At 41.2% G+C, this 57,671-nt stretch carries 54 protein-coding genes, 1 tRNA gene and 1 riboswitch (1 of these 56 only partly in view); of the genes, 31 read left to right on the top strand and 24 right to left on the bottom strand.

Annotated features, from left to right (window positions below; all coding sequences use genetic code 11):
* A protein-coding gene (gene typA / locus N523_RS0108045) for a translational GTPase TypA (RefSeq protein WP_013463797.1) crosses the window boundary here: on the top strand, positions 1–647 show its end. Its footprint begins 1,177 nt before the window's first position; only the last 647 of its 1,824 coding nucleotides appear in the window; its start codon lies off the left edge, out of view; its stop codon occupies positions 645–647.
* 210 nt (positions 648–857) lie between these two features.
* Positions 858–1,175: a hypothetical protein gene (locus N523_RS0108050; RefSeq protein ID WP_016900062.1), complete on the top strand. Its 318-nt coding sequence runs from the start codon at positions 858–860 to the stop codon at positions 1,173–1,175.
* A gap of 159 nt (positions 1,176–1,334) precedes the next feature.
* Here N523_RS0108050 and N523_RS0108055 read toward each other — a convergent pair whose 3' ends face one another.
* The 4 genes from N523_RS0108055 to N523_RS0108070 form a co-directional block, all read right to left on the bottom strand.
* Positions 1,335–2,066: a CBM9 family sugar-binding protein gene (locus N523_RS0108055; RefSeq protein WP_028835926.1), complete on the bottom strand. Its 732-nt coding sequence runs from the start codon at positions 2,064–2,066 to the stop codon at positions 1,335–1,337.
* 79 nt (positions 2,067–2,145) lie between these two features.
* Complete coding sequence (locus N523_RS0108060) at positions 2,146–2,571, bottom strand: BLUF domain-containing protein (protein ID WP_028835927.1); 426 nt, start codon at positions 2,569–2,571, stop codon at positions 2,146–2,148.
* A gap of 88 nt (positions 2,572–2,659) precedes the next feature.
* Positions 2,660–3,751 (bottom strand): MBL fold metallo-hydrolase, encoded by a 1,092-nt coding sequence (locus tag N523_RS0108065; RefSeq protein WP_013463801.1) that lies wholly within the window; start codon positions 3,749–3,751, stop codon positions 2,660–2,662.
* A gap of 138 nt (positions 3,752–3,889) precedes the next feature.
* Complete coding sequence (locus N523_RS0108070; RefSeq protein WP_013463802.1) at positions 3,890–4,543, bottom strand: DUF2959 domain-containing protein; 654 nt, start codon at positions 4,541–4,543, stop codon at positions 3,890–3,892.
* Between the two features lie 86 nt (positions 4,544–4,629).
* Here N523_RS0108070 and N523_RS0108075 point away from each other — a divergent pair, with 86 nt between their 5' ends.
* Both N523_RS0108075 and dtd read left to right on the top strand, forming a co-directional pair.
* Positions 4,630–5,511: a virulence factor BrkB family protein gene (locus N523_RS0108075; RefSeq protein WP_013463803.1), complete on the top strand. Its 882-nt coding sequence runs from the start codon at positions 4,630–4,632 to the stop codon at positions 5,509–5,511.
* Positions 5,512–5,949, top strand: a complete 438-nt coding sequence (gene dtd / locus N523_RS0108080) for a D-aminoacyl-tRNA deacylase (protein ID WP_028835928.1) — start codon at positions 5,512–5,514, stop codon at positions 5,947–5,949.
* On the opposite strand, the gene N523_RS0108085 is transcribed toward dtd, so the two are convergent.
* Complete coding sequence (locus N523_RS0108085; RefSeq protein WP_036951016.1) at positions 5,946–6,692, bottom strand: spermidine synthase; 747 nt, start codon at positions 6,690–6,692, stop codon at positions 5,946–5,948. The genes dtd and N523_RS0108085 overlap by 4 nt on opposite strands.
* 122 nt (positions 6,693–6,814) lie before the next feature.
* On the opposite strand from N523_RS0108085, the gene N523_RS0108090 reads away from it, so the two are divergent.
* Positions 6,815–7,708: a bifunctional GNAT family N-acetyltransferase/hotdog fold thioesterase gene (locus N523_RS0108090; protein WP_028835930.1), complete on the top strand. Its 894-nt coding sequence runs from the start codon at positions 6,815–6,817 to the stop codon at positions 7,706–7,708.
* Positions 7,709–7,761: 53 nt separating this feature from the next.
* Here the strand turns inward: N523_RS0108090 and N523_RS0108095 are convergent, their stop codons facing one another.
* The 5 genes from N523_RS0108095 to dapA form a co-directional block, all read right to left on the bottom strand.
* The gene (locus N523_RS0108095; RefSeq protein ID WP_028835931.1) at positions 7,762–8,793 is read right to left on the bottom strand and encodes a phospholipase A; all 1,032 of its coding nucleotides are present in this window, start codon (positions 8,791–8,793) and stop codon (positions 7,762–7,764) included.
* Between the two features lie 177 nt (positions 8,794–8,970).
* Positions 8,971–10,092 (bottom strand): succinylglutamate desuccinylase/aspartoacylase family protein, encoded by a 1,122-nt coding sequence (locus N523_RS0108100; protein WP_028835932.1) that lies wholly within the window; start codon positions 10,090–10,092, stop codon positions 8,971–8,973.
* Positions 10,093–10,097: 5 nt separating this feature from the next.
* A complete protein-coding gene (locus N523_RS0108105) occupies positions 10,098–11,303 on the bottom strand; it encodes a PLP-dependent decarboxylase (protein WP_028835933.1) in 1,206 nt (401 codons plus the stop codon).
* Positions 11,303–12,043 carry a 2,3,4,5-tetrahydropyridine-2,6-dicarboxylate N-succinyltransferase gene (locus tag N523_RS0108110; protein WP_013463810.1) on the bottom strand — a complete coding sequence of 247 codons (741 nt, stop codon included), beginning with the start codon at positions 12,041–12,043 and terminating at the stop codon, positions 11,303–11,305. Before N523_RS0108110 ends, N523_RS0108105 begins: the two co-directional genes overlap by 1 nt.
* Positions 12,044–12,058: 15 nt before the next feature.
* Positions 12,059–12,943, bottom strand: a complete 885-nt coding sequence (dapA, locus tag N523_RS0108115; protein WP_028835934.1) for a 4-hydroxy-tetrahydrodipicolinate synthase — start codon at positions 12,941–12,943, stop codon at positions 12,059–12,061.
* Between the two features lie 127 nt (positions 12,944–13,070).
* Positions 13,071–13,250, bottom strand: a riboswitch (Lysine riboswitch).
* A 187-nt stretch (positions 13,251–13,437) separates the two neighbouring features.
* Between dapA and N523_RS0108120 the strand changes: the two genes are divergently transcribed.
* The 6 genes from N523_RS0108120 (at position 13,438) to N523_RS0108145 (ending at position 21,869) form a co-directional block, all read left to right on the top strand.
* Positions 13,438–14,136, top strand: coding sequence for a DNA-3-methyladenine glycosylase I (locus N523_RS0108120; RefSeq protein WP_028835935.1), 699 nt, complete (start codon positions 13,438–13,440; stop codon positions 14,134–14,136).
* Positions 14,137–14,144: 8 nt separating this feature from the next.
* Positions 14,145–15,554 carry a protein adenylyltransferase SelO gene (locus N523_RS0108125; protein WP_028835936.1) on the top strand — a complete coding sequence of 470 codons (1,410 nt, stop codon included), beginning with the start codon at positions 14,145–14,147 and terminating at the stop codon, positions 15,552–15,554.
* A 320-nt stretch (positions 15,555–15,874) separates the two neighbouring features.
* On the top strand, positions 15,875–16,939 hold the full coding sequence (locus N523_RS0108130) for an OmpA family protein (protein WP_013463815.1): 1,065 nt from the start codon (positions 15,875–15,877) through the stop codon (positions 16,937–16,939).
* Between the two features lie 255 nt (positions 16,940–17,194).
* Complete coding sequence (gene acnB / locus N523_RS0108135; RefSeq protein WP_028835937.1) at positions 17,195–19,792, top strand: bifunctional aconitate hydratase 2/2-methylisocitrate dehydratase; 2,598 nt, start codon at positions 17,195–17,197, stop codon at positions 19,790–19,792.
* A 201-nt stretch (positions 19,793–19,993) separates the two neighbouring features.
* Positions 19,994–20,626: a 2OG-Fe dioxygenase family protein gene (locus N523_RS0108140; RefSeq protein ID WP_013463817.1), complete on the top strand. Its 633-nt coding sequence runs from the start codon at positions 19,994–19,996 to the stop codon at positions 20,624–20,626.
* A 10-nt stretch (positions 20,627–20,636) separates the two neighbouring features.
* Positions 20,637–21,869: a cysteine desulfurase-like protein gene (locus N523_RS0108145; RefSeq protein ID WP_028835938.1), complete on the top strand. Its 1,233-nt coding sequence runs from the start codon at positions 20,637–20,639 to the stop codon at positions 21,867–21,869.
* A 144-nt stretch (positions 21,870–22,013) separates the two neighbouring features.
* Here N523_RS0108145 and N523_RS0108150 read toward each other — a convergent pair whose 3' ends face one another.
* The gene (locus tag N523_RS0108150) at positions 22,014–22,718 is read right to left on the bottom strand and encodes a 2OG-Fe(II) oxygenase (RefSeq protein ID WP_024602232.1); all 705 of its coding nucleotides are present in this window, start codon (positions 22,716–22,718) and stop codon (positions 22,014–22,016) included.
* A 31-nt stretch (positions 22,719–22,749) separates the two neighbouring features.
* On the opposite strand from N523_RS0108150, the gene N523_RS0108155 reads away from it, so the two are divergent.
* Positions 22,750–23,148 carry an acyl-CoA thioesterase gene (locus N523_RS0108155; protein ID WP_024602231.1) on the top strand — a complete coding sequence of 133 codons (399 nt, stop codon included), beginning with the start codon at positions 22,750–22,752 and terminating at the stop codon, positions 23,146–23,148.
* 7 nt (positions 23,149–23,155) lie between these two features.
* Here the strand turns inward: N523_RS0108155 and glpD are convergent, their stop codons facing one another.
* The 3 genes from glpD to N523_RS0108170 all read right to left on the bottom strand — a co-directional run bounded on the left by glpD (position 23,156) and on the right by N523_RS0108170 (position 26,580).
* Positions 23,156–24,658, bottom strand: coding sequence for a glycerol-3-phosphate dehydrogenase (gene glpD, locus N523_RS0108160; RefSeq protein WP_028835939.1), 1,503 nt, complete (start codon positions 24,656–24,658; stop codon positions 23,156–23,158).
* A 5-nt stretch (positions 24,659–24,663) separates the two neighbouring features.
* Positions 24,664–26,169, bottom strand: a complete 1,506-nt coding sequence (gene glpK, locus N523_RS0108165) for a glycerol kinase GlpK (RefSeq protein ID WP_036951021.1) — start codon at positions 26,167–26,169, stop codon at positions 24,664–24,666.
* 168 nt (positions 26,170–26,337) lie between these two features.
* A complete protein-coding gene (locus N523_RS0108170) occupies positions 26,338–26,580 on the bottom strand; it encodes a YdcH family protein (protein ID WP_013463823.1) in 243 nt (80 codons plus the stop codon).
* Between the two features lie 231 nt (positions 26,581–26,811).
* On the opposite strand from N523_RS0108170, the gene N523_RS0108175 reads away from it, so the two are divergent.
* The 8 genes from N523_RS0108175 (at position 26,812) to speD (ending at position 34,645) form a co-directional block, all read left to right on the top strand.
* On the top strand, positions 26,812–27,393 hold the full coding sequence (locus N523_RS0108175; protein ID WP_013463824.1) for an anthranilate synthase component II: 582 nt from the start codon (positions 26,812–26,814) through the stop codon (positions 27,391–27,393).
* Between the two features lie 45 nt (positions 27,394–27,438).
* On the top strand, positions 27,439–28,599 hold the full coding sequence (locus tag N523_RS0108180; RefSeq protein WP_028835941.1) for an HDOD domain-containing protein: 1,161 nt from the start codon (positions 27,439–27,441) through the stop codon (positions 28,597–28,599).
* Between the two features lie 370 nt (positions 28,600–28,969).
* Positions 28,970–30,175, top strand: a complete 1,206-nt coding sequence (locus N523_RS0108185; protein ID WP_013463826.1) for an aspartate aminotransferase family protein — start codon at positions 28,970–28,972, stop codon at positions 30,173–30,175.
* Positions 30,176–30,259: 84 nt separating this feature from the next.
* The gene (astA, locus tag N523_RS0108190) at positions 30,260–31,276 is read left to right on the top strand and encodes an arginine N-succinyltransferase (RefSeq protein ID WP_028835942.1); all 1,017 of its coding nucleotides are present in this window, start codon (positions 30,260–30,262) and stop codon (positions 31,274–31,276) included.
* 15 nt (positions 31,277–31,291) lie between these two features.
* Positions 31,292–32,761, top strand: coding sequence for a succinylglutamate-semialdehyde dehydrogenase (gene astD / locus N523_RS0108195; RefSeq protein WP_024602227.1), 1,470 nt, complete (start codon positions 31,292–31,294; stop codon positions 32,759–32,761).
* Between the two features lie 136 nt (positions 32,762–32,897).
* The gene (locus N523_RS0108200) at positions 32,898–33,236 is read left to right on the top strand and encodes a DUF3802 family protein (RefSeq protein WP_013463829.1); all 339 of its coding nucleotides are present in this window, start codon (positions 32,898–32,900) and stop codon (positions 33,234–33,236) included.
* A gap of 95 nt (positions 33,237–33,331) precedes the next feature.
* A complete protein-coding gene (locus N523_RS0108205; RefSeq protein WP_028835943.1) occupies positions 33,332–33,745 on the top strand; it encodes an OsmC family protein in 414 nt (137 codons plus the stop codon).
* A gap of 87 nt (positions 33,746–33,832) precedes the next feature.
* Entirely contained in the window at positions 33,833–34,645 is an 813-nt protein-coding gene (gene speD / locus N523_RS0108210; RefSeq protein ID WP_013463831.1) for an adenosylmethionine decarboxylase, read from the top strand.
* A gap of 63 nt (positions 34,646–34,708) precedes the next feature.
* On the opposite strand, the gene N523_RS0108215 is transcribed toward speD, so the two are convergent.
* Together N523_RS0108215 and N523_RS0108220 are read right to left on the bottom strand one after the other, a co-directional pair.
* A complete protein-coding gene (locus tag N523_RS0108215; protein ID WP_028835944.1) occupies positions 34,709–36,046 on the bottom strand; it encodes a M24 family metallopeptidase in 1,338 nt (445 codons plus the stop codon).
* Positions 36,047–36,174: 128 nt separating this feature from the next.
* Entirely contained in the window at positions 36,175–37,446 is a 1,272-nt protein-coding gene (locus N523_RS0108220) for an aromatic amino acid transport family protein (RefSeq protein ID WP_028835945.1), read from the bottom strand.
* A 477-nt stretch (positions 37,447–37,923) separates the two neighbouring features.
* Between N523_RS0108220 and N523_RS0108225 the strand changes: the two genes are divergently transcribed.
* Together N523_RS0108225 and N523_RS0108230 are read left to right on the top strand one after the other, a co-directional pair.
* Entirely contained in the window at positions 37,924–38,721 is a 798-nt protein-coding gene (locus tag N523_RS0108225; protein ID WP_008468816.1) for an alpha/beta fold hydrolase, read from the top strand.
* A 377-nt stretch (positions 38,722–39,098) separates the two neighbouring features.
* Entirely contained in the window at positions 39,099–39,866 is a 768-nt protein-coding gene (locus tag N523_RS0108230; protein ID WP_028835946.1) for a hypothetical protein, read from the top strand.
* A 116-nt stretch (positions 39,867–39,982) separates the two neighbouring features.
* On the opposite strand, the gene cysQ is transcribed toward N523_RS0108230, so the two are convergent.
* Genes cysQ through cysG form a run of 6 tightly spaced genes read right to left on the bottom strand, consistent with a single transcriptional unit; the run spans position 39,983 to position 46,937 of the window.
* Positions 39,983–40,753 carry a 3'(2'),5'-bisphosphate nucleotidase CysQ gene (gene cysQ, locus N523_RS0108235; protein WP_028835947.1) on the bottom strand — a complete coding sequence of 257 codons (771 nt, stop codon included), beginning with the start codon at positions 40,751–40,753 and terminating at the stop codon, positions 39,983–39,985.
* A 9-nt stretch (positions 40,754–40,762) separates the two neighbouring features.
* The gene (cysC, locus tag N523_RS0108240) at positions 40,763–41,356 is read right to left on the bottom strand and encodes an adenylyl-sulfate kinase (RefSeq protein WP_013463834.1); all 594 of its coding nucleotides are present in this window, start codon (positions 41,354–41,356) and stop codon (positions 40,763–40,765) included.
* A gap of 33 nt (positions 41,357–41,389) precedes the next feature.
* Positions 41,390–43,114, bottom strand: a complete 1,725-nt coding sequence (locus tag N523_RS0108245; protein ID WP_028835948.1) for an SLC13 family permease — start codon at positions 43,112–43,114, stop codon at positions 41,390–41,392.
* Between the two features lie 34 nt (positions 43,115–43,148).
* On the bottom strand, positions 43,149–44,573 hold the full coding sequence (gene cysN / locus N523_RS0108250; RefSeq protein ID WP_028835949.1) for a sulfate adenylyltransferase subunit CysN: 1,425 nt from the start codon (positions 44,571–44,573) through the stop codon (positions 43,149–43,151).
* Positions 44,573–45,472, bottom strand: coding sequence for a sulfate adenylyltransferase subunit CysD (gene cysD, locus N523_RS0108255; RefSeq protein WP_013463837.1), 900 nt, complete (start codon positions 45,470–45,472; stop codon positions 44,573–44,575). The genes cysN and cysD overlap by 1 nt, the downstream gene beginning before the upstream one ends.
* Positions 45,473–45,515: 43 nt before the next feature.
* The gene (gene cysG / locus N523_RS0108260; RefSeq protein ID WP_028835950.1) at positions 45,516–46,937 is read right to left on the bottom strand and encodes a siroheme synthase CysG; all 1,422 of its coding nucleotides are present in this window, start codon (positions 46,935–46,937) and stop codon (positions 45,516–45,518) included.
* A 264-nt stretch (positions 46,938–47,201) separates the two neighbouring features.
* On the opposite strand from cysG, the gene deoC reads away from it, so the two are divergent.
* Positions 47,202–47,954, top strand: coding sequence for a deoxyribose-phosphate aldolase (gene deoC / locus N523_RS0108265; RefSeq protein ID WP_028835951.1), 753 nt, complete (start codon positions 47,202–47,204; stop codon positions 47,952–47,954).
* The gene (locus tag N523_RS0108270) at positions 47,938–48,438 is read left to right on the top strand and encodes a hypothetical protein (RefSeq protein WP_028835952.1); all 501 of its coding nucleotides are present in this window, start codon (positions 47,938–47,940) and stop codon (positions 48,436–48,438) included. Before deoC ends, N523_RS0108270 begins: the two co-directional genes overlap by 17 nt.
* Before the next feature lie 56 nt (positions 48,439–48,494).
* On the opposite strand, the gene N523_RS0108275 is transcribed toward N523_RS0108270, so the two are convergent.
* Both N523_RS0108275 and N523_RS0108280 read right to left on the bottom strand, forming a co-directional pair.
* Positions 48,495–49,625, bottom strand: a complete 1,131-nt coding sequence (locus tag N523_RS0108275; RefSeq protein ID WP_028835953.1) for a CsgG/HfaB family protein — start codon at positions 49,623–49,625, stop codon at positions 48,495–48,497.
* Between the two features lie 133 nt (positions 49,626–49,758).
* Positions 49,759–53,748, bottom strand: coding sequence for a hybrid sensor histidine kinase/response regulator transcription factor (locus tag N523_RS0108280; RefSeq protein WP_028835954.1), 3,990 nt, complete (start codon positions 53,746–53,748; stop codon positions 49,759–49,761).
* A gap of 165 nt (positions 53,749–53,913) precedes the next feature.
* Between N523_RS0108280 and N523_RS0108285 the strand changes: the two genes are divergently transcribed.
* The 7 genes from N523_RS0108285 (at position 53,914) to rplL (ending at position 57,667) form a co-directional block, all read left to right on the top strand.
* Positions 53,914–53,990 (top strand) — tRNA-Trp (locus tag N523_RS0108285).
* Positions 53,991–54,120: 130 nt separating this feature from the next.
* Entirely contained in the window at positions 54,121–54,498 is a 378-nt protein-coding gene (gene secE, locus N523_RS0108290; protein ID WP_013463843.1) for a preprotein translocase subunit SecE, read from the top strand.
* A 4-nt stretch (positions 54,499–54,502) separates the two neighbouring features.
* Positions 54,503–55,060 (top strand): transcription termination/antitermination protein NusG, encoded by a 558-nt coding sequence (gene nusG, locus N523_RS0108295; RefSeq protein ID WP_013463844.1) that lies wholly within the window; start codon positions 54,503–54,505, stop codon positions 55,058–55,060.
* A gap of 217 nt (positions 55,061–55,277) precedes the next feature.
* The gene (gene rplK, locus N523_RS0108300; RefSeq protein ID WP_008108462.1) at positions 55,278–55,706 is read left to right on the top strand and encodes a 50S ribosomal protein L11; all 429 of its coding nucleotides are present in this window, start codon (positions 55,278–55,280) and stop codon (positions 55,704–55,706) included.
* 4 nt (positions 55,707–55,710) lie between these two features.
* The gene (rplA, locus tag N523_RS0108305; protein WP_013463845.1) at positions 55,711–56,415 is read left to right on the top strand and encodes a 50S ribosomal protein L1; all 705 of its coding nucleotides are present in this window, start codon (positions 55,711–55,713) and stop codon (positions 56,413–56,415) included.
* Positions 56,416–56,735: 320 nt separating this feature from the next.
* On the top strand, positions 56,736–57,230 hold the full coding sequence (rplJ, locus tag N523_RS0108310; RefSeq protein WP_013463846.1) for a 50S ribosomal protein L10: 495 nt from the start codon (positions 56,736–56,738) through the stop codon (positions 57,228–57,230).
* Between the two features lie 74 nt (positions 57,231–57,304).
* Positions 57,305–57,667, top strand: a complete 363-nt coding sequence (gene rplL / locus N523_RS0108315; RefSeq protein ID WP_013463847.1) for a 50S ribosomal protein L7/L12 — start codon at positions 57,305–57,307, stop codon at positions 57,665–57,667.
* Positions 57,668–57,671: the final 4 nt, after the last annotated feature.

Raw genomic sequence — 57,671 nt, forward strand, 5'->3', positions numbered from 1 at the left:
TTGATGGTGTGTTAGAAGAACCGTATGAAACACTAACAATTGACTGTCAAGAAGAGCACCAGGGTTCTATCATGGAACAAATTGGTCTTCGTAAAGGTGAGCTTACTGATATGGCCCCAGATGGTAAAGGCCGTATGCGTTTGGACTTTATGATCCCAAGCCGTGGTTTAATCGGTTTCCAAACTGAGTTCATGACGTTAACATCGGGTTCTGGTTTACTTTACCATACGTTCGATCACTACGGTCCGCACAAAGGTGGCGAGCTAGGTGTTCGTAAGAACGGTGTAATGATTGCAAATGCAACAGGTAAAGCACTAACTAACGCATTATTTAACTTACAAGAGCGCGGCCGTTTATTCATCGGTCACGGTGTTGAAGTATACGAAGGTATGGTTATCGGTATTCATAGCCGTGATAACGACCTTACAGTTAATGCGCTTAAAGGTAAGCAACTTACTAACGTTCGTGCATCTGGTACCGATGAAGCACAAACACTAACACCAGCTCTTAACTATTCACTTGAGCAAGCGCTTGAGTTTATTGCTGATGATGAGTTAGTAGAAGTTACACCTGAGAACATTCGTATTCGTAAACGTCATTTAACTGAAAATGAGCGTAAACGTGCGGGTCGTGCGCCAAAGTCATAATCTATTAATTTAGAATCATGATTTTAAAAGCCGCTGTATTGCAAAATACAGCGGCTTTTTTGTGGATAATAGTTAGCCAGAGAAAAGCGTAAGTCCACAGGTTAAAGCATCGCAGTTGGTTCGATACTGTTAAACAGTTTTTAATATTGAACCTAAAAGAGGTATTAAGTTATTATCAAAGCTATATTTACTATGTGCGTGTGAGCTAGTGTGAATACCGAAAATGAAATTATGGCAAAACTAGAGATAGAACATATTGCTGAACTGCAAAAATATAAAGATGAATTTGAAACGTTAGGAAAAAATGATTGGGGCTTGAAAGATCTCATATCAATTTTTTTACCCTTTATTTTGTTATCAATTGCTAATAGCTTCTATGATATTGAAACTGAAATATTTCAAATAATATGTTTTATTTTCCTTGCTTCAGCTGTGGTGCAGGGAATGATTAGGGAGCAGACCAAAAAAACAAATCGCAGAATTGATTTGCTTCTTAAAATTATTAATCATGAGCAAAAGGGTGGCTGAAATTAGCTTTATTAGGGCGCTGCGCTCTTTATATAAGGAAAAACGTGCTTGAGAATTAAATAATCTATATTGCAAAGTCTCTGTTTTTGTTAATAGGGTATTTTTGTTGGGTTTCGCTTAGCTCAACCCAACCTTCGTTATCAATTATTTAGTTAGTGATTACTTACTTTTCGGTAGCAAAGTGATTTTCCCAAATACATCTGCGTCTATAAATCCTCGGTTTCTGTCACCGTTCACTGGCTGTACTTCGTGTGAGCCCATAAAGTGTTCACGTACTTCGCTACCATCGTTATCGCAGTAGGCGAGCATAAAACCAATAACGTGTTTTTCAGTTAATTTAAGCGGTGTATTTTTTGCGCCTTGTTGATAATCATTCGGGTAGAGTTTTATCGCCACTTCCCATGTGATGTTATAGGGCGCAGTGATATTACGCTTCCAGTTACTAACTAAATGGTCGGTATATAAATGCGCTTTTTTATCCGGCCCATAATCGGCTGCTTGGTTATCAAGGCCAATGTGATAAGCAAACGCGGTATGATTAAACTGATGATTACCACCCGATGCGTCACTATCTATAAACACTTCTAAGGCATCATCATCCCAGTATTTATCAGTTGGATTTGGGTGAGTATCAATCAGCACATCGTCACTAATATCTGCTTGTAAATACAAGTAGTTTTCATCCCATAGAAGACGGTAGCGGCCTTTAAAATCGGCCTCTGATGAGGGAAGTGCGCCATCCATTAGGTGCGGCATAGGATGCCATGTGGCGCTATCCCATGTACTTTCAGAGACACCATCAATAATAATAGCTGTTGATGTATGACTAACTTCAATAGCCATAAGTGGTTGGGTGAAAAGTAAACTAAAAGCGAGTAGTGTTTTTTTCATTAATAAGCTCATCAATTAAAGATGATTTAGCTTGGCTTAAATAGCAATTAAAAACAATCTCATAGTTGTATTTATTATATTAACTTATTGCCCCAGTTATGCTTGTTTTTAATGCCAGCATTAATAAATGCGCGCTTTCACCCGACATTTTAAAAGGGTTAAAGTCAATGTTACCCGAGTATTTTAGATTAAGTAACTCGGTTAGCTGTGATTGCGGCACATAGCCCATTGACCATGTTTCAAACTCTCTTTCGGGAATTTGGATATAGTTGAGCATAATTACATTGTGGTGGCGTTTGTCATTTAATATTTGTTGATAGGTATTATTAACAGCGGTTCTGGAGCCTTCAAGGCATTGTAAAAAGTATTCATTACTAAAACATAACATGCCGGTGACATTTGTTTTTACATTGTAGGTTCGCGCACTTTGTAAAATATTTTCTATATCTTCAGGCCCAAAACCACTACTTATTTTACTGGCGTAAATGAGTCGCACAAGAAACATAAAACCCCCTGACTGTTTAGTTAATTAAAGATAGTTCAGTGAGGGGGTTATTACTAATTATGTAAACGCATTTTGTGTAAATGACTAATTAAAGCTGGATGCTTTCACCTTCATTTAAAATATACAGGGGTATCTTCGAGTTCATTTTTTTATGCATATGCAATAAGCGCAGTAGTGCTGAATGGCTGCTGTGATCGCCCATCTTCCAACTTGAGTTACCATAGCCCCACGGTATCATTACTTTACAGTTAAGCGCTTGTGCTGCGGTTAATGCATCCTCAGGAGTGGTATGTACATAACGGTACCAGTTGCCGTTCTCTTTATGGTAATAAGAGGCAATAGGCATTAAGCACACATCGATATCGCCATATTTTTGCTGTATATCGTTAAAGTGTTTTGAATAACCAGTGTCGCCTGCAAAAAATAAAGTGCTGCCACTTTGCTCAAGTAACCAGCCATTCCATAGGTCTTTATTGTTATCTTCATAAATAAAAGGCACTAACACACGGCTACTAAAATGATGCGCAGGTAGCGCATGAATGGTTAAATCATCAATTTTAGTTTTTGCATACCATGCCATTTCACTAATGTTAAAGCCACCTGTTGGAAAGTTATCAGCCATGCCAAGGGGGGTTAGGTAGCGAGGCTGATTACCAATTTCTTCAATATCGGCTTTATTGAAATGATCGTAGTGAATGTGAGAATACATAACGGCGACTAAGTTTTTCAATTCATTGTCTGTGAGCCAGTCGCCAGGCTTGCGATAAAATCCTGAAGTAAGGCGAAAAGCTAAATCAATAGGCGAGTCAAATTGCTCTTTTACGGGATCAAACACAACTTGTTGGCCATTCGGGGTTTTGATCACAAAGCCTGCGTGTCCGAGCCAACGAATAGTAAAGCCCGCATTAACCTGCGGATTTTTTTGCTGACCTTGATATTGGCAGTTTTCAGCCTCTGTTTCACAAACTAAGTTATTGTTTTTTGGGTAGCAATCAGTTTCACAGCTAACAGGATAACTTTTTTTGCCTGGGTAGAGGTTGTGGTAGCGCCCAGCTTGCTCACCTTGTTGATGAAGTGGAATAACGGTATTAGGGCCAGCAATAACCTCAATATTATTCGCAGTGCTGCATGCAACGAGCACACTGGAGGCGATGATTAAGCTAAGCGTATGTATTTTCATAATTCATTTTTAGTTGTTATTTTTATCTTACTGAAAGTGTAACAAAAGCAGTTTGCTAAAAAAGGACAAAAAAGTAACAAAAAGTGTGTATAAAAAAGCCCGCTATTTTTAGCGGGCTCAGTTTAATAGGTTAAATATTTAGGATTTATTCATTTGCTCAATAAATTTATTTGAGTCTTCAATCGATTTGTTCATATCATTCATTAATAACTGAATATCGCGCTTTAAGTTAGTAAATTCACCTTTGATAGCCGCTACCGCTTGCGCATTTAAGTTATGCTTTAAGTACAATACGTTGTCTTTTAAAGATGATAATACCGGCTCCATTTTACTCTCGGCGCTGCGCATTGAGCGAAGTAACTGGTCGAATTGACGTTGTGTTGCTGCTAACTTTTTGCTGCTTTCACGCTTAAGTGAGGCACTTTTGTATTGCTCTAACTCATCATTCCACTCATCAAATAAAGCTTCTGCTACGTCTTCAACTTTATTAATGTTACTTGATACTTCGTTTGCCGCTTGAAGGCTTGACTCGTAATCGTCATTAAGTTGATTGTAAGCATCTTGCAATTCACCGCCATCAAAATTAATGAGTGTAGTTAAACGCTCAAGTGCTGATTGAAATTCTTGTTGAGACTCTTGTTGTGAGTCTTTTGTTTCTTCTACGCGGTCAATCAAAATATCACGCTTATGAACACCTACTTTTTCCATTGCCGAATAATAAGCAGACTGACAACCAGAGAGCATCAGCATTAACGCAAGTATGGTTGTCCCTAAAAATGTTTGTTTTTTCATCTGAATTCCTATTTACGAGTGTTAATGCTGTAAATTATGGCCTTGATTGTTATTATAATCAAAAGCTCACCAACAAAGTTAATTGTATGAATGATAAGCTCTCCCATTATAAACAGCAAGTTAAGGCGTTTTTAAAACTGCAACCAGGCTGGTGGATGCAATATTTTAATCGCTGTATTGACGATCAAATAACCATTAATGCAGGGTATTTAGCGTACGTTACTTTACTTTCGTTAGTCCCACTTATTGCTGTAGGTGTGGCAATATTTTCTGCTTTTCCAGGATTTGAGTCGACTCGTTTAGCCATTGAGAGCTTTTTGTTTACTAACTTTGTGCCGACCTCTTCTGGTGTTATTAAAGAGCATATTAGCTCGTTTGCTAGTAATGCCAATCAAATGACGGCAGTAGGTATTGGCTTTTTAGCAGCCATTGCCTTGCTACTTATTCGTAATGTAGATGCCACGCTAAACCGTATTTGGCGAGTAAAGAAAAAACGCCCGATGATGATATCGTTTGCCGTATATTGGATGGTACTCAGCTTAGGGCCCGTATTACTGGGCGCCAGTATCGGTGTCACCTCATATATTGTGTCGTTGGTATCGTTTGCCGATCAAGGGATCCCAGGGTTTAGTGGTTTCTTGTTAAAGCTACTACCGTACGCTATCTCTATGGCCGGTTTTATTATGCTTTACACCTTAGTGCCCAATACTCGTGTTTCGTTTAAGGCGGCCGTTCCCGGTGCGCTATTTGCTGCCATGTTATTTGAGCTAACCAAAAAAGGCTTTGCTTTGTACATTAGCCATTTTCCATCATACGAAGTGATTTATGGTGCGGTAGCAACCATTCCTATTTTGTTTGTATGGGTTTACTTGTCGTGGGTCGTGGTGCTACTAGGCGCTGAATTCACCGTGTGTATTAACATGCAGCATTACAATAAAAAAGATCAACAAGCAGAGGATACAGAGTAAATGCAGGGATTAATTCAACGAGTAACACATGCTAATGTGGTGATAGACCAACAGCTTGTCGGTGAAATTAAACAAGGCATTGTATTATTGCTGGGGGTGGAAAAAGAAGATGATGAAAGCAGCGCTGATAAACTATTACACAAAGTCACCAATTACCGTATTTTTAATGACGAAAACGATAAAATGAATCTCAGCCTTAAAGACATACAAGGCGAACTGTTAGTCGTATCGCAATTTACGCTCGCAGCCAATACAAAAAAAGGCATGCGGCCTAGCTTTTCATCGGCAGCTACACCAGACCAAGCGCAAGCGCTATATAATTACTTTGTAGAGCAGGCTATATTACTCGGTATTAAGGTCGCGACCGGTGAATTTGCAGCCGATATGCAGGTGAGTTTATGTAACGATGGGCCGGTTACCTTTAATTTAACCGCTTAACGTGCTTTTTTTACAATCACAATATGATTAACAAAGCCGGTAATTTTTTGAATACTAATAGCCTTCCCAAATACAGTCAGTAGTACATGTTGTAACTGAGTGAGTTGTGATGAGTGCTGCGATAAAAAGTTAATAAATAAGATGCCCTGTTGATCAAGTGCATCATAAATTGTTTGATAAAAGCATGAATCAAATAAAAATCGCGGGGCGTCTAATTCACTAAATAAATCTAAAATGACCCAGTCCATCTGCTCTGCTGATTTTAAAATTGTTTGCGCATCCTCGCAATGAATCTGTTGTTGTTCACTGGGGGCAAAAAATTGTTGATAACAGTCAATAATATGGGGGCTTTTCTCTACTGAAGTAACCTGCACTTGAGGATACTGTTCTAATAAGTAATTACGAATGGCACCGCCACCTAACCCCAGTTCGAGTACTTTTTTAGGCGCAGGTAGCTGTTGCCAAGCCGTTGCTAAATAAGCAAGGTGTGGAAACAGCAATGCATGTGGTTTTGCTTTTAAAATAACAGACTGCAAGGTGTTATTAATGAGTAGCCAGCGAAGTTGTTGATACTCTCTTACTTGTATGTGCTCACCATGCTGATTATGCCAATAAAGTAACTGGCCTAGCGATGAACTATGCTCAATAAAATGTTGGCTGATCAGGCCACTACTGCAATGGATATATTTATTCATGCTATTGAGCATAAACCAGCAGAGGTAAATCGCAACGGCTTTTGTCATTAATTTTTTACAGCTGTTTTCTCAGCACCAAAGTCTTATTTGCAGTTTTATCCAGATCGAGTATGGTGTTTTTCACAAAATGCACAGCGTAATATTTTACATTTTTAATTTATGGAGTATGTATGTTTCAAGTGAGCACCCCACAAAGTAGTGAAGACTGGCAAGCCTATTACCAATTACGCTGGCAGGTTTTACGTGCCCCATGGGGCGAACCTCGGGGCTCTGAGCAAGACGATTTAGAGCAAGAGGCTGAGCATCGCTTCATTAAAAATAAAGCGGGTGAAGTATTGGGTGTGGCTCGTTTGCACTTTAATAATCAGCAACAAGCTCAAGTACGTTATATGGCGGTTGCAGAGGGTAATCGTAATCAACATATTGGTAGCCGCTTGTTACATGAACTCGAAAAAATAGCGTGGAATCAAGATGCTGATGAATTAGTGTTGTTTGCTCGCGAACGTGCACTGGAATTTTATCAGCGCCATGGCTATGAAAATAAAGAAAAAGCACATTTGGCTTATGGTGATGTACAGCATTATAAAATGGTTAAGCTCAAACCGAGTGAACCAGGTTGGTTTCGCCACCCAAATTGGACTCAAGTACTGCAAAACACATGGCGTGAATCAATCCCCATTAGTGATGCAATGGGAATAAAAGTTGAAAGTTACACAGATTGGCAATTTACTACTCGTGCAGATTTAAATGCTAACTTAAATTTACACAACACTATGTTTGCGGGCTCTATTTATAGCCTAGCTACATTAACGGGTTGGGGGGCAACGTATTTAGCATTAAAAGAAGCCGGGCTTGAAGGGAATATTGTGTTAGCCGATGCCAACATTAAGTATTTAAAGCCACTAAATACTGACCCTAAGGGCTGTGTGAATATTCAAACCTGTAAAGGGAACTTAAATGAGTTACAAGATGCGGGTAAAGCAAGTTACCTAGTGCCGGTAACCATTTTTGATGGTGACGAGGTGGTTGCTCAATTTGAAGGGCAGTTTGTGGTTAAAAAGTGATAAAATAAACGAAAAAGCCAAGCGAGTTGCTTGGCTTTTTTTATAAGCGTTTTTTACAGTAAATCTGTCAGTAATATACCCACACCAAAGCGTTCAATATCGGCGTTATAGTCTATTAAACTTTCACCATAACCATTAAAGTACTGCGCATAGCCGCGTACTCTTCCCCATAGAGGGAATGACCAATCAAGCTGAATTGCCCCGCGGTTATCTGAATTTAAATTATTACGGGTCATAAAACTAAATTCATGATCGTGAAAGCGATACGCGCCACCAAATTCAAAGTAACCCATGTATTTATAGATATCTGGGTTATCGTCACCTCGTGCATCTAACGGCGCAGGCTTTTTGTTTTCAGGAATGCGATACCAAGGTTTAAAGCTAAATACAAAGCCGTCTTTTTCCCAAATGAAATCGGCATAAATGCGATTCCAAGAACGCGAGTTTGGCTGACTACGACCATTAGATTGGTGCGAAATACCAATGGCTATTGCCATTTCATCGCCCCATAAAACGTTTTCAGGGTCTAAGTAATTAATCCAAAATACTTCTGGTTCGTAGTTGGTTTCACGAAAAGGAGAGGAAATATCGTCGTTATATACTTGCCAGTATGACTGCAAAGTAAAGCCAAAAAATATCGCTTGGTCTGAATCGGCAAACTCATCATACAAAGGCACTTTAATTGATAGCTGATATTTAGCTTCTAAGTTATCAAGTGGGTCGCCATCTTTTTTATCGGTTAACTCTGCAAATCCATCAAACGGGCGAGTGTTTGGGTTCGACATATAAGAAACCGGTAAAATATAATTACGTTTATGCGGGGTAATTACATTACGATTTTTTTTACCAACCGCTTCACGGGCTTGGCGTTTGTCGATAGCCGTTAGCTGCTTGCTTTCTTCAACGGCAGAACACTTTTTACGTAATTGATCGAGGGTTTGCTTACCGTCTCCACCGATCACTTCATTTAAAATACATTGCTTTACCAGCTCAAGTTCATTGTTTTGCTCGTTATTCGCTGTTTCTTCAGCAACAACGGTTGTGCTGAGTAATGTAGAAAGTAGTATCCAATGGCGCCAACTCATTATAATTCCTTTGTAAGTGAGGGAAGTCAGTATTTTGCTAATTATAGCGCCTTTTTAACACATAAACGGTGAATTTGTCCTGAACTTTAATACTTTAAAAAGAAAAGCGACCTAAGTCGCTTTTACTGTGTAACTAGTTATTTACTAGCTAACTCTCACGCAATGAGAAGGGGTGAGCTAAAGCTCAAAGACGTTGGTAAAAAATTTATACAGCTCGGTACCTTGATTCACACTCGCTGAGGCAAAATGCAATATCGCAATTGCATCTAGATCAAAGCTTAGAGTTTGCAGCGGTTGTTCGCTTAAATAGCGCTCCATTCGCAGTATTTTAGCAATGGGTTCTCCAGCTTTAACATGCCCGCCAAGAGGTGCTAGGTATTCGACCATGCCACCCATGGGGGCGTAATAAGCAATATAATCATTTAGTTGGCAGCCATATCTTGTCATCAATTTTGGCTTGTAGGGGGCATCAACAAATACTTGCTTATGATTTAAATAACTTAAAATACTATTGGCATCGTCTAGTGCCGCGCTTAAATCGATTTTTTCTTGGCTGCCAAGCTCTACCGTAAAGGCTTCAACTTGCACGTTAAATTCACGCCCTTGCTGAGCAAGTTGCTCACTAAGCTGCCACCATGGACAAAAGCTTGCTTCATCCATTGCGCCATCAAAGTCATTAGGAATAACCAGCACATGGGGAATATTAAAGTAACGCGCGCTATCGGTCGCATACTCAGGGCAATATAAGTGCTGACTAGAAATAGGGCCGGTGTGTAAATCTAAAACTATATCTGCTTGATGCGCCAATTTTTGTAAGTTTAGCGCAATCCGTTTCCCCGTTGTTAAACGATAATCAGGGCCGTTGAGTTGTTGCTCAACGTCATTAATTAACGCGGCTTTAAAGGCTGTTTTCAGAATCTTATCATCGGCATCGCTGAACTGCTGTGCAAACTGGGTCGCAAGTTTATTATTGCAGTGATACATGCGATTCCAATTAGTCCCCGTAATGGGATCGAATCGGCCAAGGGTAAATTCCCCCGACTTTTGATTACAGCCAATGGGGTTAGCGTAAGGAACTAAGGTAATATCACCTTTTAAATTAAGTGTTTTTAGTTGCTCAAGTAATTGGTAAATTACCGCGTTGCCTTGCACTTCTGCGCCATGCATATTTGCTTGTACATACACACTTGGGCCGGTGCCATCGCCTTTTAAACGATACACAGGAATAGTCAGTGGTAGTCCGTTTGCGACTTCGCCAACTACAATGTTTTCTTGGCTTATAGCTGTGGTGTTATTCATCTTTTTTACCTCAAGTAGTGGCTTGCATCTTCTGCTTGTCGCACGCAACTCAATACGCCATTGTGTATAACATATTCACCGGCCAGCTCATGACATAAAAAGTACGGCATACTTTCGGTAAAACCGTAGGCACCGCATTGACTAAATACTAGCCAGTCTTGCTCATTTAAATCACTGGGTAATTGGTGCTCTCCTAAGCAATCAAGTGCAGTACATAAGGGGCCGTATAGGCTCATTGCTTGATTTGCTGCGTTTGAATCTCGTAATAAACGCGCAGGGAAATCTTGACTGGTGACCGCAGGGCGCAATAAATGATTAATGCCGCCGCTCATAATCACCTGTTGTTGGCCGTAATTTAGTTTGCGCTCAACAACAGGTGTGGCGTAGTGGCCGCATTCGCCTACAGCGTAGCGACCTAGTTCCATCCATAGCTCAGTAACCCCCGCATCGCATTTAATTTTTGCAAGCGCCTCTATGAGTGCATCCCAACTTAGAGTGGGCGTATCAAGCGTATAGGGAATACCTAAACCACCACCTAAATCCAGCACCTTGAGGTTAATATTTAAATCCTCAGCAAGTTGCCTTAACGGCGTAATCATTTGTGTCCACAGCTCAGCGAGTTTGTCGCTGCTAAGCATGTTGCCCCACTGAAAAATATGCAGACCGTCAAAATTAAGTGCACAGTAGTCACTGGTATTTAGCGCCTGCCACTCGTCGCACCCTAAGCCAAATGGAGTAAGACTATCGCCCCCTAGCGGGTTTTTATCACCCTCGGGCCAGCGTAATTGAACACGCAGCAAAACCTGCAACTGGCACTGCTGAGCAATCGCTTGTTCGTTGAGCCAACGTACCTGATTGAGACTTTCGGCCACAAAGGTACGTACGCCACGCGCAATAAAGTGCTTAATTTGTTTAGGGCTTTTTGCAGGCCCCGTGTTGAGCACGCGTTCACTGTTAATTCCTTGAGCAAGGACTTGCTCAAGCTCGCCTTTACTGGCGACATCAAAGTTAAAACCAGCGTTATTTAAGCGTTGGATCACGCTAGATAACGGGTTCGCTTTAACTGCATACCAGAGTTTTACCTCGGTTTGTGCTACTAAACGCGTTAAATGTGTGTTTAGTGAATCAAGATCATAAACAAAAAAGGGCGTATCAAGCTCAGTTGATAGCTTATCAATAGCGCTTTTAACGGGCGTGCTCAAAAAGGTCATTAACGTAAAACCTCTTCAAGCAATAATGACGCGTCACTTTGCTCGTCACGGTATTTAACAATTAACGCACACGACATGCTTAAGCCTTGCTCACGCGCCCAATCGTTTGACGCAGGGCGAGATCCAGGGATCACAATCGCGTATTCAGGGATTGCTTCGCCTTTATCAAGCTGGCGCTCATTTACGCAGTCATAAACAGGGATGGTTGCAGATAAGCGAACACCTGGAGCAAGTACCGCGCCTTTTTTAACTACCACGCCTTCAACAATCACACAGCCTGCACCAATAAAGGCATCATCTTCAATAACCACAGGGCTGGCACCAATGGGCTCAAGTACTCCGCCTAATTGTACCGCTGCGCTTAAATGCACATTTTTACCTACTTGAGCACACGACCCTACGAGCGCGTGGCTATCTACCATAGTGCCCTCGTCAATAAATGCACCAATATTTACGTACGCAGGTGGCATAATAATAGTGCCTTTGGCAACATGTGCACCACGGCGCACACTTGAACCACCGGGTACCATGCGAACGCCTGCTGTGGCTTCAAAGCTTTGCGGCGCTAAGTTATGTTTATCAACAAAACCGCCAGCAAACTCGGTGTTTTGACCGTTTTTAAAGGCTTCTAAAATGCCTTGCTTTACTTCTACGTTAGCGTGCCATTGGCCGTTTTCGTCTTGTGTTGCTGCGCGAACCGCGCCCGTTTCTAAATTATTTAATAGTTCTAACCAGTTCATTATAAAAACCTGTATTTAATGCCAAGATAAAATGGTGTTGTTTGCCGATGAAATGTCATCTGTGTGTGTCAGCTCAAGGTGTGTTAAAGGTGGGCGTAAATACGGACTGCCAATACGCCCTTGTAAATGCATTAACACTTTGACTGGGATAGGGTTGGCTACTGAAAATAAGCTATTTATAGCACTAGACCACTGGACAAAAAGATTAGGGTGTTGGCCGCTTAAACTGCGCTTTACAAACTCATGGGTTTGCACTGGCCATGCATTGGCTGCAACCGACACTAAACCTTTTGCACCTGCTTGGGCAAAATAAGGCATGAGGGCATCGTCACCACTAAAAATGGCTAGTTCAGGCGCTGCTTGTCGATAGGCTTCAAATTGAGAAATACAGCCACTGGCTTCTTTCAGTGCCCATAAATTTTTATGTTGTTTGAGGTTTTCAATGGTTGCAATGGGAATGCTAACCGCACTACGTCCTGGTACGTTATAAAGCATACAAGGATGAGAACTGGCATTGAGTAAGCTTTCAAACCAATGCGTTTGCCCCACTGCACCGGGTTTGGCATACAAAGGCGAGCCGAGTAAAAAACCATGGATAGGCAGCTGGTTGCAGTAATTAACCCATTCAAGCTGTTGCTTTAAGTTACTACCGCCTACCGCAACCATAAGGGGGACGCTCGGCTGTAATTGGCAGACATGCTCTACGATGGCTTGCTGTTCTTTGAGGGTAAGGGCTAACCCTTCGCCGGTGCTACCTAGCAGTAAAATGCCATTGTTAGCAGCTTCTTGTTCGGCCACTAAGGTGTTTAAGGTTGCGTAATCAACTAGGCCATTTTGATCAAATGGGGTGATCAGCGCAGTCCATAAATGGAAATTGTTAATATTGAAGTTGTTGATCATCTCTCACGAACTTATAGGGCATTCGTCGAGTTATTGGCGGGTATTTAGGATGCCTGACTCTTTGAATGTGTTTATAATTCGAAGAGCGAATGGGCTTAAATAATAGGGCGCACGGCCTTATTATACTAAGACCAGAAGCTCTCCACCAAATATGTTATTGGTGACAGTCGCTAGGATTCAGCCTAGTCGCCCGAAGCAACCTTTCACAAAAAAGTGTTACCTCTCGGCGTTAATTCCCCTCACGTATGCTCAATGGAGTTTGCGCTCCTAACATACGCTACCTGAATAACGCACCTCTTCCAGCCCTTTGCACTTGCTATTGAAAAATCAATCAGCAAATACAATGTAATAGGGTAAGTGTGGCGATTAAACCACTTTAGCCGTCTAGGTGTCAAGTGACTAAATATAGATAGATTCATCCTGATTGACAGTTATTACGTATTAGCTGCTTTTCTCGTACACTAGTACTATTGTCGAAGTAAGGTATTAAGCAGATGGAAAAATTTAGTGATATTTATAAGCGAGCGGTAGAGCGAAAGGGCTCTGAAAAAATGCTTAAGTTGTTACTCGCAAAACCTTTATCTAACAAACAACTCCTCACATTAAATGATGATGATTGGCTAGAAGAATTTACTCGGAAAGTTTTTCAAAGTGGTTTTTATTGGTCGGTGATCAACAGTAAGTGGGCCGGATTTAGAGAGGTTTTCTGGGACTTTAGTGTTGAAAAGCTATTGATGATGCCACCAGACATATTAGAACAAAAAGCCAGTGACGAACGGATTGTGCGCAATTATAAAAAAGTAAAAACTATTACTGAAAATGCGTATATGATCCACGAAGTTGCAGAGCAATACGGCAGCTTTAGTGAGTTTATTGCTAACTGGCCAAGTGAAGATATTATTGGCTTGTGGGCGTATTTAAAAAAGCATGGTGCAAGGCTTGGTGGTAATACCGGTCCTTATGCTTTGCGTGCATTAGGGAAAGACACCTTTTTATTATCTCGAGACGTAGAGAGCTATTTGCGTGCCCATAAAATTATCGATGGCGGATTACAAACTAAAAAGTCACTAAGTGCGGCGCAGGCATTCTTTAATGAACTGCAGCAGCAAAGCGGCTTAAGCATGCAAGAGCTAAGCTTAATTGTCGCTTATGGTGTCGGCGACAATCGCGTAGGTATCAGCCAAAAACAATAGGATTAAACATGAAATTAGTGCCAAGGTATACCGACATTGGTGAGGGGTTTGCAATTAGCGATCATCCAGCCAAGGTGACAGCGCCACAGTTATTGTTATGGAATGAGCCCCTAGCTAAGCAATTTAATATACAGGTGAGTGCCGATTCTCGAGCAAATATATTTAGCGGTAATGAACCCCAAGCGATTTCTGCGGTGGCACTGGGATATTCTGGTCATCAGTTTGGTCACTTTTCACCGCGACTAGGGGATGGTAGGGCACATTTGCTCGGTGCGATTAGCGATGATAAAAATCAGCTTTGGGATCTGCAATTAAAAGGCGCTGGTGCTACGCCATTTTCGCGCGGAGGCGATGGCCGCTGTGCATTAGGTCCAGCTATTCGTGAGTACGTAATGAGCGAAGCTATGCACGCGCTTGGCATTCCAACAACGCGTTGTTTAGCCGTGGTTGGCAGTGGCGAAACCGTTTATCGCAACCCACCTCAACTAGGTGCTATTGTAACCCGACTCGCCAGCAGTCATATACGGGTGGGCTCGTTTCAATATTTAGCCACTCAAGGTGACGTTACTAGCCTAAAAAACTTAGCCGACTTAGCCATTCAAAGACACTATCCCGAGATTAACAGCACTGGTGCTCAGCGTTATTTAGATTTTTTAGCTGCAGTGATCGCCAACCAAGTCAAATTAGTCGTAAGTTGGATGAGGGTGGGGTTTATTCATGGTGTTATGAACACCGATAACATCTTAATTAGTGGTGAAACCATAGATTACGGCCCATGTGCCATGATGAACCAGTTTGATTTTGATACCGTGTTTAGCTCTATTGATAAACAAGGGCGTTATGCGTTTGGTAATCAGCCAAACATGGCAAGTTGGAACTGTGCCCGCTTAGCAGAGAGTCTAATAGCGCTGATCAGTGACGATGACGAGCAAGCGGTGGCAATGATGACGCCTTTAATTGAGGGCTTTTCAACGCAATTTAACCAACAATTTAGCGCTATGTGGGCGCAAAAGTTAGGGTTAACAGTCGCGGATGATAAAGATAATGAGTTGGTGGGAGAGTTACTAGGGTTATTAAAACAACACCAGCTTGATTATACCAATACTTTTAATGCGTTAACTGAATCGTTAAATGGACAAGCGCAAATACCATCAGCACTCGTATCATGGGCGCAGCAATGGCAAACACGAACTAATGAGCATAGTTATAATATAATGCGACAGGCAAACCCAAGTGTGATTCCGCGTAATCATATTATTGAAGATATTATTACGCAGTACACTATGCATGGGGATAGTGAGCTACTCAGTCGTTTTAGCCAAGTGATGGCGAGCCCTTACACAAACCATGTGCAGGCCACAGAGTTTCAAACGCCGCCCGAAGATGATAAGAATTATCGTACTTTTTGTGGTACTTAAGTATGATTTTTTGCATTTTAAAATGAATATAAAAGGTCATTTTTTACCCCAGCGACGTTCATTCATAGAGCAAACTATGAACGGGTGATACCATAACTCCATAAAAGCCAGTGATCGTGTGGGGTTTAAAGCGATTGTTTGCTTTTTGAGCTAGCCTGTGTTCATCGACATTTTTTATGAGCTAGTTTTATTATCCTAGATATTGAAAAAATATATTTGCGTTAAGTATTGATTAACAAAGACTCAGTTACTGTATAGGTAAGTTAGAAGAGCTAGCAATGCTTAGCTACATTTTTAGTTGTTAAAATGGGAAGAAAACAATGAAATTAAAATCACTTACAATGGCTATTGCGTTAGCTGCAACTAGCGCATCTACTTTCGCAGCCGAGCAAGAAGGCTTTTACATCGGTGCATTCGGCGATTATTACGATGCTTCGTGGAAAAACATGCGTGAGCAAGCTGGCCTTGACGTTAATGAGTCAACAGGCTGGGGTGCTGAATTAGGCTACCGCTTTAATGATTACTGGAGTGCGCGTTTAGAGTACGCAGACCTAGACTTTAATGCTCACGACAAAGTATTGAACAACCGCAACGATATTGACGGCGAACGTTACGGTATCGATGCACTTTACCACTTTGGTGGCGGTCCTTTCTACGGTTTATTTGGTCTGAAAGATATTGATGTTGTTGATGACAACACGTTTGTAAACGCAGGTGTAGGTTACCGACACTTTGTTACAGACAACTTTTTTGTTAATGCTGAAACCAGTGTTTACCAAGGTTTAGACAAAGGCTACACAGATGTTGGCGCTAAATTAGGTATAAACTACTTCTTTGGTCAAAAATCGGCGCCAGTAGCACCGGTTGAGCCTGCACCACAGCCAGAGCCAGAAATTGTTCCTGTGCCGGTAGCACTTGCTGATACAGATAAAGACAGCATTCCTGATGTAGATGATAAATGTGCCAATACGCCTATGACAGATGCTGTTGGTAGCGATGGTTGTACACTTTATGAAGATACTGAAGTAACAGTAAGCTTGTTAGTAACATTCCCTAACAATGACTCGTCAGTTTCACAGCAGTACTTAAATGATATTGATGAAGTAGCGACTTTCTTAAAAGAGTACCCAGATACAACAGTGCTTCTTGAAGGTCATACGTCTGCAGTAGGTAAAGCGTCTTACAATAAATGGTTATCTAAAAAACGTGCTGATGCAGTAGCTAAAAAGCTAATTGCTGATGGTATTGCAGAAGATCGCATTACAACGGCAGGTTTAGGTGAAGAACGCCTTAAAAATGAAGCGAATACGGCAAAAGCGCATGCTGAAAACCGCCGCGTTGAAGCACACGTAAAATCTATTAAACGTGTAAAAGTATTACGTTAATAGTCTCATTATTGAGTAAAAACCCAGCTTAGGCTGGGTTTTTTTATGGCTGCTTAATAGGTATTCATGGGAGTTGGTTTTACTTTGTTCACTATTCATATTATTAATAATCGGTATAACTAGTTGCCTAACTGGATGGATTTTAATCTATGCACAAAAGCTTTATAATCGGCAGATAGAATACTATAAGTATTGGGTTATGGTGTGTTTAGTAAACACCACCGAATACTTTAACGTCACCAAGAGGGCAATACTGTGCTACAAGAATATCGTAAACACGTAGAAGAACGTGCCGCGTTAGGTATCGTACCAGCGCCATTAGATGCTCAGCAGACGGCTGATCTTATTGAGCTAATTAAAACGCCACCGGCAGGTGAAGAAGAGTTCATCCTAGAACTACTGATCAACCGCGTACCACCAGGTGTTGATGATGCAGCCTACATTAAAGCAGGATTTTTAGCGGCTGTTGCTAAAGGTGAAGCTGTTTCTCCGTTGATTTCTAAAGAAAAAGCAGCTGAGTTACTAGGTACTATGCTCGGTGGCTACAATATTGCGCCAATGGTTGAACTACTTGATGACGAAGCGTTAGCGCCAATTGTAGTAAAAGGCCTTTCGAACACATTATTAATGTTTGATGCGTTCTACGATGTAGAAGAAAAAGCAAAAGCAGGTAATGCATACGCCAAGCAAATTATAGAGTCTTGGGCTGCGGCAGAATGGTTTATCAATAAGCCAGCCGTTGCTGAAAAAATCTCTGTTACGGTATTTAAAGTCACTGGCGAGACAAACACCGATGATTTATCACCAGCACCAGATGCATGGTCACGTCCTGATATTCCGCTTCATGCATTAGCCATGCTTAAAAATGAGCGTGATGGTATTAACCCTGACAAAGACGGTGAAGTAGGTCCAATCACTCAGCTTGAAGAATTAAAAACTAAAGGCTTACCACTTGCTTACGTAGGTGACGTTGTTGGTACAGGCTCTTCGCGTAAGTCTGCAACAAACTCTGTGCTTTGGTTTATGGGGGATGATATCCCATTCGTACCAAACAAGCGCGTGGGTGGTGTATGTTTAGGTAACAAGATTGCGCCTATTTTTTTCAATACAATGGAAGACTCGGGTGCGTTACCAATCGAATTAAATGTTGATGAATTCAACATGGGTGACCAAATCGACATCTACCCTTATGAAGGTGTTGTGAAACGTCATGGTACTGATGATGTGATCTCTACATTTGAACTTAAATCAGAGGTAATTTTAGACGAAGTTCGTGCTGGTGGTCGTATTCCATTGATCATTGGTCGTGGTCTTACAGACAAAGCACGTACATCATTAGGTTTAGGCGCAACTGACGTATTTAAAGTACCAGCAGTGACTGAAGTATCAGACAAAGGCTTTACGCTTGCGCAAAAAATGGTTGGTAAAGCATGTAACGTTGCCGGTATTCGCCCAGGCCAATACTGTGAACCTAAAATGACCACGGTTGGCTCGCAAGATACAACAGGTCCTATGACGCGTGATGAGCTTAAAGACTTAGCCTGTTTAGGTTTCTCTGCAGATTTAACAATGCAGTCTTTTTGTCATACATCGGCTTACCCTAAGCCAATCGATGTAAACACGCACCATACGCTTCCTGATTTTATTATGAATCGTGGCGGTGTATCGCTTCGCCCTGGTGACGGTGTAATTCATTCATGGTTAAACCGTATGTTATTACCAGATACCGTAGGTACGGGTGGTGATTCACATACACGTTTCCCATTAGGTATTTCATTCCCAGCAGGTTCGGGGGCGGTAGCGTTCGCAGCTGCAACGGGTGTAATGCCACTAGATATGCCTGAATCAATTTTGGTTCGTTTTAAAGGTGAAATGCAACCGGGTATCACTTTACGTGACCTTGTACATGCTATCCCTTATTTTGGTATCAAAGAAGGCCTATTAACGGTTGAGAAGAAAGGTAAAATCAACGAATTCTCTGGTCGCATACTAGAAATTGAAGGGGTTGAGCACTTAACGGTTGAGCAAGCGTTTGAGCTATCCGATGCATCTGCAGAGCGTTCAGCTGCTGGCTGTACTGTTAAGCTTTCTAAAGAGTCTATCAGCGAATACCTTGAGTCTAATATTGTTATGCTTAAGTGGATGATTTCTGAAGGTTACGGCGATGTACGTACGATTGAACGTCGTGTTACTGCAATGCAAGACTGGTTAGCAAACCCAGAACTAATGGAAGCTGATAAAGACGCAGAGTACAAACACGTACTTGAAATCGACCTTGCTGAGATTAAAGAGCCAGTACTGTGTGCGCCAAATGATCCTGATGATGCACGCCTACTTTCTGATGTGACAGGCGAGAAAATCGATGAAGTATTTATCGGTTCTTGTATGACTAATATTGGTCACTTCCGTGCTGCAGGTAAATTACTCGATGGCTTTAAAGGGCGTATTCCAACACAGCTTTGGGTTGCTCCACCAACGAAAATGGATAAAGACCAACTTACAGACGAAGGTTACTACGGTATTTTTGGTCGTGTTGGTGCACGTATTGAAACGCCAGGGTGTTCACTGTGTATGGGTAACCAAGCACGTGTTGCGGACAAAGCAACGGTCGTGTCTACTTCTACACGTAACTTCCCTAACCGTTTAGGTACAGGGGCAAACGTATTCTTAGCATCAGCAGAGCTGGCAGCAGTAGCGGCAATTTTAGGTAAATTACCTACACCCGCTGAGTACCAAGAATATGCAGCGAAGATCAATGCAACGGCAGCAGATACCTACCGTTACTTGAACTTCCACCGTATGCCTCAGTACACTAAAAAGGCAGACAACGTAATTATTCAGCAAGCTGTATAATTTATAGAGTGTGTTTAAAAAACTCGCTTCGGCGGGTTTTTTATTGTCCAAATAAAATATTAGATAGATAATGCTTAATTCGTTACATGATTGTATTAACTTTCGTTAAATGTCGTCATTGATATGGTTAATAAAGCAAAAAATCCTCTCTACATGCATTAAAATCCTCGACAATATTATCATTATTATAAGCAGGATTTTATGACCGCATTAAACAACCAGAATTTACTGCAACTTCGTTTTATTAACCAAGCCAATATTGATTTGGTTAAGCCTTCTTTTGATAACTTACCTGCAAATCCTTATGCAGATGGTGCGTTTCGTAAACGCCGTTATTCAGTGGTTAAATTACAAAATGGTGAGCTTAATCTTCAAGCGACCAAAGCGTTTGTGCAAGACGATTCAATTAATACCTTTCAAGGTAATGTTGAGCGTACTTACGAAAACTTAGAGCAAAGCTTGCTTGAGTCTGAGGGTATGAAAAGCATTGTTAGCGAATTTGCAGCGATCACCGGCATTGACGCAGAGCGTGATATTGAAATTCACCAATTTAGAATGCTTGCCATTGATAGCGATACGCCAGCAGCTCCAGAAGGTGTGCATCAAGATGGGTTTGACCATGTGTGTGTATGTGGTGTTTCTCATGAAAATTTAGAAGGTGGTGAGCTATTGGTTTATGAAAACCAACAAGCTGAACCGTGTTTTAAAATGGAAATAAAAGACGGCATGTTTGCACTAATTAATGACCGTCAGGTATGGCATAACGCCACACCAATGAACAAAATTGATGCTAACAAACCAGGTTACCTGGATTGCTTTGTACTAACTGCTTAAGAGAAATAAAATGAATTTAATGCAATTGCGCGCGCAATTTCCTGCTTTAATGCAAACTGTTGATGGCAAGTCACCGGTGTTTTTAGATGGGCCAGGTGGCTCACAAGTACCCCAGTCGGTACTCAGTGCCATGACCGCTTATTTAGGGCATTACAATTCAAACTTGGGCGGTGCGTTTTTCTCAAGTGACAAAACGGTTGAGCTGATGGCGAATGCGCGTCAAGCGGCGGCTGATTTGTTAAATGCGCCCAGTGCACAAAATATTGTGTTTGGCCCTAATATGACTAGCCTAACATTTAGCTTTAGCCGAGCAATTTCACGCAATTGGCAAGCAGGTGATGAAATTATAGTGACCAATGCTGATCATTTTTCAAATGTATCGTCTTGGCAGCAAGCCGCTGAAGATAAGGGCGTTGTGGTTAATACTGCACTGGTTAATGAAGCCGACTGCAGTTTAGATATGGCGCATTTTGAAAGCCTATTAAACAGTAATACTAAATTAGTTGCCGTTACGTATGCCTCAAACACCACGGGATCTATTAACGACATTAAACGTATTATAGAGCTTGCTCATAATGTGGGTGCGTTGGTGTATGTTGATGCGGTGCATTATGCGCCACATGAACTGATTGATGTACAAGCGTTAGATTGCGACTTTTTAGCTTGTTCTGCATATAAGTTTTTTGGCCCGCACTTAGGCATGGTTTATGGTAAAACTGAGCACTTAGAAGGGTTTACACCTTATAAAGTAGAGCCAGCAAAAGATGTTGCACCAGGTCGCTGGGAAACCGGCACACAAAGTTTTGAGGCACTTGCAGGCTTTATTGCGGCGGTTGATTACATAGCGGCGATTAGCGAACTTGATGACAGTCACTCACGCCGAGAAAAATTACGTGTTGCGTTTGCTAAAACAAAACAACATGAAATGGCATTGAGTGAATACTTTTTAACGCGTCTAGTTAACTACCCAAAAATTAAGTTGTTTGGTATAGACGATTTAGAGCGTTTGAGTGAGCGTACCCCTACGTTCGCACTGACCTTTGAAGGGTTAGAGCCTCGCCAAGTGTCTGAATTTTTGGGTAAACAACATGTATGTGTCTGGGATGGTAATTTTTACGCCCAAGGTTTATGCAAACAACTGGGTGTGCTTGATAAGGGCGGCGTAGTACGCATTGGTTGTATGCACTACAACACCATTGAAGAGATGGACACTTTGTTTGACTTGTTTGATGAGCTGATTTGAAGCTGTCAGCTATAAGCCGTCAGCTTTCAGTTTAATGCAAATACTTGACAGTAGTCAGCAGTTAGTTAATTTCTGACCGCTGACCGCTGACCGCTGACCGCTGACCGCTGACCGCTGACCGCTGACCGCTGACCGCTGACCGCTTTAGCTTTGTGGCGTTCCATAAATTTGCTCTGCTCGATTAAACAAAACCCATGAGGTTAAAATATACTTATCGTTTGATACTGGCTTATTGCCTCTATGTGTATGGGTAAAGTAGCCTGGGGCAACCACCATACTGCCTTTTTTAGGGGCTATTTTACGATTTTGATAATAAAACTCGGTTTCTCCGCCTTCTTCAACATCATTTAAATAAAACATAAATAACAACACCCGATGCAGTGCTTCATTATGCTGTAGCTGCGGATACACCTCACTGTGCCAATACGGATAACCGCCTTTATTTACTTCGTATTTTTGCGCTTGAATATTACCGAGTCTAAAAATTTGCTGCACCAATAAGGGGAGTTGTGGTTTACCTACCTCGTCATAGTTGGCGTGAGTTAAATCAACCGGTTGTCCTGTTTTTGGGTGATATACCTTTAAACCAAATGCCCCAATCATCATAAAAATATGTTCTTCAATGTAGTTGAAAACATACTGTGCAGTGGTTTGTTGAATATGTTTTAATTGTTCTGCGTATTCAGGATGATTGTTTAAGTATAAGTCGTGGCTATCTTTTTTATTAAGATCAACACCGCCCGATGTCATCCCTTGTTTAATATGCGGGCTTTGAGAAAAGGTAGTGATAAAGTTATCGCAAAATTCATTACTGAGCGCGTTGTCATACACGCGGATAAAGTCCGTCATGAGTTACCTGTTTAATTATTATTGGATTATTATGTTTACTGAAAAAGTGATGCCGCGTTTTAGCGAAACGGATGCACTCGGACACATCAACAATACCGTACTCCCCGTATGGTTTGAAGCGGCCCGAGTACCTATTTTTAAATTTTTTACGCCAGATCTAAATCCACACAACTGGAAGTTAATAATTGCTAAAGTTGAAGTGTCGTTTGTTGGCGAACTATTTTATGCCCATGAGGTGACAATTAACACCAGCATAGAGCAAATTGGCAATAGTTCATTTGTGATCCGCCAAGAAGCATGGCAGCAAGATAAGTGCTGCGCCATTGGTAAAACGGTGATGGTACGTTATGACTTTGTTAGTAAAACAAAGCAACCACTTTCGACTGATGAAAAAGCCGCATTAACACAGCACCTTGTAGCAGTTAGTTAATCGCAGCTTAACTATGACAAGCAGGATGTTTAGTTAAATATTGCCCCAAGGCAATGACTTGTTTTTCAGTAAAGCGCAGCCCAAGCTTTGTTCGTCGCCAAAGTATATCTGCGCTGGTTCTTGCCCATTCATGGTTTACTAAGTAATCAACTTCTTGCGCATACAGACCATGACCAAAGTGATAACCTAAATCGCCGATTGCTTGGCTGTTCCCCAGTAATTGATAACTAAGCGTGCCATAGCTGCGAACCATACGTTTTAAGGTGTCGATTGCCAGCCAAGGGTAGCTGCTTTCTAACTGTGCGCTAAGGTATGCTTGGTTACTAAAGTCACCGCCTGGTAAAGGGGCATCTTTCGTCCATGAGCCACTCATTTGTGGGTAAAAAGGCGCTAACTTATTAACGGCGTTTTCTGCAAGCTTTCGATAGGTAGTAATTTTACCACCAAACACACTTAATAAAGCGGCATGTTCGGTGTCGTTGCTTAATATCAGCTTGTAATCACGGGTCACCGCTTGAGCATCTGTTGATTTGTCATCTAATAGTGGCCGCACCCCACTAAAGCTGTGCACAATATCGGCCGCGCTTATTGTGTTTTTAAAGTAATGGTTAGTGATACTGATGAGATACTGTATTTCTTGCTCACTAATTTTTACATCAGCAATATCGCCGGTGTACTCTTCATCAGTGGTGCCAATCAGTGAGTAATCTTGCTCATAAGGAATGACAAATACAATGCGGTTATCTTCATTTTGTAAAATATAGGCAACTGGCTCATTGTGAAGTCGGGGCACTACAATATGACTGCCTTTCACAAGGCGAATAGTGTGCGGTGTGGGCTGGGTAAATACATCTTCAAATAATGACGCGACCCATGGGCCTGCGGCATTTACAACACTTTTTGCCTTTATATTTAGGTGCTGCTTGCTGGCTTGTTGCTCTAAAATCACATCCCAATAATCTGCGTTACGCGTTGCTTTAATGCAGCGGGTGCGTGTTGCAATGGTGGCGCCTAAATTATGCGCCGCTTGGGCGTTTAAAATCACTAAACGCGCGTCATCAACCCACCCATCAGCGTATTCAAAGCCATGGGTTATACTGTTGTTAAGTACACTATTGCTGTCAAATTTAATCGCTTTTGAGGCGGGTAAGGTGTCACGTTTTGCTAGGTGATCGTAAATAAATAACCCCACACGAATCATCCAAGAAGGACGTAAGTGTGCTTGGTGCGGTAGCCTAAAAGAAAGCGGCCACATAATATGCGGCGCTTTTTTTAATAGCACTTCACGTTCACGTAATGCCTCTCTTACCAATCTAAATTGATAATTCTCTAAATAGCGCAGCCCGCCATGAATAAGCTTACTGCTATTAGAGGAAGTGGCTGAGGCTAAATCGTTTTGCTCACACAAAAATACTTTTAAACCGCGACCACTGGCATCGGCAGCAATGCCAGCGCCGTTAATACCGCCGCCAATAATGAGTAAGTCATATTCGTTGTCGTGTGCGCTCATAGATTTTACTCACTCTCGCCGTCAGTGCTATTAGAAAGTCTAACTTGTGCAATGCAATGTAGCCACTTTGCATATAAATCGTTGCGCTCTTCACTGCTCATGGTTGGTTCAAAGCGACGATCGCTTTTCCACATGCTGGCAAGCTGCGCTGTAGATTTATATATCCCAGTTTGCAAACCGGCTAAGTAAGCAACCCCTAACGAAGTGGTTTCGGTTAGAGTAGGGCGCTCAACGCTTGCGCCTAAAATATTGGCTAAAAACGCCATTGCCCAATTATTGTTTGCCATGCCGCCATCAACTCTTAGAATACTAGGGCGGAGTCCGTCGCCTTCCATGGCTTTTTGTAGATCTTTGGTTTGATAACCCACCGACTGCAAGGCAGCTGCAACAATAGTGCTAATGCCTGAGTCTCGGGTTAGGCCCAAAATTGCGCCTCGGGCATTTGCATCCCAATAGGGCGCACCTAAGCCTGTAAACGAGGGAACCAAGAATACCCCATGATCCAAGGGAACATCTTTGACGAGAGCTTCACTTTCTCCCGCGTTTTCTAATAACTTTAAGCCTTCTACTATCCACTGCATGGTGGCACCAGCCATAAAAATACTGCCTTCAATCGCATAGGTGGGTTTGCCGTTGAGCCGATACGCAAGAGTGGTTAATAAACGATTATTTGATTTTAGTGCTTTATCACCAGTGTTAAGCATTAAAAAGCAGCCCGTTCCGTAAGTACTTTTTGCCATTCCTTCTTCAAAACAAGCTTGACCAATTAAGGCGGCTTGTTGATCGCCTGCTATACCGCAAATTGGAATTTCACCACCAAATAGCTCGCTTGCAGTCACCCCAAAGTCAGCCGCTGAGTCCATAACCTCAGGTAGCATCGACGCTGGAATATCAAATAAGGCGAGTAAGTCTTCATCCCAGCATTGCTGATGAATGTTAAACAGTAATGTACGAGAGGCATTGGTAGCATCGGTTTTGTGAGCTTCACCGTTAGTGAGTTGCCATAGCAAGTAGGTATCTATCGTACCAAATGCTAGTTCACCTGCGTGTGCTTGCTCTTTAGCGCCTTTGACGTTATCTAAAATCCAACGAATTTTGGTTGCAGAAAAGTAAGGATCGAGCACTAAACCGGTTTTATCATTCACCATTTGTGTATGCCCTGCATGACGTAAACTATCGCAATATTCACTGGTGCGTCGGTCTTGCCACACAATCGCATTGTAGATAGGTTGCCCGGTTTTTTTATTCCACACTAAGGTGGTTTCTCGTTGGTTAGCAATGCCAATGGTAATAATGTCGGCGGCAGTGACTTGTTGCTGCGATAATACGTTTTTAACGCTACTTAATACGGTTTGCCAAATATCTACAGGGTCATGTTCAACCCAACCATTTTTCACAAAGTGTTGAGGGAAGGTTTGTTGAGCCGTGTCAAAAACCTCGGCATCTTTAGTGTATAAAATAGCTCGAGAGCTTGTCGTTCCTTGGTCAATCGAGAGTATGTATTTAGACATAAAAAATAGTGTTGTTTAATTTAGATAAAGACAGCTTGTCTTTAAGCTAAACGAATAGCAATGCTTTTGCACCATAATGGTTAAAATTATAGATGAGCGAAAGGTAGGAGAGGGAGGTGAAAACTCAATTCTGGCGCCTACAATTTAATAGGCGCCAAATAACAACAATTAATTAGCATCCGTTAATTGTTGATGTAGCCAATCTTTTAATACCATTCTGTCGTGTTTTAACTGCTGCATGGCTTCGTCATCTATGGGTGAGTCTTGTAGCTCAAGTACTCGAATTTCTTTATCGATTTCATTGTATTGTTTTGCTTTGGTTGCAAAGTTTTCATCGTTTGCATTAAGTTTTGCAATAGTTTGCGTGTAATCAGGAAAATCTTTAGTTAATGAATGGTCTTCGCCTAACATAGGTTACTCCTTAAATGGCTGTTGCATAATGCACGTCACGTTATATAAAAATGATCAGTGACTTGGGGTGTCCCCATACAACAGAGCTTGGGCTGATCTAAAATAAATCAACCGTTATTGGTTGTTAGTGTGTCTATTTATGTTTGCTGGGCTGCAAAACACTGACACCTGCAAAGGCTTCAGTTAGAATATGCCTGCGACAGGCCCTAATTACTTTGAGTACTTTATTACATGCTTTTAATGATCGATAACTATGACTCGTTCACCTATAACTTGGTACAGTATTTTCAGCGCTTAGATCAAGACGTGTTGGTAAAACGTAACGACCAAATAACGCTGAGTGAGATCAAACAGTTAAACCCAGATCATATTGTGATTTCTCCAGGGCCTAAAAACCCGACTGAAGCGGGAGTGTCGTTATCTGTGGTAGAGCAGTTTAAAGGAGTTTATCCTATATTAGGTATTTGTTTGGGGCACCAAACCATTGCTCAAGTGCTAGGTGGTAAAGTAGTGCGAGCTAAACAGGTTATGCATGGAAAAACATCGCCTATTTATCATCAGCACCAAGGCATGTTTAAGGGCCTACCTAATCCACTTACGGTGTGCCGCTACCATTCATTAATTGTTGAAGCGCACTCATTGCCAAAGGAGTTAGAAGTAACAGCATGGACTCAAAGCATCGCTGGGCAGCGTGATGAAATTATGGGATTATTACATAACGAGCTCGCACTTGAAGGTGTGCAATTTCACCCTGAAGCGATTTTGACCGAGCAGGGCTTAGCTTTACTTGATAACTTTTTAACGCGCTTCTAGGCTTATACCTGCAAGCTATTTACTTTTTGCCCTAAGATAGAGCTTATGACCGACATATTGCAGCAACAGCGTATTGTTAATGTGCTAAACCAACGAGCGCATGATTTGCTACTGGGTCATAGTTTTGCCAATCAGCAAATTGGCTTTATTCATACCTTAGATCTTAATGACGGCAAACCCGTTAAAAAACGCACCTTATTAGAAGTAGAAGTAGCTGCGCAGCAAAAGCGCCAACAAAAAAGCTCTTCACATCAAAAGTTACAGGCTAAAACCAGTCAAAAACTCCATACCGTTATTGAAAGCGTGATTGCTAAACGTCTTGAAGACATCGATTTTGTGATTAAAGACACCATTGGCATAGAAGATAACGTGTGCGCCATACTCGATATACTGGCTACTCGCGCCGCCTCGGTTGGCCGTTTAGAGCCACTAATTAACGATTTAAGTTGGTTGGGGCGAGAACTAGTTACCTTAGTTAATTTACCCTTTTATCGTAAGCAGCGCAGTAAAACCACCTCAGTAAAAGTAGACTCGCCTGCATTAGCATTGCGTTATGTAGGCTTAGATAATTTACAGCTGGTAGTGCCTACTTTTGCTGTGCGTCATTGGATGCCACATAGCACAGAACCATTCACGTTATTAAAACGCAGGTTAAAAGACAACACCATGTCGTGTGCCATTGCAGCGCAAACGCTTGCCCAGCTTAACGGGGTAAACCCAATGCATGCGTTTACATTGGGCATGTTACTTAATGTAGGGCAAATTGCTTTAGTGCGCTTATACCTAAAAGTGTTTGATCAGGTATGGCAGCGCAAAGTACTGCGTGCTCGTGAAGAAGGTGATAAAAACCTACACACCGCGCTATTAGAGCTAAAACCAGATCCGTTATTTTTAACAACACTGCTACACGAAAAATCACTGCTTGTCAGCGCCAAGGTCATAGAAACCATGTCGTTCAAATATTTGCCCTTTAACAGTGTTATGCAGCAGTTAGTGAATGGGGTTGAAAAGGGCGATAGTTTATTGCCATTATCGCAAGTGATTTTAAAGGCTCGCTGTTATTCTCAATATTTAAATTTAAAAGAGCACCAGCTGATTGAAGACGATGAATTACAAAGCTGGTTTAGCTATTATCAGTTCACTAAAAAAGAGTTAGATACCCTAAAAACAGGTAATTTTACTAATTTGGCACTTCAAATTGATTAAATCTGTTAATTTTTTTGCGACTATTCATTCACTTTAATTCTACTTATTCATGTGCAGTTGATTTATAAGCGCCATGCTTTTTTCGTTGTAGAGGCGCTCACTAAGGTAAATGCACATCATAATTAGCTCTCAAATAGTTATTCACTATCTATGAAATAATATCTTAAGCCCTTTATTTTAAAGGGGTACATGAAAGTTTTTGAAGAGACATCCCCCTAAATTTCTGAAATAATGAGCGCCTGAAAATTGAACCACAACGTAGTTTCAGGCAAATATACAGCTATTAATTTTTGCCGGCACATTTGGTTATTAACAATAATCACACCCCTATTCTACTGCTTTGTGATGCACACAATTAAGAGGAAATAAAATGACAGTCAATCGCGAATTATTTGATCACGTAATGGTTCCTAACTACGCACCTTCAAGCGTAATTCCTGTTCGAGGCGAAGGCTCTCGTGTATGGGATCAACAAGGACGAGAGTTTATCGACTTTGCTGGTGGTATTGCCGTTAACTGTCTTGGCCATTGCCATCCTGCATTAGTGGGCGCATTAAAAGAGCAAGGCGAAAAAATTTGGCATTTATCAAATGTAATGACCAACGAGCCGGCACTTCGCCTAGCTAAAAAAATGGTTGATGCGACCTTTGCTGAAAAAGTTTACTTTGCAAACTCAGGCGCAGAAGCAAACGAAGCGGCACTTAAATTGGCGCGTCGTTTTGCGCTTGATAAATTTGGCGCAGAAAAATCGCAAATCATCGCCTTTAATAAAGGTTTCCATGGCCGTACATTCTTCACCGTTACTGTAGGCGGTCAAGCAGCCTATTCAGATGGTTTTGGTCCTAAGCCAGGCGACATTGTTCATTGTGATTACAATGACCTTGCCGCATTTGAAGCACTGATCAGCGATAACACCTGTGCGGTAATGATGGAGCCAATTCAAGGTGAAGGCGGTATTATTTCGCCAACTGACGAATTTGCACAGGGCGTTCGCGATTTATGTACTAAACACAACGCACTGCTTATTTTTGATGAAGTACAATCAGGTGTTGGCCGTACAGGTGAGCTATACGCATACCAAGGTTTAAATGTAGTGCCTGATATTTTAACTTCAGCAAAAGCTCTCGGTGGCGGTTTCCCAATTGGCGCTATGCTAACAACCACTGAAATTGCACAGCACCTCAAAGTAGGTACTCATGGTTCTACTTACGGTGGTAATCCACTAGCGTGTGCGGTTGCAGAAGCTGCATTTGATACTGTAAATAACCCAGAAGTTTTAGCGGGCGTTAAAGCAAAGTCGGCGTTATTTACTGAGCTATTAAATGCCATTAACGACAAGTACAACGTATTTAGTGAAATTCGTGGCCAAGGTTTATTAATTGGTGCTGTGGTAAACGAGCAATACAAAGGCCGTGCAAAAGAGTTTTTAGTTGCCGGTACTGAGCATGGCTTAATGTCATTGGTTGCTGGTGCTGATGTGGTTCGTTTCACACCTTCTTTAGTAATACCAGAAGCAGATATTCGCGAAGGTATGGCACGCTTTGAAAAAGCAGTAGCCCACGTTGTAAATGCGTAATTGCTAATTCAACTTCTTTAGGGGCAAACGTAGTTTGCCTTGCAGTTCCTATTTACCGTTATATATAAGGGAGTAAGCGGATTCATGATGATCCTTCGCCCAATCCAAAAAAGTGATTATGCAGCTTTAGTAACCATCGCCGACGAGTCGGGACATGGCTTTACTTCTTTGCCTAATAATGAAGAGTTATTACAAAAGAAGATAGCGCATTCAGTTAACTCATTTACAAAAACGACATCACAACCAGGTGATGAGGGTTACTTATTTGTTCTTGAAGATACTGAAACTGGTGAAGTAGTCGGTACTTCAGGTATTGAAGCCGCAGTTGGCTTAGATGACGCATTTTATCATTATCATTTGAGTAAAGTGATTCACTCTTCGCGCACGCTAGATGTGTATAAAGCGGTAGATATTCTCACCCTTTGTAATGACTACACTGGGGCGACAGAGCTGTGCACACTGTTTTTAAAAAACGGCTATCGTAAAAATTGTAACGGTAAGCTGCTTTCAAAAGCACGTTTTATGTTTATAAAACAGCATCAACAACGCTTTGCACAAACCGTTATTGCAGAAATGCGCGGTGTATCTGACGAAAACGGTAGTAGCCCATTTTGGCAGTGGCTTGAAGAGCACTTTTTCTCTATGGACTTCCCAACGGCAGATTATCTGACGGGAATAGGGCAAAAAGTATTTATTGCTGAGCTTATGCCTAAATACCCAATTTACGTCAACTTATTGAGTAAAGACGCGCAAGCGGTTATAGGTCAAGTGCATGACAATACGCGCCCTGCAATTCAACTATTAAAAAGTGAAGGTTTTACTTTTAATGGTTACGTTGACATTTTTGATGCGGGCCCAACCGTTGAAGCAAAAGTAGATAACATTGCGACAATTCGCAATGCACAAAACTTTAGCGTTGAAATTGGCGAAATGACAGGCGATACCATGGTGTTGTTAGCCAATGACAAACTTGAAGACTTTAGAGCAACAGTAGCGCCAATGGCATTTGACGAGCGATCAAACAGCCTAGTGCTTACGCAAGAACTTGCTGATGCATTACATTTGAAATCGGGCGATTTTGTTACTGCTACCCCAGTTTAATTTAGGAGAAAGTATATGACTCATCCTGCACAATTTATTAATGGTCAATGGTCACCAGGCCAAGGCACAGAATTTAACTCAGTTAACCCTGCAAATAACGATGTTATTTGGCAGGCATCAGCTGCAAGCGCTGAGCAAGTAGATAGCGCCGTAGCCTCTGCGCGTGAAGCATTTTATAGCTGGGCTGATAAAAGCTTTGCGCAGCGCTTAGAAATTGTAAAAACCTTTGCTGCAACGTTAAAAGAGCATAGCGAAGAGTTGGCTGTGGCAATAGCTCAAGAAACAGGTAAGCCACTTTGGGAAACGCGTACTGAAGCGGGTGCCATGGTCGGAAAAATTGCCATTGCTGAAAAAGCATTTTTAGAGCGTACCGGCGACGTTGAAAACGCGATGCCGCAAGGCCGTGCGATGATCCGCCATAAGCCACACGGTGTTGTTGCTGTATTTGGTCCTTATAACTTCCCTGGGCATTTACCAAATGGCCACATTGTACCTGCACTTTTAGCTGGTAATACCGTGGTATTTAAACCCTCTGAACTAACACCTATGGTGGCTGAGCTAACCCTTAAACTATGGGAAAAAGCCGGTTTACCAGCAGGGGTTATTAACCTTGTACAAGGTGAAGTTGAAACAGGTAAAGCACTGGCGTCACACAAAGGCATTGATGGTTTATTCTTTACAGGTTCTTCTCGTACGGGTCATATTTTACATGAGCAGTTCGCAGGTCAACCAGGTAAGATTTTAGCGCTTGAAATGGGTGGTAATAATCCGCTAATCGTTAAAGATGCAGAAGATACGCTTGCTGTTGTGCACGATATTGTGCAATCTGCGTTTATCTCAAGCGGCCAACGCTGTACGTGTGCGCGTAAATTGTTTTTACCAACAGGTGCTAAAGGCGATGAAATTTTAGCACGCCTAATTACAGCCACTAAAGCAATCAAAGTTGGTAATTATGACGATGCTGACCAACCATTTATGGGCTCTATGATTTCAACAGCCGCTGCCGCTGGAATGGTTAAAGCACAAGATGAGTTAAAGGCCATGGGTGGCGAAGTGCTGGTTGAGCTTGAGCACACAGCAAACACTGGTTTTGTTACACCGGGTATTATTGAGTGTACAAATATCAATGACTTCCCAGATGAAGAGCATTTTGGTCCGCTTCTAAAAGTATTCCGTTTTGATGACTTTGACCAAGCAATTGATAAAGCAAACGACACGAGCTTTGGTTTATCAGCAGGCCTACTAAGTGATAACCAAGCCGATTACGATCATTTCTTACGTCGTATCCGTGCGGGGATTGTTAACTGGAACCGTCCTATTACCGGTGCATCAAGTGCAGCGCCGTTTGGCGGTATTGGTGCCTCAGGTAACCACAGAGCAAGCGCTTATTATGCCGCTGACTACTGTGCATACCCTGTTGCGTCTGTGGAACTTGAAAAAGTAACCATGCCAGCAACACTAAGCCCAGGTTTAAAAATCGATTAACTGATTTTTAAACTAGTAATAAATCACTAAAAAAGCAGCTTCGGCTGCTTTTTTTGTACTGCAATCTCACAAAGCTAGCAATTATCAGTGCTTTCTGCTTAAATTAAGCAACCAGTATTTTTGAGGTAAGTAGACAATGGTTTTAAACAGGCAAGGGTACGATGACTTAATAATGTACCTAACTCAGAACTTAGCGTTGTTTGAAAAACCAGGTGAAATAAAGCCAGGTGCACCAACGGTTATTGAGTTAATTGAAGATGTAATTGCCGAAAATGTCATACGCATTTGTCAACAACACCCCGATCTATCTACAGAGCAGCGTAGTCAAATTGTACGCGAAGTTGATGGCATTGTTTACGACTTACAAGAAGTACTCAGCAGTGTGACTTCTCACACCGTCACAGTCGAACAGCATGCTTTTATTGATGAGTTTGCAGGGCTAGTCAAAAACTTATTTGATAACGCTATTAGTTAATATTTCCCCCTTTAAAACCACGCTTTATTCGCTATTTAATTTTAAATGCGCGCGAGTGTCTGCGTGTAATGAATATAAATTATTGAGATAAAACAATGCAAGCAAATGTAAAATGGGTTGAAGGTAATACTTACATCGGTCGCTCTAGCAGTAATCATAATGTCGTGTTTGATGCGGGCAGTGACGGAGCAGCACCTAGCCCAATGGAAATGGTATTGATGTCGGTTGGTGGTTGTTCATCGGTTGATGTGGTGAGTATTTTAAAAAAAACTAAGCAAGAGTTCTCATCAGTAGATGTGCAGTTAACCGCTGAACGAGCAGAAACAGCCCCGCGCGTGTTCACCAAAATTAATTTACACTTTGTTGTAACCGGTAATAATGTGTCTGAAAAGCACCTAGAAAGAGCGGTTTCGCTTTCGGCAGAAAAGTATTGTTCAGTTGCATTAATGCTTGATAAAACAGTAGAAATTACCCACAGCCATGAAGTTGTTCAAGATCAGGGAAAATAACGCTTTTTCCGTGAGTAAAATTCGTATAAAATCCGCGAACTTTTCATTCTGCAGGTGCAGATTTCACTAATTTATAGGTTGGTTTATATGAACAAACCCTTCGATAAACTTAAACTTCATGGCTTTAATAATTTAACTAAAAGCCTAAGCTTTAGTATTTACGATATTTGCTATGCAAAAACAGAGCAACAACGTAAAGAATATATAGAATATATCGATGAGCAGTATAGTGCAGATAGACTAACCGACATTTTAGGTGATGTGGTTGATATTATTGGTGCCAATATTTTAAATATTGCACGTCAAGATTACGAGCCACAAGGTGCCAGCGTAACTATTTTGGTTTCAGAAGAGCCGGTAGAAGAGCAGCAAAATTATGATGCTGACGAAGCACCAGGGCCGTTACCTGACTCAGTGGTTGCACACCTTGATAAAAGCCACATTTGTGTTCACACGTACCCTGAAGCACACCCTGATGATGGTATTTGTACTTTCCGTGCTGATATTGAAGTATCAACCTGTGGCATTATTTCGCCACTTAAAGCGTTAAACTTCTTAATCCATAGCCTTGAGTCTGATGTGGTTACAATTGACTACCGTGTACGTGGCTTTACCCGTGATATTAACGGCGTTAAACATTACATTGACCATGCAATTAACTCGATTCAAAACTTCATGACAGAAGATACTAAAGAAGCGTACCAAATGATGGACGTGAACGTGTATCAAGAAAACCTGTTTCATACCAAAATGATGTTAAAAGAAACCGATTTAAATACGTATTTATTTGGTTTATCTACTGATGATTTGTCAGATGACGAAGAAGAAGAGATTCGCTCAAAACTAACACGTGAAATGCAAGAAATATTCTATGGTCGTAATCTGCCAGATACAGAATAATAGCAACGCATTAAATAAAAAATGGCGCTCACTGAGCGCCATTTTTGTATGTGTTGTTTAATGCTACTTAACGAGTAACAACTCGGTTTGTCGGCCATTTAGATACCACACACCGGTTTTATCAAACAGGGCGTCTTCTTCTAGCATTATTCTTATTTCTTTATTCCACGGCTTTATAAACACCGCATTGTTAAGCTCAATAGAATAAGCGGTATTTAAATGCAGTGGGTAATCGCCATCACCCGGCACACCTTGCTGTGAATCCCACATGCCTAATGTCGTGCCAGCTGCATGGCCATGATAGCCAAGCGGGTGCGTATAAATAGTGGGTTTTAAACCTTGTGCAATGGCTTTTTCGCGGGCGGCTTTTAATACCTGATTACCCGTTTTACCAGCTGTAAATTCAGCCGTAAAAATGTCCTGTAGCTTATTACCCTTTTTTAACGCATCAACAAGGTAATCAGGGGCTTTTGTCTCGCCTGGTTTTAAAACATACGCATGTTGTTGAGTGTCGGTATTTAGGCGTAAATACGTAATACCAAAATCAACATGCAGTAAATCGCCAGCTTGAATAACATTGTCGGCATAGCCATTGGTAAAACTGTCTTCGTGGTCGAACGATTTACTGTCGGCGCGTTGTATTGCAATACTTGGGTGAAACCACGTTTGCAGTTTAAGCTCCCTTACGCGCTCTCTAAACCACCATACTAAGTCGTCGCTGGTTGTTTTGCCCACCGTAATTACTTTATTTGAAAAGCCCTCAGCAATAATAGAATGAGCAATAGCAACAATGTGTTTGTACATGTCCACTTCTTCTGGAATGCGTTGCTCTAACCATGCAACAGCCAGCGGCTCGGCTGAGATTATTTTATTTTTATATGTCGCAGGTAAGTTGGCCATTAAAGTGGTGTAATCGCCATGCACTAAGCCATCAGCGTGTGCCCAGTCTGTAGATGTATTGAGAGCAATATTTCGCGGTTGGTATTGCTCAATAAGCTCATTAAGGGCAAGCCACTGATTGGGCTGGGCTTGCTTGTCCCATACCTTTTTAAACACATTCCCTATTTTATAAGGCGCAATAGCAAAAGCATCTACAGCCCCTGAGGCATTGCGTGCTAGCACTAAAATGGTGGTGCGTCTTGCCGACAACCACGTTGCTGGCAGCATGGTTTTTAATATCGGATCTTCATTATATTCGCGGCTTATCATTAGCCACATATCTATATTGTGTTGCTGCATTAATGTGGGTAATAACGTATTGATGCGTTTTTCGGTAATGCTATCGATAAACGCGGCCCTGTCTTTCATTGATAAAATAGTCGGGGACTCAGCGGCTTTAATTACAGGGCTAAGAAGTATGAGTATAAAGGCTAATAAAAAAACGCATTTATTGTTTTGCATAGTTGGCTTATTTTTAGGCGAATATATAAGCTAACATCTCACAAGCAATACGATAAAAAAATCATTTGCGATAAACCGCAGGCACAAAAAAGCCCAGCAAAATACTGGGCTTTTTAGAGTCAAAACGTTTAGCTAAGCATGCTGTACAGTAACGCACACACGGCTAACGAACCGACCGCCAGTACAAATAAGGTACTTAAACGGTTACGGTATTTTTGTAAGCTAGGTACTTTGTAAACCGCAATCATTGGCATAATGAATAAAATCATCGCAATGATTGGGCCCGATAACTGATCCATCATATCTAGTATGCTTGGGTTTTTAACCGCGCAGAACCAAATAGCAAAAAACATCAGTACCGCACCCACTTTGTCAGCCACTTTAGGGCTCATGCTTGAGTGTTTAGTTACTAATCCGGTAAAGCTTTCGCGCGCCCCTAAAAAGTGACCTAAAAACGACGACATAATAGCAATAAAGGCAACCAAAGGTCCCAGCGTTGCAATGAATGAGTTTTCCGTAATATTAGCTAAGTAAGACAAAACAGAAACGTTTGCCGCTTTGGCTTCTGCCATTTGTTCACCTGTAAGTGATAGCACACATGAGAACACAAATAACAAAACAAATGTGATCAGTAATAAGCTAGTACGTTTTAGAATCGCTTCTGACTTAGACGTTGCTAGTTCACCGTAGTGGCTGCGTTGTTTATTAACAAAGCTTGAAATAGCCGCTGCATGGCTAAACGAAAATACAATAATAGGAATTGATAACCAAAGTGTTTTACTAAAGCTGCCTAGCTCAGGCAAACTTGTATCCGGCATTTGCCAGCTTGGGATTAAATACAGCGATAAAAAGAATAATATACCCACTAACGGATACACTAAAATAGCAAAGGCGCGCAGCATTAAGCGCTCACCGCCCATCATTAAGCCAATCATCAGCGCAACTAAGATACCCGATAACGCAACGCGTGACGGCGACTCCATCCCTAGCTGATTGACCATAAAGCTGTCTACCGTATTGGTTAAACCCACACCGTAAATAAGCAAAATAGGAAAAATTGATAAAAAGTATAACAAGGAGATCAGTCGACCCGCATTTACGCCAAAGTGCTCTTCTACCACATCGGTAAAATCAGCCTCTTTATTTTTTGACGATAATACAAAACGCGCCAAGCCACGGTGGGCTAAAAAGGTCATCGGAAAGGCTAAACACGCCATAATAATCAGCGGCCAAAAACCACCAATACCAATGTTAATCGGTAAAAATAAAATACCTGCACCTACTGCGGTGCCAAAAAGACTAAGTGTCCACTGCGTATCATGCAGATTCCATTTTGATTTAGACGTGTGTGCGTCTTGTGCTGGTGCATTTGAAAGCGTTGCACCTTGAGATGTTGTCATGTGTGTGTATCCATTATTTATCATAATAATTGCGCCGAAGAATATAGTTTTTAGGCACTCATTTCATGTGTTTTTATGTCTTGGATATAAATTTGTTGTAGCGTATTAGTTACTGACTGTCACGAATATGAAACAGTGTTTAAAAGCTGCGCAATTAGTGCAGGAATATGCCGCGAAATGCGTGAATAATCAGCATGATTGGTGTGAAAGGCGGGACATACAATCTGAAAAGTTATTTTCAAGTCAATGTGTACTTGGTATAGATTAACTCAGTGAATGATTGATAAGTGTACTTATGAGAATTGAGAGTACTTGCTCACTTTCTTGGCCAGTTAATTGATAGCTAATAACTCAAAACGGGTTTTATCCTGTAATATTGAAGCCATTAATCGGAACTTCATAAGAGATTTTTTCTAAACTCCGTTATACTTTCTACAATTCAATAAGCCAAATGAAGTAAATAGGCCGCTAATTGCAATGAGCAAAGACATTCTTTTCCATACTATTTTTGTGCACGAAACCAGTAAAACATGGGTAGTATTTGTCCATGGCGCAGGGGGTAGTTCGGCAATCTGGTTTCGTCAGCTTAAAGCTTATAAAAAAGAATATAATGTGTTGTTGCTTGATCTTCGTGGTCACGGTAAATCTAATGATCTATTACAAAACTTTGTAGATAATAATTACTCATTTAATAATGTTTCTAAAGACATTATTGATGTGTTAGATCATAACAATATCACCAGCGCACACTTTGTTGGTATTTCATTGGGCACAATTCTTATTCGAAATATTGCAGAAATCGCCCCGCAATATGTTTCTAGCATGGTGCTAGGTGGAGCGGTTACTCGTTTTAACACTCGTAGTAATACCTTGGTTTATTTAGGCAATACCTTTAAACACTTGTTGCCTTACATGTGGCTGTATCGTTTATTTGCTTTTATTATGATGCCGAAAAAGCGTCATAAAGAGTCTCGACTTTTGTTTGTTCGTGAAGCAAAACGCTTGTGCCAAAAAGAGTTTATAAAATGGTTTAAATTAGCCATGGACGTAAATCCTTTAATGCAGTATTTCAAAGAAAAAGACATTGATATACCCATTCTTTACATTATGGGTAAAGAAGATCATATGTTCCTTGGCCCGGTTAAAGAAATGGTTAAGCGCCATAAAAATAGCGTATTGCAAACCATTCACCATTGCGGCCATGTTTGTAACGTAGAACGCCCAGACTTATTCAATCAACACTCGCTTGCTTTTATCGCCCAACAAAATCGTTAGGGTTACCGCCTTTAAAAATCGTTCGATTAATGGCAAGTTTAAAAAACGTATAACAGCCATTATTAGTAAATAGGAATAGGTCATTCTTTTTGACTTTCGCCCTAAACTAAAACATATCCTAAAGGAATAAAGTCCAACATTTGAAGCAATATTTTAATAAATTAGGTTTTATTGAATTTATAGCTTCACTTTTATATCAAAGCGTCGTGTGATTAGTGAAGCCAAGATAGGCTTTTTTCATAACAAACAAGCGATCCTAATATAATATTTATAATTGGCAATAACTTACACTATTTGCTATTAATAGTGTCCATAAAATAAGGACATTTTGCTTAAATATAGGAAGAACGTCCTCTGGTGAAGTCAAAAGGAATGTTGTGAAATTGAAAATATCAAAAGATCAAATTAGAAATCCATTAGGTATAGTTGCGCTATTTATTTCATTGATATACGGCTTTGCATCTCTTCTTTTAGGAAGCTCAGCAGATAAATTAGAACCACTTGAACGATGGCCTTTAATTTTATTTATTGTTATTTTTCCATTTTCTGTTCTATATGTTTTTTATAAATTGGTTACAGACCACCACGGTAAGTTATATAGCCCCTCAGATTATAATACAGATGATTCATTCCTTAAGACTCTTTCGGTAAAAGAGCTAGAAATTAAATTAGAAGAAGATGTTAATGAAGCTGTTGCTACCCAGTTGAATACTTCTAAAAACGAAGCAAGCGTAGAGCAGCTGAGTCGTGCTGATATTAAAGGGAAAATAAGAAAATCTGAAGAATTTGTAATTCGCGAAATAAAAAATGAATTATCAATAGAGCCAACTATTGGTATTAAAGTTAGCTCTGATCTTTATGTATTCGATGCTGGTTATATAAAACCCAACGATGAGCTTATATTGCTTGAGGTCAAATATTACACTCGACCAACAATTTCTTTTATAGCAGTAGATGAGTTTCTACATCGAGCTAAATTAGCTAAAAGCACTATGACAATAAAAACTAAATTTATAGTTGCCGTAATAACGGAATTTGAATCTGATGAATTTGATATGATTAAAAATGCTTGGAAAAACAGCATTGAAAAAGATGAATTAGATATTGAACTCAGGTTTTATGTAGGTAATCAGATTTGGGCTTAATTGGTTTCTCAAATACTATTCATCTCCAATTGAGTAGGGACTTTTCATTACTTTGAGTTGTTTAAAGCTATCACTTGTTTTGCTGACAACTGATAGCTAACCACTAAAAGCTGCTCTTATTCTTCCACCGCACTCACTAGAAAATACGGATTCAAATATTCATCTTTGGTGTTGTACAAAAGCGGGCTGCCATCAAGTTGAGTGACTTTAGCGCCGGCTATTTCAGCGATGGCGTGGCCTGCGCCGGTATCCCATTCACAAGTTGGGCCTAAGCGCGGGTATATGTCGGCGCTGCCTTCGGCGACTAAACACAGTTTCAGTGAGCTGCCTTTTGACACCATTTCAACCTCATCAAAGCGTTTTACAAATTCAGCTAAATCAGGGGAAGGGTGCGAGCGGCTACCTACAACACGAATAAGGCCTTTGTTAGGCTTGGTGGTCACTTTAAGCTCGATGCGCTCATCGCCTTTATCTTTAAAAGCACCAATGGCTTCGGCGGCTAAATAAGATACACCTAGTGCAGGGGCATCAACCACGGCTAAAACCGGTTTGCCATTTTCGATTAGGGCAATATTAACGGTAAACTCGCCGTTCTTTTTTATAAATTCTTTGGTGCCATCGATTGGGTCAACCAGCCAGTAGCTTTTCCATGTTTGGCGTACATCCCAACCAATATCGGCACTTTCTTCACTAAGCACAGGAATATCGGGGGTGAGCTCTTTTAGTCCTGCGCTAATGATTTTATGAGCTGCTAAGTCGGCGTCGGTTACAGGGCTTTCATCGGCTTTGTACTCAACGTTAAAGTCTTTATTGTAAATACCCATAATCGCGCTTCCCGCTTTGCGGGCGAGAATAAGGGTTTCTTCTAGCAGTTCAGTCTGATTCATTACATGGGCCTATAGTATATGCTGATGTTTTAGATACGTTATCAGCTGAGCTACCGATTGGTCTAGGGTGTTTTTACTGGTATCTAAAATTATTTCAGGATTAACCGGCGGCTGGTAAGTTGAATCAATCCCAGTAAAGTGTTTAATTTCACCGGCGCGCGCCTTTTTATATAAGCCTTTTGGATCGCGGCTTTCGCACACCTCAAGAGGGGTGTCGATAAAAACTTCGATAAATTCACCCTCATCGACTAATTCACGAACCATGTCGCGCTCAGCTTTAAAAGGAGATATAAACGCAGTAAGGACTAACAAACCAGCGTCAACCATTAGCTTGGCGGTTTCGCCTACGCGGCGGATATTTTCAACGCGATCGGCATCGCTAAAGCCTAAATCTTTACATAAACCATGGCGTACATTGTCGCCATCAAGTAGGTACGTGTGCGCGCCTTGCTGATTGAGTGCCGCTTCTAAAGCATTCGCAACGGTGCTTTTACCTGAGCCAGAAAAACCAGTAAACCATATAATAGCGCTCTTATGCTTTTTTTGTTCGCTGCGCTGTACTTTAGTGGTGGCGTAATTATGCCAAACAATATTGTTATCCATTTGCTGTGTCTCTTTATGCTATAAGCGCGGGCATTAAAACGGAAATACCAGCGGGATCAAAGTTAGTACGGTAATTGAATAAATAATAGAAAGGGGTAGCCCCATCATTACATAGTCTTTTAGTCGGTAGTTACCCGCGCTATAAACCATTAAGTTAGTTTGATAACCAAAAGGTGAAATAAAGCTGGCTGAGGCACCAAATGCAACCGCCATAATAAACGGCAAAGGTTCTACGTTAAAGCCAATAGCCAATGAGTAGGCAACCGGAAACGACAGTGCCGCTGCGGCGTTATTAGTGATCAATTCGGTAAATAACACCGTCATTAAAAAGATTGCGATAAACGCGCCATAAGGGCCAAAGTCGCCAAGCACTACAAACATGGCGCCTGATATTTGCCCAGCAAGGCCGGTGCCTATCATTAGCTTAGCTAAACCTATGGCACTGCCTACTACGGCAAGTAACTCAATAGGAAAGCGGCGTTTTATTTCGCTCAGCTTAATCGTGCCACACAGCATCAGCCCAATAAGTAACACTAATAAGCCTTTAACCAGCGGTACTGCACCTAAAATACTTAACCCCAGCACACCTGCAAAACTTAACAATACAATGTTTGATTGTTTTGCACCGAGGTGGGTTTGTAAATCAAGCCCTGAAATATACACAAATTCGCGCTTTAAGTTAGTTAAGTCATAAAAGCTTTTACCAGGGGCGAGGATTAATGAGTCACCCGCTTGTAAGCGCACTTGCCCAAGCCCGCCTTGTAAACGGTCATGACCACGGCGAATAGCAATAACGGCCGCATGAAATTGCTCTCTAAAGCGGGCTTCTTTTACCGTTTTGCCAATTAATTTAGACGACTGACTAACGACAACTTCAACGAGGTGCTCTATGTCTTTTTCGTGTTTGTCATGCACCACTTTTAAGCCGTCAAAGCGAGTGAGCAAAGGTACCGACTTTATATCGCCTACAAACAGCAGTATGTCGTCTTGTTGAATAATATGTTGGGGGGTCACGGCGCAAATGCGATTGCCATCGCGAATAATTTCAGCCAAAAACAAGTCTTTTAAATCGCGTAAACCGTTTTCTTCTACGGTGCAGTTTATTAGTTTAGAGCCGGTTTGTACTTTCCCTTCTAAATAAAAAGGCACCACTTCTTGGCTATTTTTACCGTTGTCGGGCAGGCATTTTAGCATCACTAAAATAGTGATTAAGCCCACACTGAGTGCGCCTAAACCCACTAAGGTAAAATCAAAAAAGCCTAATGGCGCCATCCCCGCATCTACTGCAAAGCCATTTACGATTAAGTTAGTAGAGGTACCGATGAGTGTAATAGTACCGCCTAAAATTGCGGTGTACGACAAGGGTAGCAACAGCTTTGAAGGGGAGTGGTTTGGGTTATCTTTTATGGCGGTAATTAAGGAGGCAACCACCGCGGTATTGTTAGTAAAGGAAGACAAAAACGCTGTAGAAAGCCCAAGCTTGGTCACTGATTTAACTAAACTGCCACTGGATAACGATTTAGCTAAGCGTTGAATAAGCGTGGTTTTTTCTATCGCTATCGACACTAAAATTAATAACACTAAGGTAATTAATGATGGGTTAGTATAATTAACCAGCATGTTTTCTAAGTCAATTAACCCGGTTAGGTAGCTGGTGCCTATGGCACTGACAAATAACCACGCAGGGTTAATACGGGTGCCAAATAGGCACCCGACTAAAAGCAACATAATGCCTGTTAAAATGAGCTGTTCTACCATGCTTTAAATATTCCTAACAGGCGGTTATTAAACGTTATAGCTTTGAAATATCAAGCGCTTGCCAATGTGGAAAGTGCTTGCGTACGAGGGCATTAAACTCAACTTCAAAGTCGCTAAATTTACCCGCATTTTCTTCACTTTGTAGTACCTGTTCTATCATTCCTGCTGCAACCGTTAAGTTTGATAAACGGTCAATAAGAATAAACGAACCAGTTTCATGATTGTGATGGTACTGATCCGCTAAAATAGTCTCGGTGAGCTCCAGTGTCACAATCGCAATTTCGTTTAACTGTAATGAATCTGCGCTGCCATGCTCTAGGGTGTTTACATCAATAGTGTGGTCTATTTTAGTGACCATAGCCGAGGTGTTTTTGCTGCCTAGTTTTAGGTTATAGCTTTTACCTAGTACCAATGGCGATTCGTGCATCCACACAATTTTAGCCTGTAACTGGTTGGTTACTTGAGCTTGCGAATTCGCAGGCACAATAACGTCCCCTCGGCTAATATCTATTTCAGTATTAAGAGTAACCGTGATTGCTTGGCCTGCTTCGGCGGTGTCGAGGTTGCCATCAAAAGTAACAATCTCTTTAATATTGGATGTTTTACCTGAAGGTAGTACTTTTATCTCATCGCCAACGCGTAATTTACCCGAGGTCAGCGTGCCTTGAAAACCACGGAAGTTTAAATTAGGGCGAACCACATACTGCACCGGAAGGCGCGCTTCAAAACCAGTGTCGATCTCAGCTGCCGGAGAGTCTTCTAACAGCTCAAGCAATGGTTTGTCGGTGTAATAAGGAGTGTGTGCAGAGCGAGTTACTACATTATCGCCTTTAAGCGCCGACATAGGCACAAACTTAATGTTTGATACGTTAAGTTGCTCGGCAAATTTTAAATAATCGGCTTTAATTTTTTCATAAACGGTTTCGTCAAAATCAACAATATCCATTTTGTTAACCGCAACCACAAACTGTTTAATGCCTAATGAGTCACAAATAAAGCTATGGCGCTTAGTTTGTACCTGCACACCATAACGTGCATCCACTAAAATAATGGCAACATCACTGGTTGATGCACCCGTTACCATGTTACGGGTGTACTGCTCATGCCCAGGGGTGTCGGCAATAATAAACTTACGCTTAGCGGTTGAGAAATAACGGTACGCTACGTCAATTGTTATGCCTTGCTCACGCTCAGCTTGTAGGCCATCAACTAACAATGCTAAATCAAGTTCTTCACCGGCATTACCTACTTTTTCGTTATCTTTATGAAGTGCAGCTAGCTGATCTTCATAAATTTGGTGACTATCGTGCAGTAGGCGGCCAATTAGGGTTGATTTACCATCATCCACGCTGCCACACGTTAGCATACGTAATAAGCTTTTATCTTGTTGACGTGCTAGGTAAGCGTCTATACCAATTTCTTTTACTTCGTTAAATGTATCGTTATTTAGGTTAGACATTAGAAATACCCCTCACGTTTTTTCTTCTCCATAGAGCCTGCTGAATCATGATCAATCACCCGACCTTCACGTTCAGATGACGACGATAGCAACATTTCTTCAATAATTTCTGTTAGGCTGCTTGCCGTTGATTCAACCGCGCCAGTGAGTGGATAACAGCCTAAGGTTCTAAAGCGAACCGACTTCATTTGTGGTACTTCACCTTCATTAAGCGGCATGCGATCGTCATCTACCATGATTAAGGTACCGTCGCGTTCTACTACAGGGCGCTCTTTAGCAAGGTACAGTGGCACCATTTCGATATTTTCTTGATAAATGTATTGCCAAATATCTAGTTCAGTCCAGTTAGATAATGGGAATACACGAATACTTTCACCTGGATTCACTTGGCTGTTATAGGTATTCCAAAGCTCAGGACGTTGGTTTTTAGGATCCCAGCGATGGTGTTTATCACGAAATGAATACACGCGCTCTTTAGCCCGTGATTTTTCCTCATCACGGCGTGCGCCACCAAATGCTGCATCAAAACCGTACTTGTTGAGCGCTTGCTTTAATCCTTGGGTTTTCATGATATCGGTATGTTTACCCGAACCATGGGTGAATGGGCCTACACCCATTTCGATGCCTTCAGGGTTTTTGTGTACGATTAAATCAAAGCCATACTCTTTGGCTAAACGGTCGCGAAACTCAATCATTTCACGAAACTTCCAGTTGGTGTCTACGTGTAATAACGGAAACGGAATTTTTGCAGGGTAAAATGCTTTACGAGCTAAGTGCAAAAGTACCGATGAGTCTTTACCGATTGAGTAAAGCATAACTGGGTTCTCAAACTCAGCGGCGACTTCGCGCATGATTTTGATACTTTCAGCTTCAAGTTGCTGAAGGTGAGTTAAAGCCATTGTTGGTCGTCCTACTAAAATGATAAAATTAAAATCTGTTAAACTACGCTACGTCTGTCAGCGGCTGAGCAAAGCTACTGATCTGTGCTTTTTCGCCAAACCAGTGTAATTCTTGATGCAGCGAAGCTACTTCACCAATAATCAGTAAAGCGGGTGAAATAATTTGATGCTGCTCAATGAGCTGCGCTAATTGGTCTAACTGTCCTGTGACAACACGTTGATTTTTGCGTGTGCCGTTTTCAATTATGGCCACTGGTGTTGTTGCTGCTCGCCCATGTTTTAATAGCTCGGCTTGAATATGCGGCGATTTAATTACCCCCATATAAATAGCCAGTGTTTGGTTTTTTTGTGCAAGCGACTGCCAATTAAGTTCTTGTCCTTCTTTTTTGCAGTGTCCGGTAACAAACTGAATAGCCTGAGCATGGTCGCGATGCGTTAAAGGAATACCTGCGTAGGCACTACATCCCGCGGCTGCCGTTATACCTGGCACTATTTGGTAATTTACGTTATTGGCTGCCAGTACTTGGACTTCTTCGCCACCACGGCCATAAATAAATGGGTCGCCCCCTTTAATTCGGCATACTTTTTTACCTTGTTGTGCTAAATCAACCAACATCTTATTTGTATCTTCTTGAGCTACGCTGTGATCGCCTAAGCGCTTACCCACACAGATTAAATCGGCATCGCGACGCACTAATTCCATGATCTCATCGGATACCAAGTAATCATATACCACCACATCGGCTTGTTGCATTAGTTGCAGCGCTTTTAGTGTGAGTAGCTCTGGGTCGCCAGGGCCTGCACCGACTACGTATACTTCGCCTTCTGGTTCAACTTTGGCATCCAGCATTTGCTCTAGTTGTTGCTCAGCGCCATGGGTATCACCGGTTTGGACTTTGCTTACTACTGATGAATCAAACACGCCTTCCCAAAATTGGCGACGATCAGCAAAATGTTTAAAGCGTTGCTTTACTTTATGGCGAAAGCCACCGACCAAGTTAGCGAGTGGGCCGATATGCTGCGGAATAAGTGTTTCGAGCTTTTCACGTAAGCGCCTTGCTAAAACCGGCGCGGTACCTGCACTTGAAATCGCAATGGTAATTGGGTTGCGATCAACAATAGAGGGGAAAATAAAGGTACATTTAGGTTGATCATCCACCACGTTCACAAACACATTACGCGCATTGGCGAGTTCAAATACGGTGTTGTTTACTTCATCGTTGTCGGTGGCGGCAATAATCAAAATTTTGCCATCAAGATGCGACTCTTCAAAATAGGCATCTATTAATGTTACTTCATTATTATGCGCATGTTCTTTTAATTCTTCGCAAAACCAAGGGGCAACTAGCGTTACACCGGCACGTGCTTTTAAAAACGCACGGCATTTTCGCAAGGCAACCTCTCCACCGCCAACAACCAATACGGGTTTGTTGTCGAGTTTGGTAAAGATAGGTAAATATTGCACTGAATAACGCCCCTAAAAAATAATAAAGTGTTTAACTGAGAAGCAGAATATAGTGGCTATTGATAAGTAAAAAATAATTAAATCTTAGTTGATATTCTTAAAAGTTATATGAATCATGTTTTTTAGGTCTAAATCGTATTTAGTAAGGGGTAGAGTGACATTTAGTATAAAAAACGCGCTTATAGTGTTTGGTTATGAGCTATAGCAAGTTTAAGCTATGATGCTCTTATATAGTTTAAGGTCACACAATTTCATAGGCATAAAATGACAAACAATACTCAAAACGCCACGCTAGCCGTTAGCTTAATGGACTTAACCAGTTTAAACACTGATGATAGTCAAGCCAGTATTAACGCATTAGTAAACAGTATAAACCCTAAGCTAGGCACGCCTGCTGCGCTTTGTGTGTTTAGTGAATTTGTTGATGACGCTAAAATAGCACTTGCTAATCGCTTATTGAGCCATGTAAAGGTGGCCACCGTAACTAACTTTCCCTCTGGTGATGCACCACTCAATGAAGTACTCAATGAAACCCTGATAGCCATAGAGCGGGGGGCCGATGAAATTGACCTAGTTATTCCTTATAAAGCGCTTTTAAAAGGTGAAGCCGATACCGTGCTGGAATACGTTAGTGAAAGTAAAAAGGTATGTGGCAGCCGTGCTAAGCTCAAAGTGATCATTGAAACTGGCGAGCTAAAAACAGCAGCATTTATTACTCAAGCAACCGAGCTTGCCATTCAAGGCGGAGCTGATTTTGTAAAAACCAGTACAGGAAAAGTAGCAGTAAATGCCACGCTTGAAGCAACTGAAATAATGCTTAAAGCCATCAAAAAATCATCAAAGCGAGTTGGTTTTAAGGCGGCTGGTGGAGTCAAGACCGCAGTAGATGCAAATGCTTATTTGCAACTAGCAACCGAGATTATGGGGCATGATTATTTAGCACCAGAAACATTTAGGTTTGGCGCTTCATCGCTGTTAAATGACGTTTATAAGGTGTTGAATGAAGCGCAGCAGTGATGCCGAAAAACAACAATTAGAGCACGATGCGGCCAAGTTGTTTTTGCGATGTTATGAACAGCAAACGGGAATTCATATGCGCCATATTTGGCACAATGAACCAAATAGACCCGATGTAAGCTGTTATCAAGAAAATCAGAAACTCGATATAGAGGTGGCGCATTTATACGCCAGTGAAACGGAAGCCATGGCCGTGTTAGGCCGGCCACTGTCGATACAAATGCAGCGTGATTTAGCCGACATGGCGCAACAACCAAGCGAACACCGGTTGCAATCAGCGTTGGAGCGCTTATTAAAACAAAAAGCGACTAAGCGTTATTATTCAAAGCGTACGTGGTTGTTAATTCGTAACGCTAGTACTATTTGGCATAAGAGCGACTTTGAAGCGGCAGTCAAAAAAGTATGTTTTCCAAATACCCATCAATTTGAACAAATATGGTTACTGTGTGATTTTTATCGCGGTGAGTTATTACGAGTAGATTAAAAGCGGCTATAGAGTAGCCGCTTTTTTATTGCTTGATTAAAAATCAAAGATGCTGATTAGTTAAACTTAAACATGTTGCCTAAGCTTTCTAGCCCTGACTGTTGAGTTTTTGCTAAACATTTTGAGTCATCTAAAGATTTCTTTGTTGTTTCATCGGCAAGGCCTGTTACTTTCAAGCTCTTTTCTTGTTGATATTCGCGTAGTGCTAATACAGTTTGACGGTCATATCTTACGTCTTCAGTCTCAAATTCTTCATAATCAGGTTGGTTTTTTAAATAGCCTAAGCAAACCAAGTTCATACGAGACATAGCCAAATCCATTTTTTCATAATGTGGCATTCTATGATTCGGCACATCAACAGCGACAGCAGCAGGTGCTGCTTTTTTACTAGTTACTTTTGGCGGCGGTGGCGCTGTATAGCCTGCTGCAAGCGTGTTGTTTTGGTTATAACGATAGTAGGTATCTGGAATTTTAGTTTCTAAAAATTCAACGGCTTTAATTATTACTTCTCGTAGTGCCTTTTCTTTTGGAGTGTCTGACCAACCACTAAGGCTTCCTCCAACGAGTGCACCACCAAAGTTAGTCGCTGCGCTGGTAAAATCAAAATCTTTGCTGTCACCCTCAACGCTAGTAGCGGCCAGAATACGTGAAGTGCGTGTATCAATTAAGCGTAGGTCAATAGCCATATGCGATCCAGAAAAGCCAGCTGAAACAGAACTAAACACATCACCAATAAAGCCGCCTGAACCAACACTTGCCCCTGAACTGTCATCATCAAATTCAGTAACCGCTGCAACGACGACAATCTCAGCGCCTTCAATTTCGCCATATGCTGCACCCGATTGTGCACTCACTCTGCCTGATACAGCTAAATCTTGCTCTGAAAGCACAGCATCTAGTGCTTGGCGCTCTAATACAATAAAGCGATTAGTACCAACAAGTGCGGTGGTAAGTTGATCTGCCATACCTTCACCAATTTCTTTTCGCCACCATCTAGAGTTATTCGACTTATCAGTGAAACGTGCCACGGCGATACGTGCTTTAGGGCCATTGTATTGCTGTTTGCTTACTTCATTAATGTCAGGCGAGTTTTGATTTGAAGTAACGTTTGTTGAGGTGCTTTGGCATGCGCTTAAGCTGGTTATTAATGCTGTGGCAAGTAGCGTTTTTTGTATGGATGAGAGCATAGGATTTTCCTTAATTTATGTGCTTAATTACATTTGTAGTTATTTTTTTAGCAATGGCTAATTAAGGTTAATTTAAATAAATCAGTAGCTTAAAAATAGTACTCAGGCGAAAGCTTTGAGTACAGATGCGAAGCTAATTACTTTTGCATGTTTGTGCTTCTCTATATTGTTTAGGTGTCACTGTATATTTGGCTTTAAAGCAACGAGCAAAGTAACTTTGAGAACTAAAGCCGGTGTTATCTGCAACTAAACCTATGGTTAAGTCGCTATCAGCTAATAATTTTGCTGCATATTCTAGACGGGTATTGCGAATGTAATCGCTGGGTGTAATGTCAAAAAGTGCTTTCATTTTTAATTGCAGTGCGCGAGGGCTCAAACACATTGCGCTGGCAAACTCTTCGACGCTAAACAGTTCATTTTGATAATTGTCGCGCAAGATTGTTTTTAAGCGTTCTGTAAATGTGTAATCTTTATTCTGCTCTATTTGCGCATCTAAGGTCACAGCATGTACTTGAGCTGATAACTGTTTAACTAAGTGTTTATTTAACGCATCACGAATACCTAATAAGCCATGAATCCGACTCTTTAATAATGATGCTTCAAAGGGTTTACACAGGTAGTCATCGGCCAGTAAATCAAGCCCTTTTATACGGCTATTACTGTCTGCTTTGGCAGAGAGTAATAAAACAGGAATATGGTTTATCGAAATATCTGAGCGAATGGCACTGAGAAGTTGATATCCATCCATCGTAGGCATCATTACGTCACTGAGCACTATATCGGGCATTTGAGTTTGGCACAGCACTAGCCCTTCTTCTCCATTATTAGCGGTGAGGCAGGTGTAGTTATCACTAAATAATGAAACCAGTAACTCACGCATTTCCTCGTTATCTTCAACAATGAGTAGTTTTTTGTTGTTTTCTACCAGCATAGTTTGAGAGGACGCTAGTTGTTTATCCGTTAATAAGTTATCTGATTCACACAATGGCAACGTGACTGTAAAACAACTTCCTTTGTTTATTTTACTGGCTAATGAAATTTGCCCGTCGTATTGCTCTACAAGCTGCTTAACCAGAGCGAGACCTATACCACTGCCTGTTTGGTTGTGTGTTGCAATACGAGTAAAGCGTTCAAAAATAAGCGCTTGCTGGTGCTCTTCAATACCAATACCAGTATCAGATACCGTTATAACAACATTATTGTTTGTGTTAGAAAGCGTTAGATTAACGGTTCCATCTGATGGGGTGTATTTAAGTGCATTGGTCAATAAATTATCAATAATAGATAAAGTATGTTTAGTTTCTAAATTTATGTAACTAGGCTGTTGTGTCGTGTCTTTAAAGGAAAAATTAATATTTTTTTGGGCAAACAAAATAGCAAAGTCGTCTACTATTTGCGCTACAAAAGGGCTTAAAGAATAAGCGGATACATACTCTGTAGCCGAACTTGGACGCTGACTTAACTGTAATAACTCATTGATTAAATTAAGCAGACGGTTCCCGTTGCGCTTAATTATAGAAACTTGTTGTTGTGCTTGAGCACCAAGTTGTTGCTGTTGTAAGTTTTCTACTGGCGCTAAAATTAAGCTCAATGGCGTTTTAAGTTCATGACTAATGTTATCTAAAAATTGGGTCTTTAGTTGATTGAGCTTTCTTTCTTGTTGAATGAGTTGCTCTGCGGTTTTAGCTCGATAGCGTGACGCTAAAATTAACCATGTAATAATCAAAACTATTATAAAATAAGCCACATAGGCTAATTGCGTTTGCCACCAAGGAGGCGTTACTGTCAGCTTTAGCATAGTGTGAACTTTGCTCCATTGCCCGTATTGATCTTTTACTTTTAATTGTAATTGATAGTTACCTGCACTTAGCTGTGAATAGTTAACTTGTCGTTGGCTTGCATCGGTATAGATAAATTGCTTATCTAAACCATTTAGCTTGTAAGCATACTGGTATTGATTAGCCGATGAAGCGTTATTAATGGCGGCATATTTAAAGCCAATGACCCCTTGGCTGGTTGGAAAAGAGAGTTTTTTAGTATGGTTTATTAGTTTTGCGGGCTGTTTTTTATCTGTTAAGTAGTTTTTTGTTTCACTTGCTTGGTTGTAAATTAATAGCTCAGTTAATACTGGGGTTGGGGCTGAAGTACTCAGTTGCAGTTTACTAGGGTAAAACTGATTAAAGCCATTGATTCCGCCAAAAAATAGCTCGCCATCAGGTGCTTGAAAAGCGGCACCTAAAATAAACGAATTATGCTGCACGCCGTCACGAGGTAAAAAATGCTGCATAGCTTGATTCGTGGGATTATAGCGAGTGAGCCCTTGGTTACTGCTTAGCCATAAGTAGCCTTTACTATCATCTTTAATGGCAAAAATATTATCGTTTAGTAATCCATCATGTTCGGTAATGTAAGAGATTTTTTGTGTTTTTTTATCAAGGCGGTTTAAACCACCAAAGGTACCCACCCATAAAGTATCGTTATTTTGCAGGTGCAAAGAGGTGACCATATTATGGCTTAAACCCGTTTGCGATGCCTGATTGGCGGGGTAATGAGTAAATGATTCATCTTCCATGCTTAGATAATCTAAACCTGCACGCGTCCCGACCCATAATCCGTTCGCATTGTGATCAAAAAGCAGAGTAAACACGGTATTGTTAGCAAGACTATTAGTCGAGTCGTCGTGCTTGTAATGTTGAACCTCTAAGGTGTCGGGATTAAAGCGTGTTAAACCTTGATTGCTACCTAGCCATAAATTTCCTTTAGGATCGCTCGTTATCGCATAAACACGATCGCTGCTAAGCTGATGGCTTTGCATTGTATAGGTAATAAAATTATCTTCAGTTGGTTTATATTGCAGTAATCCGCCGCCATAAGTGCCAATCCAAAGTCGCTGCTTGTTATCTTCATGCAGGCTAAAGACATTATTATTGGTTAGGCCGCTTTGTAATTTTGAGTTAACTTTATAGTGCTTAAAACCTGTGTCGGTTTGTTTGTTTAAACCGTCACGAGTACCAACCCATAATTGGCCTTGTGTATCTTTGAGTAGAGCGCGAACAAAATTATGACTAATGGTATTGTCATCATCGCTCAAGTGCTGTTGATGCGAAAATTGATTTTGCTTTTTATCATAACGTTGTAACCCATAGCCATCTGTACCAATCCAAATGATACCGAACCGATCTTGATAAAGTGACAATAGGTAATCATTAGCAAGCCCATTTAGTTGCTGCTTATTGTGCGGTATGTGCTGAAAATTATTTTTAGATGTACTTTGCTCTGTTTTGTAAAATAAACCTTTACCATAACTTGTTAGCCACAAGGTATCGGTGTCGTCAACTAAGATATCGGTGATCCATACACCTGCAAACTGAGCAAACTCTAGAAAAGCCTCTGTTTTAGGGTTAAATAGGCTAAGCCCTTGTTTGCTTGCTACTAATAGCTGCCCTTGTGCATTTAATTGCAGCCGCCATAAATTTTTATGACTTCCCGCAATGTGATTAAAGGTTTTATGCTTTGGGTTAAACTTAATTAATCCTTCGTTGGTTGCTAACCAGATATTCTGTTGTGTATCTATAACACTATCTTGTATGACTGTATTAGCTTGCTCGGGGCTATTATAGCTAAACGACTCTACTTCATTCTTGACTATATTTAGACGCGTTAACTTTCCATGCTCATGACCTAACCAAATATTATTTAGGCTATCTGAAGCTAATGACCAAATGCGGTTATCAGTAATAGCCAACTCAGTGTGCGTATTAAAAACCTTAAATTGGCCGGTTTGAGTATCAAGTAAATTTAAACCATTACTGGCGGTAGAAAACCAAATAGCATGTTGATCGGCAGCCAGACAATCGGTGACCCAGTTTCCTGAAATGCTAGCCTCAGTAGGGTGAGACTTAAAGCGTTTAAACTCATAACCATCAAAGCGATTAAGACCGCCTTGTGTCGAAAACCAGTGAAACCCTTGCTTGTCAGTGATACTGCAAGTAATCGAATTTTGCGATAACCCCTGTTCACTAGAATATGTATCTAAGTGAATAGGGCGCGCGACGAGTGCACTGTGAAATAAGCATAAAACGCTTAGAATCACGATTTTGTAAAGTGTATGAAGTAAATGCACCCGCTTCCTTGTGCTATTAATATTCCTAAAAGTGAAACAATCATAAACTGCTTTTTTATTAATGTTAAGTTTGATTTTGAGTGTGGCCAATGAGATTTTAAGTTATGGGTATCTTTTTACTCTTGTGTTAATGAATTGCGTAAGTATAATAGGCATCCACTTTGCAGGGGCGTAGTTCCAATTGGTAGAACAGCGGTCTCCAAAACCGACGGTTGGGAGTTCGAATCTCTCCGCCCCTGCCAATTTTTACAAAGTGAATAAAGTCTAGAACTAAAAATCGGTTTGAGTAAGCTTGTTTTTAAGTTTAGATTTTAATGGATTAACCCTGTCGACGTGCAGGGTTGTTGTGTCTGTAGTTAAGGTAATAATATTATGAGCACGAATATAGAAACACCATCAAGTGGGATGGAGTCAGTAAAGTGGTTAGTAGCAATTGCGCTACTTGCAGGCGCAGTCGTTGGTAATCATATGTTTGCAGATCAGTCTGTATTACTACGTGCTATTGGCGTTGTGGTTGCAATAGCGGCGGGTTTAGCTATTGCTTCGCAAACTTTTAAGGGACGTACCTTCCTTGCTTTTGCTAAAGAAGCGCGTATTGAAGTACGCAAAGTAATTTGGCCAACGCGTCAAGAAACAACGCACACGACATTAATCGTAATGGTTGCAACAGTGATTATGGCACTTATCCTTTGGGGATTAGATGGCATTTTATTCCGCGCTGTAGGCTTTTTAACTGGATTGGAGATCTGATCCCATGTCGGATGAGAATAACGAAAAGAAACTACGTTGGTACGTAGTACAAGCTTTCTCAGGTTATGAGAAGCGTGTTGCTCAAACATTATTAGAGCACATTAAAATCAAAGGCCTAGAAGATAGCTTTGGTGAAGTATTAGTTCCTACTGAAGAAGTAGTTGAGATGCGTGCTGGTCAAAAGCGTAAGTCTGAGCGTAAATTCTTCCCAGGTTACGTACTAGTACAAATGGATATGAACGATGCAAGCTGGCACTTAGTAAATAGCACTGAACGTGTTATGGGCTTTATTGGTGGCACATCAGACCGTCCTGCACCAATTAGTTCTAAAGAAGCTGATCGCATTCTTAATCGCCTACAAGAAAACGCTGAAGCGCCTAAACCAGCAACATTATTTGAACCAGGTGAAGTGGTTCGTGTTACTGATGGTCCATTTGCTGACTTTAGTGGTGTGGTTGAAGAAGTTGACTACGAAAAGAGCCGCGTAAAAGTATCGGTACTTATTTTTGGTCGTTCTACGCCAGTTGAACTTGAGTTTGGTCAAGTTGAACAAGATAAGTAATTGATTTAAAGCGTTGTGTTAAAAGTTTCTTAATTTTTGGCACGAAGCTTGAAAAAGGCCGCTGATTAACTTATAATCAGCGGCCTTTTTGTATTCAGGGAAAACGTTTGTTTAACTGTTTACTAAAAAGTGAGAAACCAATTTTTAAACTGGGAAGCCGCTAGAGTACGCGTCCTCGCGCGCACAAGGCTAAGACCCACCTAATGAGGTATTTATAATGGCTAAGAAAGTTGAAGCTCTAATCAAGCTACAAGTTGCTGCTGGTATGGCTAACCCTAGTCCTCCAGTAGGTCCAGCACTAGGTCAACACGGTGTAAACATCATGGAATTCTGTAAAGCGTTCAACGCACGTACAGAATCTATCGAAAAAGGCGCTCCAGTTCCTGTAGTGATCTCTGTTTACGGCGACCGTTCATTTACGTTCGACATGAAAACGCCACCGGCTGCTTACTTACTTAAGAAAGCTGCAGGTATCAAATCTGGTTCAGGCCGTCCTAACACTGAAAAAGTAGGCACAGTAACTCGTGCTCAACTTGAAGAAATCGTTGAGACAAAGAAACCAGACCTTACAGCTTCTGATTTAGAAGCTGCGGTTCGCACTATCGCAGGTTCTGCGCGTGCGATGGGCTTGAACGTAGAGGACTAAGATAATGGCTAAATTAACTAAACGTATGCGTACTATCCGCGAAAAAGTGGAAGTAACTAAAGATTACGAAATTAACGAAGCAGTTGCTCTTTTAAAAGAATTAGCGACAGCTAAATTCGTAGAAAGTGTTGACGTTGCTGTTAACCTTGGTATCGATGCTCGTAAATCTGATCAAAACGTTCGTGGTGCGACTGTACTACCTAACGGTACTGGTCGTGACGTTCGTGTTGCTGTATTCACTCAAGGCGCTAATGCAGAAGCTGCAAAAGAAGCCGGTGCTGAATTAGTAGGCATGGAAGATCTTGCTGAACTAGTTAAGAAAGGCGAGATGAATTTTGACGTTGTTGTTGCATCACCAGACGCTATGCGTGTTGTTGGTCAACTAGGTCAAATCTTAGGCCCACGTGGTCTAATGCCAAACCCTAAAACTGGTACTGTAACACCTAACGTTGCAGAAGCAGTTAAAAATGCGAAAGCAGGTCAAGTGCGTTACCGCAATGACAAAAATGGTATCATCCATACTACGATTGGTAAGGTTGATTTCACTGCTGAGCAGTTACAACAAAACCTTGAAGCTCTAATTGTTGCGCTTAAGAAGGCTAAACCTTCTCAAGCTAAAGGTGTTTACTTGAAGAAAGTAACTATCTCTACAACAATGGGCGCAGGTGTTTCTGTTGACCAAAGCACTTTAAGCACAGTTGTTGCTTAATTGAGTGTTTACATGGCGTGAAATTTGTACTATAATTTTGCGCCATTTTGTTGATTAATTTAGTTAATCGCAAAGTAAAGAATTCGGGTTGAAGTCCATAATTTCGAAGCGCCTTTGGGCAACGCGATAAATTGGCCTTCCGTCCAAGACCGTAGGCGGCTTCGGCCTTAATATTACCTACGTAGACGGTGTGAATCCCCAGATAGATTTTTCCTAATCTTCTGGCTCTCGCCGTAAAAAGCATCTCCATCTTTATTGATGGGGAAGAGTAAAACAGGGAAGCCGATAAACGGTAACCCATTAAACCAGGAGTAACACCCATGGCTTTAAATCTTCAAGGCAAAAAAGCAATTGTTGCTGAAGTCAACGAAGCAGCCAATGGTGCTCTTTCTGCAGTTGTTGCAGATTCTCGTGGTGTAACAGTTGGTGCAATCACTGCCCTTCGTAAAGAAGCTCGTGCAAATGGTGTTTGGATGAAAGTTGTCCGTAACACTTTAGCAAAACGTGCTTTTGAAGGTACAGAGTTTGAGTGCCTTTCTGACTCATTAGTTGGTCCAAGCTTAATCGCTTTCTCATCAGAGCACCCAGGTGCAGCTGCGCGTATCTTCTCAGATTTCGCGAAAAAGAATGAGCATTTCGAACTTAAGATGGCCGCTTTTGAAGGTAATGTAGTAGACGCAGCTATGCTTGCAACTCTACCTACATACGACGAAGCTGTTGCACGCTTAATGAGCGCTATGAAAGAAGCGTCTGCTGGCAAATTGTGTAAAACAATTGAAGCAGTACGTGTACAGAAAGAAGAGCAAGCTGCTTAATTTTAAGTTGTTTAATCCCTTTCGGTGTAAATTTATTTGGACCTTAGAGTCCGTTAATTATTAGGAAATTTGTAATGTCTGTAACTAAAGACCAAATCCTTGACGCAATTGCTGAAATGTCAGTAATGGACGTTGTTGCTCTAGTTGAAGCAATGGAAGAAAAATTCGGCGTAACTGCTGCAGCTGCTATGGTAGCAGGTCCTGCTGCTGAAGCTGCTGAAGAGAAAACAGAATTTGACGTAATCCTTACTGGCGCTGGCGCTAATAAAGTTGCGGCAATCAAAGCTGTTCGTGGCGCAACTGGTCTTGGCTTAAAAGAAGCTAAAGCACTTGTTGAAGCTGCTCCAACTCCAGTTAAAGAAGGTATTTCTAAGGAAGAAGCTGAAGCTCTTGCTAAAGAACTTACTGAAGCTGGTGCTGAAGTTGAGGTTAAGTAATCTA

It is taken from the genome of Pseudoalteromonas sp. 23_GOM-1509m (assembly GCF_000518425.1).
GTDB classification, from domain to species: domain Bacteria; phylum Pseudomonadota; class Gammaproteobacteria; order Enterobacterales; family Alteromonadaceae; genus Pseudoalteromonas; species Pseudoalteromonas tetraodonis.

Coding starts and splice junctions, on each gene's coding strand:
- N523_RS0108055 (WP_028835926.1), bottom strand. CDS start 2,066: ATGAAAAAAACACTACTCGCTTTTAGTTTACTTTTCACCCAACCACTT.
- N523_RS0108060 (WP_028835927.1), bottom strand. CDS start 2,571: ATGTTTCTTGTGCGACTCATTTACGCCAGTAAAATAAGTAGTGGTTTT.
- N523_RS0108065 (WP_013463801.1), bottom strand. CDS start 3,751: ATGAAAATACATACGCTTAGCTTAATCATCGCCTCCAGTGTGCTCGTT.
- N523_RS0108070 (WP_013463802.1), bottom strand. CDS start 4,543: ATGAAAAAACAAACATTTTTAGGGACAACCATACTTGCGTTAATGCTG.
- N523_RS0108075 (WP_013463803.1), top strand. CDS start 4,630: ATGAATGATAAGCTCTCCCATTATAAACAGCAAGTTAAGGCGTTTTTA.
- dtd (WP_028835928.1), top strand. CDS start 5,512: ATGCAGGGATTAATTCAACGAGTAACACATGCTAATGTGGTGATAGAC.
- N523_RS0108085 (WP_036951016.1), bottom strand. CDS start 6,692: ATGACAAAAGCCGTTGCGATTTACCTCTGCTGGTTTATGCTCAATAGC.
- N523_RS0108090 (WP_028835930.1), top strand. CDS start 6,815: ATGTTTCAAGTGAGCACCCCACAAAGTAGTGAAGACTGGCAAGCCTAT.
- N523_RS0108095 (WP_028835931.1), bottom strand. CDS start 8,793: ATGAGTTGGCGCCATTGGATACTACTTTCTACATTACTCAGCACAACC.
- N523_RS0108100 (WP_028835932.1), bottom strand. CDS start 10,092: ATGAATAACACCACAGCTATAAGCCAAGAAAACATTGTAGTTGGCGAA.
- N523_RS0108105 (WP_028835933.1), bottom strand. CDS start 11,303: ATGACCTTTTTGAGCACGCCCGTTAAAAGCGCTATTGATAAGCTATCA.
- N523_RS0108110 (WP_013463810.1), bottom strand. CDS start 12,043: ATGAACTGGTTAGAACTATTAAATAATTTAGAAACGGGCGCGGTTCGC.
- dapA (WP_028835934.1), bottom strand. CDS start 12,943: ATGATCAACAACTTCAATATTAACAATTTCCATTTATGGACTGCGCTG.
- N523_RS0108120 (WP_028835935.1), top strand. CDS start 13,438: ATGGAAAAATTTAGTGATATTTATAAGCGAGCGGTAGAGCGAAAGGGC.
- N523_RS0108125 (WP_028835936.1), top strand. CDS start 14,145: ATGAAATTAGTGCCAAGGTATACCGACATTGGTGAGGGGTTTGCAATT.
- N523_RS0108130 (WP_013463815.1), top strand. CDS start 15,875: ATGAAATTAAAATCACTTACAATGGCTATTGCGTTAGCTGCAACTAGC.
- N523_RS0108140 (WP_013463817.1), top strand. CDS start 19,994: ATGACCGCATTAAACAACCAGAATTTACTGCAACTTCGTTTTATTAAC.
- N523_RS0108145 (WP_028835938.1), top strand. CDS start 20,637: ATGAATTTAATGCAATTGCGCGCGCAATTTCCTGCTTTAATGCAAACT.
- N523_RS0108150 (WP_024602232.1), bottom strand. CDS start 22,718: ATGACGGACTTTATCCGCGTGTATGACAACGCGCTCAGTAATGAATTT.
- N523_RS0108155 (WP_024602231.1), top strand. CDS start 22,750: ATGTTTACTGAAAAAGTGATGCCGCGTTTTAGCGAAACGGATGCACTC.
- glpD (WP_028835939.1), bottom strand. CDS start 24,658: ATGAGCGCACACGACAACGAATATGACTTACTCATTATTGGCGGCGGT.
- glpK (WP_036951021.1), bottom strand. CDS start 26,169: ATGTCTAAATACATACTCTCGATTGACCAAGGAACGACAAGCTCTCGA.
- N523_RS0108170 (WP_013463823.1), bottom strand. CDS start 26,580: ATGTTAGGCGAAGACCATTCATTAACTAAAGATTTTCCTGATTACACG.
- N523_RS0108175 (WP_013463824.1), top strand. CDS start 26,812: ATGCTTTTAATGATCGATAACTATGACTCGTTCACCTATAACTTGGTA.
- N523_RS0108180 (WP_028835941.1), top strand. CDS start 27,439: ATGACCGACATATTGCAGCAACAGCGTATTGTTAATGTGCTAAACCAA.
- N523_RS0108185 (WP_013463826.1), top strand. CDS start 28,970: ATGACAGTCAATCGCGAATTATTTGATCACGTAATGGTTCCTAACTAC.
- astA (WP_028835942.1), top strand. CDS start 30,260: ATGATGATCCTTCGCCCAATCCAAAAAAGTGATTATGCAGCTTTAGTA.
- astD (WP_024602227.1), top strand. CDS start 31,292: ATGACTCATCCTGCACAATTTATTAATGGTCAATGGTCACCAGGCCAA.
- N523_RS0108200 (WP_013463829.1), top strand. CDS start 32,898: ATGGTTTTAAACAGGCAAGGGTACGATGACTTAATAATGTACCTAACT.
- N523_RS0108205 (WP_028835943.1), top strand. CDS start 33,332: ATGCAAGCAAATGTAAAATGGGTTGAAGGTAATACTTACATCGGTCGC.
- speD (WP_013463831.1), top strand. CDS start 33,833: ATGAACAAACCCTTCGATAAACTTAAACTTCATGGCTTTAATAATTTA.
- N523_RS0108215 (WP_028835944.1), bottom strand. CDS start 36,046: ATGCAAAACAATAAATGCGTTTTTTTATTAGCCTTTATACTCATACTT.
- N523_RS0108220 (WP_028835945.1), bottom strand. CDS start 37,446: ATGACAACATCTCAAGGTGCAACGCTTTCAAATGCACCAGCACAAGAC.
- N523_RS0108225 (WP_008468816.1), top strand. CDS start 37,924: ATGAGCAAAGACATTCTTTTCCATACTATTTTTGTGCACGAAACCAGT.
- cysQ (WP_028835947.1), bottom strand. CDS start 40,753: ATGAATCAGACTGAACTGCTAGAAGAAACCCTTATTCTCGCCCGCAAA.
- cysC (WP_013463834.1), bottom strand. CDS start 41,356: ATGGATAACAATATTGTTTGGCATAATTACGCCACCACTAAAGTACAG.
- N523_RS0108245 (WP_028835948.1), bottom strand. CDS start 43,114: ATGGTAGAACAGCTCATTTTAACAGGCATTATGTTGCTTTTAGTCGGG.
- cysN (WP_028835949.1), bottom strand. CDS start 44,573: ATGTCTAACCTAAATAACGATACATTTAACGAAGTAAAAGAAATTGGT.
- cysD (WP_013463837.1), bottom strand. CDS start 45,472: ATGGCTTTAACTCACCTTCAGCAACTTGAAGCTGAAAGTATCAAAATC.
- deoC (WP_028835951.1), top strand. CDS start 47,202: ATGACAAACAATACTCAAAACGCCACGCTAGCCGTTAGCTTAATGGAC.
- N523_RS0108270 (WP_028835952.1), top strand. CDS start 47,938: ATGAAGCGCAGCAGTGATGCCGAAAAACAACAATTAGAGCACGATGCG.
- N523_RS0108275 (WP_028835953.1), bottom strand. CDS start 49,625: ATGCTCTCATCCATACAAAAAACGCTACTTGCCACAGCATTAATAACC.
- secE (WP_013463843.1), top strand. CDS start 54,121: ATGAGCACGAATATAGAAACACCATCAAGTGGGATGGAGTCAGTAAAG.
- nusG (WP_013463844.1), top strand. CDS start 54,503: ATGTCGGATGAGAATAACGAAAAGAAACTACGTTGGTACGTAGTACAA.
- rplK (WP_008108462.1), top strand. CDS start 55,278: ATGGCTAAGAAAGTTGAAGCTCTAATCAAGCTACAAGTTGCTGCTGGT.
- rplA (WP_013463845.1), top strand. CDS start 55,711: ATGGCTAAATTAACTAAACGTATGCGTACTATCCGCGAAAAAGTGGAA.
- rplJ (WP_013463846.1), top strand. CDS start 56,736: ATGGCTTTAAATCTTCAAGGCAAAAAAGCAATTGTTGCTGAAGTCAAC.
- rplL (WP_013463847.1), top strand. CDS start 57,305: ATGTCTGTAACTAAAGACCAAATCCTTGACGCAATTGCTGAAATGTCA.